We start from the raw sequence: 57671 nt of genomic DNA on the forward strand, positions 1-57671 counted from the left end.
TTTCGCGCCGAAGCGCGCGAGATGGACATCGCGAACGCATTCCTCGCGCAGGTGCGCGGCCATCTAGAAGCGTCGTCGGCCGGCGGCGTACTTATCACGCAAGGCCCGCTGCCCGCGCCGATGCCACGTCGCGCCGGCTACCAGCGCGCGCAACTCGTCGTCTCGTCCAATGCGCGCCCGGCATTGCACGCCGCGCTCGACGCCGCATTGCCCGCGATCCGCGAACTGCCGGAAGCGCGCAAGGTGCGGTGGTCGCTGGATGTGGATCCGGTGGACCTGTATTAGCGTCTGGCGCGCGCTCGCGGTAGCCTGCGCGCCACATTCGAGAAAGGACTCTCATGCGCTCAGCGTTTCTGTTGACCGCGATGGCGGCATCGACGTTTTGGCTCGCGGGTTGTAAGCAGCCTGCAACGGCGCCTGGAGCGGCGTCCGGCACGACGGCCCCCAATGCGGCAGCCGCGGTTCGAGCAGCACCCGCCGATCCGCTTGTCGGTCTCACGTGCGCTCGGCCGCGAAAGGGTTGGGCCACAACGTGCACAGCGCAGGATTATGAGGTGTCGGGCAACCTCGCCGATTGCAATCGCGACACGGCATCACTGGGCAGCGTGACCCGATCGGTTGCCCTGCTCGAGCGCCTGTTGCCTGGACCGCGTCAGGCCGCCGTCGCCACCGCATCGAAGGGGCAGATGCTGTGCATCCACTACGTGGCAGAACCGCGCAACGGAGGCGATCGCCTACTCTATGTCACGGCAGTGGATGCCTCCACGGTCGCCGCATGCGCACATCGGTGTACCTCGCCCGAAGCCGCCGTGAAGTGGTCTGCCGCAAAACCCCGAGAAGCATGCGAGGTCCGCGGCGGCGCTTATTCCGCCGGCTGCGCATCTGGCTGGATCAACGCCGACGCGGTCGACACCTATGACATGGGTCTGCCCGATACGAGCGATGCCCCGCCTCTTGCGACGTACGAACACGCGCTACCGGACGTCACCGTCAACGGGATTGCACAAGGCCCTGCGCTTACCTGTGTTGTGGGTGCCAGACTCGACGATATCGGCCAGCAATCGGCTGTCGTGGCTGCGTTTGACCCCGGCACGACGACGCCGAAGTGGACCGCAGCTGTTCCGCATGGTCCCGACTTCTACCAGAACCGCGCCACGCACTGTGCGTGCTCGGCCGATCGATGCTACGTGCTGATCGCCACGGATACCCAGGCGCCGCAATCGACCAGCCAGACGCTGCTGTCCGTCGTCCGGATGTCGAATGCCGGTGCAATCGTTGCGATGCACGACCTGCCTGCGATATCGGGTGTACCGGACGGCGCCAGCGTGTGGGCGGATGCGGGCAATGCCCACTTCCGCATCTCGTCCGACGCCCTCGAGGTCGCCGGCTCATGGCGACGCGGGGCCGAAGACGATGCGCATCCGTTCGATGTCCGGCTCCCTCTTTTCTGACTGCAAGGACGCACGTCATGACCAACGATCGACTCACACCGCAGCAGCAATTCATCGCCGACCTCTACCCGGCGGCCGTTCGCGTCTCCCGCGAAACGGGCATGTCGTGGGAACTGATCCTCGCGCAAGCCGCGCAGGAGACAGGCTGGGGCACCAAGGTGCTTCCGGGTACGCACAACATCTTCAACATCAAGGCGTCATCCGACTGGCACGGCCCGACGCGCACGTTCAACGTCTGGGAAATCGAGAACGGTCACAAGGTCTGGAAGGACCAGGCGTTCCGTGTCTACGGCTCCACTGAAGAGGCGCTGCGCGATCGGGTCGCGTTCCTGAGGGGCAACCCGCGATACGCAGCGGCCGGCCTCTTCGACACCGGAACGAAGGGCGATCTCCACGCGGAAGCCGCTGCGCTCCAGCGCGGCAAGTACGCCACCGACCCCGGCTACGCCACCAACCTCGGGCGGGTGTTCGATGGCCCGACGATGCAACGCGCGATCGCGTATGCGCGCACGCACGACGCCGTTGTTCCTGTCCTGCATACCAACGATACGGTGGCGACGGCGCCTTCAGCGGACCAACGTCCGGTCCAGAACACGACTGACAGGGATCGCGCGTCGCGCGCAACGATCTACGAAGCAGCGCGGCACCACTTTCTCGCCGATGACCGGCGCTTCGAATACGGCCGCAGCGACATGCGCCTGGCGAACAAGGAAGGAAACCTGCGCACCGATCCCAGTCGAACGGAACAGGACCTCGACGGTGACGGCTTGAAAGGCGTCGACTGCTCGTCGTTCGTCTGGCGCGGACTCCGCGAGGCGGGATACGGCGTTCCCGCCTCGCCCTTCACCTCGCACGACCTGTTCAACGGACGGGCGATGACGCCTTATGCACGGCAGCATTTCGACATCATCTCCGCCGCCGAGGCCCGCGAGCCCCACGGGGCGCTTCAATCCGGTGATGTCCTGTTGTTCAAGAGCAATTCCGGGTCCGGCCAGCACGTGGCGATCTTCAAGGGCTACGACGCACACGGCCGGATCCAGTTCATCGGGTCACAAACCGGCTTCGGCCCTGCGGAAGTCACCATCGCCCCGCATGGCTACTGGGACGGCGACCAACAGCACATCGTCGGTGCGTTGCGTGCCAAACCGGAATTTCGCAGTCGTGCGCCGGCGCACGACATCGGCGCGACCACACGCGACGTCGAGGTCGGGCCCGTCCACGCGTCAGCCCATGCGGCGGCAACTGTCGAACACGCGCGCCCCCGGCCTGCGCTTGACGGCGTACAACCCGGCGCCCACGGCCCCACCGTCGCTACCCTCCAGCGCCGCCTCTTCGAGCTCGGCTATGGCGGTGAGGACGGCAAGCCGCTCGGCATCGACGGCGAGTTCGGTCGCAACACGTCGCACGCGCTGAAGCAGTTCCAGCGCGAGCACGGTTTGCAGGCATGGGTGTCGCGGGGCCGCGCACCGAAGCGGCGCTCGATCGCGCGGAGAAGGCGCTGATGTCGGATCCGGCGCATCCGCAGCATCGCCTGTACGAGCAGGTGCTGGACAAGGTGCGTGCGGCGGAGACAGCCCGGGGCACGCCCGTCGGCGCGCACAGCGAGCGCATCGCCGCATCGCTGGTGGTGGAATGCGAACGCGAGGGCATCGCCCGGGTCGATCGTGTCGAGATCAACGACACCGGCAAGCTCGTGCGCGCCGTCCAGGTCAGTCCTATGCGCGACGAGACTGGCCTCAATCGCAGCACCGACGCAATCGACCTCGCTCAGGCGTCGCGGCAGCCACTTGCGGAAAGCGCGCAGCAGGCGCACCAGGTCACGGTCAACGTGCGCACCCAGCAGGCGGAGCCGCAGTGGCGCCATGTGCAACCGGCGCCGGTGCTCGCGCATTGAACACAGCGCGGACGCTCGTGCATGCGGCGTCGGCGCCTTTCATTCGATCGCACGGCCGTTGCGCGACAATCAGCAGATGACAGCCCTTCTCGACGCACTCCGCACCCACTCGACGATCGTCGCCGACACCGGCGACATCGACGCAATCGCACGTTTCCGCCCGCTCGACGCGACGACCAATCCGTCGCTGCTGCTGAAGGCCGCCGCGCTGCCCGCGTACGCACCGCTGGTTGAAAGCGCATTCGCCACCGCGGAGGGCGCGGATCACGACGCGCGCGTTGCGGATGCGTCGGATCGCCTCGCGGTCGCGATCGGCGGCGAAATCCTGAAACTCATTCCGGGCCGCGTGTCGACCGAAGTCGATGCGCGCCTGAGCTTCGATACCGACGCGACGGTCGCCAAGGCGCACCGCCTCGTCGAGCTCTACGACGCCGCCGGCATCGGCCGCGATCGCCTGCTGATCAAGATCGCATCGACGTGGGAAGGCATCCGCGCGGCGGAGCGCCTCGAACGCGAAGGCATCCACTGCAACCTCACGCTGCTGTTCTCGTTCGCACAGGCGGTTGCATGCGCCGAAGCCGGCGTCTTCCTGATCTCGCCCTTCGTGGGCCGCATCTACGACTGGTACATCGCGAACGGCAGCGTGCAACCCGCAACGCCGCAGGACGATCCCGGCGTGCAGTCCGTCACCCGCATCTGGCAGTGGTACAAGCGCCACGGCTACGACACCGTCGTGATGGGCGCGAGCTTCCGCAACGTCGGCCAGATCACCGCGCTCGCCGGCTGCGACCGTCTTACGATCTCGCCGGAACTGCTGAGCGAATTGCAGGCAAGTGATGCGACGCTGCAGCGCGCGTTGGTCGACAACGGCGAACGCGCGAATGCACCGACCCATCTCGACGAAGCCAGTTTCCGCTGGCAGCACAACGAAGACGCGATGGCGACCGAGAAACTCGCCGACGGGATCCGCAAGTTCGCGCAGGATCAGGTGAAGCTGGAAACACTGCTGGGTTCGAAGGTGCTCTAGCGTCCGCTTCGTTTCAACGGGCGAGTGAGTCGCTCGCCGCATCGATACAAACTGTGGGTCTTGTATGCGCGGTCCGGGGGCTTAGCACCGTCGCCGGCGTTGTCGCATTGATGTGGGGCACAGCCGGGACGCGCCGTCCGGCTGCGCGTCAAGTTTCGATGGACAACGGAAGAATGGTCGCGCTCGCGCGGCCGTCGATGATCGTCAGCTCGCCTACGCTGATCGGCAGCTTGAAACGTCGCGGGCCCGCGCTGCCGGGATTGACGAGCAGATAGCTGTCATGCGTTTCGATCGTCGCGCGGTGCGAATGTCCTGCGACGATGACGTCGACGCGTTCGCTCGGTGGATACGTGGCGAGCGTCTTGATGTCGTGCAAAAGGTAGATGGCGACGCCGCCGAGTTGCACCGTCCGTGCATCCGGTAGATCGCGCGCCCAGTCGGCGGTGTCGTTGTTGCCGCGAATCGCTGTCACCGGCGCAATGTCCGCGAGCGCGTCGAGGATGGACGCGGCGCCGATGTCCCCGGCATGCAGGATGTGGTCACTGCCGCGCAGCGCTTCGATCGCCTCCGGCCGCAGCAGGCCGTGCGTGTCGGCGATCAGACCGATGCGCATCGTCAGACGTCCGGAGCTGTTGAAGCGGCGTCTTGCGCATCGCGCTGCACAGCATCCAGCGGATACTCGATGAAGCGCGGCGGTACCTTCTCGATGAGCCAGACGCCGTTGTCCGAGCGGTAGAACATTTCGCCGGCCGTGTGCAGCGCATGCGCGCGGATGCCGAGCACCGCAGGCACCCCATGACGCGCGCCGACGCGGCGTGCGGTGTCGGCATCCGTCGCGAGATGCACATGACGACGTCGACCGCGATGCAGGCCGTCGCGCAGGATGGATTTCAGATGCCGCGTCGCCGTGCCGTGGAACAGGCGTTCCGGCGGCTCGACCGGGACGAGGCCGAGATCGACGTCGATCGAATGACCCTGGTTCGCCCGAATACGCGTGCCGCTCGCATCGACGGCGAAGCGCTGCTTGTCGTTGCTCGCGACGATCTCGTCGAGCGTTGCGCGATCCAACGCGACGCTGTGCGCCGCGGCCGCCGCAAGCAGTTCATCGACATCGGCCCAACCCGCGTCGTCCAGCGACAGGCCGATCGACTGCGGCGAATGCCGCAGTACGCGGCTGATGAAACGGCTCTGGCGGACGAGCTCCGCGCGCATCAGTGCGGGCGATTGCCGCGTCGACCGAACAACCGACTGAGCCCGGAACGCGCCGGCTCGCGTGCATCGCCGCTGCGACCCTCCTCGTTCGCGATCGCGGCAAGTCGCTCGTCGAGTTCCGCGATCAGCTCGTCGAGAACATCGCCGGTCGAGCGATCGGGCCAACGCTGCAAAGCCTGCATGCCCATCTCGATGAACTCCGCGCGCGTTTCCGCGGGCAGGCCGAGTTCTCGTTCGGCGAACCATCGCTCGAAGCGAAGGCTGACCTGCGCGGCCGCAGTGGCGGGGTCGAGATGCGTAGCAGGCGCTGGCGGGGTCGGATCCATGGCGACGCTCCGATGGGCACTTCGATATAGCGAATCGGTCGAACGCGGCGCGTGAGCGGCGGTTGCAACAGATGTTTGCGGACGCACAAATGCGAACGGCCCGGTTTCCCGGGCCGCCCACCGTGAGACTCGTGTCGCCGCTTACGCTGTGAACAGTGCGCGCATCTTCTTGAGTGCGTTCGCCTCGATCTGGCGGATGCGCTCGGCCGACACACCGTATTCGTCGGCGAGTTCCTGCAACGTCACCTTGTCCTCGTCGAGCCAGCGACGACGGATGATGTCGCGCGAACGCGCGTCGAGTTCGGACAGACCGTCGCGCAGGACGTCGAGCTTGCTGCCCTCGTCGTCCTCGCGCTCGTACAGCTGCGACGGGTCCTCGCCCTGCGCACGCAGATACGCGACCGGCGACGGCGGGCCGTCCTCGTCGCCATCGTCCGGCGCATCGAAGCCGATATCGCGACCTGAAAGACGCGACTCCATCTCGAGCACTTCGCGCTCGGACACGTTGAGGTCAGCCGCGACCGCACGCACCTCCTCCGCGTTCATCCAGCCCAGGCGCGTCTTGCTCTTGCGCAGGTTGAAGAACAGCTTGCGCTGCGCCTTGGTCGTGGCGACCTTCACGATGCGCCAGTTCTTCAGGATGAACTCGTGCATCTCGGCGCGGATCCAGTGCACCGCGAAGCTGACCAGGCGAACGCCCTGGTCGGGATCGAAGCGCTTCACCGCCTTCATCAGGCCGATGTTGCCTTCCTGGATGAGGTCGCCGATGCCGAGGCCGTAGCCGTTGTAGCCACGGGCGACATGCACGACGAAGCGCAGGTGCGAATGCACCAGCTCGCGAGCGGCGTCGAGGTCCTCCTCGTCGCGGTAGCGGCGCGCAAGGCGCTGCTCGTCGTCGACGGTGAGCACGGGGATGCGGTTGACCGCGCCGATATAGGCCTCGAGCGAGCCGAGCGGGCTCAGCCCGACCGCCGACACGGCCGGCAGGCTGTTGGGAACGAGAGCGGTGGTGGCTGTCTGGGTCATAGGCTCTAGGTTAGCAGTCGGGTTATTGGACTGCTAAAGGGTCCGGGAGTTCCGGACCGTTGCATCCATGGGACGACGAAAGCGGAATTCTCTCAATCGGACCGTTCATGACGCGTAAAACCGGCGGTATGGAGCTGAATCCTCGGCATGCGGGCGCGCGAGCCGCTTTTCCAGCCCTGACCGATGGCAGGGTCCGGTGCGGGCGACCAGCGGCGGCTACACTGCCGCCCGAATGACCAAGCGAACCAGGCCGACCTCCTTCGACATCGCCTACCGGGCGGGGGTTTCGCAGGCGACCGTGTCCCGCGTGCTGCGCGGCAGCCCGCTGGTCAACGAGGAGACGCGCAAGCGGGTCGAGGCCGTCGCCCGCGAGCTCAACTACAAGGTCGACCGCCGCGCCTCCAGCCTGCGCACGCAGAAGTCCGGCACCCTCGCCCTCCTGCTGTTCGAGGACCCGACGCCCGACGAGTCGCACATCAACCCGTTCTTCCTGTCGATGCTGGGCTCGATCACCCGCGCCTGCGCCCGCCACGGGCAGGACCTGCTGGTCTCGTTCCAGCAGCTGTCCGAGGACTGGCATTCGGACTACGAGGACTCGATGAAGGCGGACGGGCTGATCCTGCTCGGCTACGGCGACTACGAGCTCTATCGCGACAAGCTGTCGGCGCTGGTCGAGCGCGGCACGCACTTCGTGCGCTGGGGTGCGGTGGCCCACGACCAGCCGGGCGTGTCGATCGGCTGCGACAACGTGCACGGCGGGCAGCTTGCGGGGCAGCACCTGATCGCCTGCGGGCGGCGACGCATCGCCTTCCTCGGCCATGCGTCGAGCCACTACCCGGAGTTCCTCGATCGCTACACCGGCTGCGAGCGGGCGCTGGTTGACGCCGGCCTCGGGCGGCTTGACCGCGCGTTGCAGGTGGATGCCGAGACCAGCGAGGAATCGGGCCATGCCGCCGCGATCCAGTTGCTCGCGCGTGGTCGCCCGTTCGACGCGGTATTTGCTGCAAGCGACCTGATCGCGCTCGGCGCGATGCGCGCGCTCCGCGAGGCCGGTCTGCGCATTCCCGACGACGTCTCCGTCGTGGGCTTCGACGACATCCCGATGGCGCGCTTCGCCACCCCGCCGCTCACCACGGTGGTGCAGGACACCCAGCGTGCGGGTCAGCTGCTCGTCGCCACGCTGATGCAACTCGTGCGCGACGAACCGGCGGAGAGCGCGATGCTGCCGGCGGCGCTGATGGTGCGGAAGTCGTCCTTCGTCTCGGGGTAGCGCGCCACGTAGTCACCGCGCCGCGCGCGGTGCATCGACGAAGCGCCGGATCGACGTGAGTACCTCGGGGTTGCGCGACGGGTCGTACAGCGCCGCGATCGTCGCCAAGTGCCCGCCGCTCGGCAGGATCACCAGCGACACCGGTTCGTGCTGCGCGCTAAGCCGACGCGCGAGTTCGCGACTCTGCGCGGCGCCGACCGTGGTGTCCGCATCACCGTGCACCAACAGGAAGGGCGGCTCGTCGCCGTCGACCTGGCCGACCGCCTGCGCGAGCGGCCACTGCGCGGGCGGGCCGAAGATCGGCGCGAGATCGGGGCCGATGTGGAAGTCGTACGGGCCCGACAACCCGATGACGCCCGCCAGATCGCGCGGCTGCATGCCGTGCGGCGCGAGCCACCGTGGGTCGGCGCCGATCAGCGCGGCGATCTGTGCGCCGGCGGAATGCCCGGCCACGAACAGGCGGCGCGGATCACCGCCGTACGCTGCGGCGTGCTCTCGCGTCCAGGCGACCGCCTGCGCACCGTCCTCGACGAAGCCCGGAAAGCCTGCGCGCGGCCACAGACGGTAGTCGGCGACCACGGCCAGGATGCCCTCGCCGGCGAGGCGACGGCCTACGAAGCGGTAGTCCTCGCGTTGACCGGTCTGCCAGGAACCGCCGTAGAAGAACACCACGACCGGTGTCGCCGACGTGGCGGTCGCCGGGCGATAGATGTCGAGCGACAGTCCTCGATCCGCGGCATACACGACGGTCGCCGTGGGCGCCTCGAGCCCCCGATTCGCGACTGCGAACACCAGCGACTGGCAGCCGCTCACGGCGGCGGCGGCGACCGCCAGCGCGGCGCCGGCGATCAGGCAGTGGAATCGCATCGAGGATGATCCGAATCGGGCAAACCCGATATACGGACTGCCGCGTCGACGGGATGCAGCCGCCTCAGTGGCGCCGTGCACGCACCGCCGCGTCCTGCACGGCGCGGAGCAGCTCCGGCTGCGTCAGCGGCGCATCGAGGACGAGCACTTCGACGCCATGCGCCGGCACCGGAACCGAGATGCGACCGTCGCCACCCACCGCGAACGTGCGGCCACCGATGCGCGCCTGCCAATTGCCGCGCTGGAGCATGCGGTCGATGGCGAACATCGCCGGCGCGTCGCCCTTGTTGAGCAGCACCAGCGCGGTCTGGTGCACGTCGCTGGTCTGGATCACGCGGTAGAACGACGCGACGTCGCCCTTGAACTCGAGGTTCACCTGCAGGCCGCGCTGCAATGCCGGCGTCGCAGCACGAACATGCGCGATGCGACGCAGAGCGTCGTGGATCGGATTGCGCTTCGCTTCTTCGATGCGCGACTGGCCGAAGTAGTTGCGGTTGCCGGTGTGTTCGACTGCACCGCGCTCGAAGCCGACCTCCGAGCCGTAATAGATCACCGGAATGCCGCGCGCGGTGAACAGGAAGTTGTCGGCGTCGATGAAACCCGCATCACTCGCGTCGAGGCGCGCCATGTCGTGGTTGTCGTAGAACGTCATCAGTTCATATGGGTTCGCGTACGGGCCGTCGGTGAGATACAGGCGCTCGGCGATGCGCTCGTAGCCGGCCTGCTTGCGCCCGAACGCTTCGACCAGCCGATCCTTGAGCGGAAAGTCGAGCACGCTGACGTCGGCATTGCGCGGCAGGGTATGCGTCGCGATTGTCGCGGCATCCGGGTCGAAGGCTTCGCCGAACATGAAGAAGCCCGGATGCTTCGCACGGATGCGCGCGCTGAACGCGTGCCAGAACGAGTTGGGCATCCAGCCGATGGTGTCGATGCGGAACGCGTCGGCGCCCTGGTCGATCCACTGCGAATACGCGCCGACGAAATAGTCGAGCACGGCCGGCTCGTTCTCGTTGAGGTCCGACAACTGCGCGAGCCCGCCGGACATGTTGTACCAGCGGTGCAGCGGATTGTTCCTCGGGTCGAGCTTGGACGGCGGCAGGTTCTGGTGATCGGCCAGCAGTTCGCCGTGCGGGCCGTAGATCTTTCCGTACTTCGGCTGATCCTTCGGCATCGTGTACGCCGGCGAGCCGTGGTTGCAGACGATGTCGAGCACGGTCTTCAAACCGTGCTGCTTGAGCCCCGACGTAAGTCCGCGGAAATCGAGATCCCTGCTCGGCAGGTGTTCGTCGAGCACCCAGAAGTTGTCACCCCAGTAGCCGTGGTAGCCGGTCTTGCCCTGGTCGGTCCATTGGCCGCCCCACTTCACCGGGCTGCCGCCGGTGAACGCTTCGTCCGGCTGATCGACGATGGGCGTGATCCACACCGCGCCGAAACCCATGTCGCGGATGTAGTCGGCGTTGTCCAGCACGCCTTTGAAGTCGCCACCCATGTAGCCGATGTTGTCGCTGTGGCCTTTCGGTGCGCCCGGTGTCGGTCGGTCGAAGGTGTGCAGCAGCTTGCCGCCCTGCTCGCGACGATCGTTCGACGGATCGCCGTTGACGAAGCGATCGGTCATCAGGAAATAGATGGCGTCGCTGGCGAACGGCTCGGTGGTGCCGACGAACTCGCGCGGGGTGACGCGGGCGTCCTTCGCGACGGCGGGAAGGGCCAGCGACAACGCGACGCCAAGTGCAAGCGCGCGCCTCACGGTGCGGCCGCCAGGCGCGAAGCATGGGTGCGCGGTTCGCGAACGCGAAGCACGCACAGGCCGGCGACGACCATCGAGATGCCACCGATCACCAGCGCATAGAACGGATGCCCACCGAACAGCGTCTTCAGCAGGAAGCCCAGCAGGCTGGCCGCGACCAGCTGCGGGATGACGATGAAGAAATTGAAGATGCCCATGTACACGCCCATCTTCTTCGCCGGCACGCTGTCCGACAGCAGCGCGTACGGCAACGACAGGATCGACGCCCACGCGAAGCCTACGCCGACCATGGAGAGCAGCAGCCAGCGCGGGTCGCGGATGAACATCATCGACACCAGCCCGAGCCCGCCGAGCACCGCATTGACGAGGTGGCTGGTACGCAGGCCCCAGCGCGCGACCATCTTCGGGATCAGCACCGCGGCCAGCGCGGCGAAGCCGTTGTAGGCCGCGAACAGCACGCCCACCCAGTTCGCGCCTTCGTTGTACGCGGCCGAGGTGGGATCGTTGCTGTGGAAGTGCAGGTCGGCGACGGCGGGCGTGGTGTAGATCCACATCGCGAACAACGCGAACCACGAGAAGAACTGCACGACGGCGAGCTGGCGCATCGTCGACGGCATGTCGTAAAGATCGTCCATGATCTCGGCGAAGGTTCCGCCGCCGACGCCCGCGCCGCGAAGCAGCAACGCAACGCCATACGCGGCAACGAGCCCGCCGAGTATGTAGAGCTGCTTGTCGAGCCCGCGCAGGTAGACGATCGCGAGAAGCACGATGCCTGCGGCAAGCCAGACCATCGCACCGGCGCGCATCCGTCCCGCATCGCGCGGACGCGCCGCGACCGGCGGTGCCTCGTCCCAGGCCTGCAGCGTGGCCGGCGGGTATTCGCGGGTGCGCAGCACGGTCCAGACGATCGCGCCCATCAGTACCACGCCGCCGAAGTAGAACGACCAGCGCACCGTGTCCGGCACCAGTCCGGCGTCCGCCGTGTTGGCAACCCCGAAGTGCGCGAGCGCGTAGGGCAGCACGCTGGCCACCACCGAGCCCACGCCGATGAAGAAGCTCTGCATCGAGTAGCCCGTGGCGCGCTGCTGCACCGGCAACTGGTCGCCGACGAACGCGCGGAACGGTTCCATCGAGATGTTGATCGATGCATCCAGCATCCACAGCAGCCCCGCGGCGATCCACAGGCTGGGTGAGTTCGGCATGAACAGCAGCGCGAGCGTTGCCAGCACCGCGCCTACGAGGAAGTACGGGCGACGACGACCGAGCCGCGTCCATGTGCGATCGGAGAAGTGCCCGACGATGGGTTGCACGATCAGGCCGGTGAGCGGAGCGGCGATCCACAGCATGGGCAGGTCGTCCATGTTCGCGCCCAGCGTCTGGAAGATGCGGCTGACGTTGGCGTTCTGCAGTGCGAAACCGAACTGGATGCCGAGGAAGCCGAAGCACATGTTCCAGATCTGCCAGAACGAGAGCCGCGGCTTGGTCTGCGTGGTGGGATTCATGAACCGCCCTGTGATGCGCCGTGTCGTGCGGCGAGTGTGACGCGTGCTTCGCGATAAACCGGTGTGCGCTGCAACATCGACAACGCGTCGCGGAACGTTCGAACGTGATGTGCGCGGCATGGTAGACAGCGCCCCTGCTGCACAAATTCCGTTGCAAACGTATTCAACGCGGGCGCCCGCCGACGTGCCGGCATCCTCCACCGCCCGCGAGGAATTCTCCCGCGGCACGCGCGGAACGACGCGCAGCGACCGGGATGGTCGTCCACGCAAGGGTTGTAGAGGTCTCGATGACGAAGAAGACCTGGTGGCGAGGCGCGGTGATCTACCAGATCTACCCGCGCAGCTTCCTCGATACCAATGGCGACGGCATCGGCGACCTGCCCGGCATCGTCGAGAAGCTCGATTATGTCGCGAGCCTGGGCGTCGACGCGATCTGGATCTCGCCGTTCTTCAAGTCGCCGATGGCCGACTTCGGATACGACATCGCCGATTACCGCGAGGTCGATCCCATGTTCGGCACGCTCGAGGACTTCGATCGCCTGCTCGCGAAAGCGCATTCGCTTGGGCTGAAGGTGATGATCGACCAGGTGCTCAGCCACACCTCGGCCGAACATGAATGGTTCAAGCAGAGTCGGCAGAGCCGCGACAACACGAAGGCCGACTGGTACGTGTGGGCCGACGCGAAACCCGATGGCACGCCGCCCAACAACTGGATGTCGCTGTTCGGTGGCGTGGCGTGGCAGTGGGAATCGCGTCGCGGCCAGTACTACCTGCACAACTTCCTGACCGAGCAGCCCGACCTCAACTTCCACAACCCGGCCGTGCAGAAGGCGCAGCTGGACAACGTGCAGTTCTGGCTCGATCGCGGCGTCGACGGTTTCCGCCTGGACGCGATCAACTTCTGCTTCCATGACGCGCAGCTGCGCGACAACCCGCCGAAGCCCGAGCACCTGCGCACCGGTCGCGGCTTCTCGCCGGACAACCCGTACGCGTTCCAGTACCACCACTACAACAACACGCAACCCGAATGCGTCGGCTACATGGAGGACATCCGTGCGCTGATGGATCGCTATCCCGACGTCGCCGCGCTCGGCGAGATCTCGTCGGAAGATTCGCTGGCGACGATGGCCGAGTACGTGCGACCCGGCCGCCTGCACATGGGCTACAGCTTCGAACTGCTGACCGATGATTTCACCGCGGGCTACATCCGCGGCACGGTCGAGCGTCTCGAAGCGAGCATGACCGACGGCTGGCCGTGCTGGGCGATCTCCAACCACGACGTGCAACGCGCGGTAACGCGTTGGGGCGATGCGCAGGCGAACGACGTGTTCGCGCGCCAGCTCGTCGCACTGGTGTGTTCGCTACGCGGTTCGGTCTGCCTGTACCAGGGCGAGGAACTCGGCCTGCCCGAAGCCGACGTGCCGTACGAGCTGCTGCAGGATCCCTACGGCATCACCTTCTGGCCGACGTTCAAGGGCCGCGATGGCTGCCGCACGCCGATGCCGTGGAATGGCGGTGCGGCCGCGGGGTTCACCGATGGCACGCCGTGGCTGCCGGTCGCGGCGACGCATTCACCGCGCAGCGTGGCGAAGCAGGATCCCGACTCGGCGTCGGTGTTGAATGCGGTGCGTGCGTTCCTGCGGTGGCGTCGTATGCAGCCTGCGCTGGTCGAGGGTTCGATTCGTTTTGTCGATGCGCCTGAGCCGGTGCTGGCCTTCGTGCGCGAGCAGGGCGGCGAGCGGTTGCTGGTGGCGTTCAACCTTTCGGGCGCAGAGATTGAGTGCGCGCTCGATGTCGGTACTGCGACGGCGGTGGATGCGCCGGGCATCCCGACCGGGCGGCTCGAACGCGGACGACTCCAATTGCCGCCGCATGGCGCGCTGTTCGCGCGAATTGGCTGAGCAATCGAGCATGCGGCGTCGCGACATGCGGGGCCTATGCAGTGCGCCAACCGAGCGATGTGACGCGTACGTCGGTACATCGGCAGCCTCGGCGCGCCTCACGGTCGCGCGCTGCCTGACCGGCATCGTTCTGCTCACCGTAGCGACAGTCGCATCGGCGCGGACACCGGCGGCGGCCGACTGCAACGCCGAGGCAACGTCGTCCGTACTCGCCTCTGCTGTGGACGGTCGCAGCGATGCGCGTGCGTATTGGCTCGACGACACGACGCTGCGCTGGCCGGGAAAATCACCGGGCGCGCATTACCGGCTCGTCGCGTCGCGGAATGGGGCGCTGCATATCGATGGCGACCGACGGCTGCACGGCGCAGATCTTTCGCTCCCGCTGACGCCGAGCGACGCGCCGCTTACCGGCGAAACGGAAAGAGCGTTCCGTTTCGTTCCCGCCGGCGCGCAGTTCGCGTTGGACCACGACCAGACCCGCACGGTGCGCAAGAACATCGCCGCACAATGGTGGCTGGTCGAGCAGGACACCAACCGCCGCGTCACCGATGCGACCTACATCCAATCCCCCGGCCTGCTCGACGCCGCGTTCGATGGCGACCGAGCGCCGCTCGGTCCGCGCGTCGAGCGGTCCGCGACGAGCTTCGGTGTGTGGGCGCCGACGGCGCGCAACGTTTCGCTGTGCATCTATCCGACCGCAACGGATCCCGCGGCGGCGCCAGTCGCCATGCAACGCGACGATGCGACGGGTGCATGGACGACACGCATCTCCGGTGACATGCACGGTCACGCCTACCTGTTTCTCGTCGACGTCTTCGTCCCCGGCGTCGGCGTCGTGCGCAACCGCGTCACCGATCCGTACTCGGTGACGCTGACGACTAACTCGCAGCGCAGCGTCATCGAAGATCTTGCGGACTTGCGAGATGCGCGGCTCGCACCGAATGGATGGTCGAGTCATGCGCGCCCGGAGCCGGCCGCCAGCAACGTCGACATGACGGTGTACGAACTGCACGTGCGGGACTTCTCCGTTGCCGACACGAGCGTTCCCGCAGAACATCGCGGCCGCTATCTCGCGTTCACCGACACTGCGTCGAACGGCCTGAAGCATCTCGCGACACTGCACGACGCAGGGCTCACCGACGTGCACCTGCTGCCGGTGTTCGACATCGCGACGATCGCCGAACAGGGCTGCGTCACGCCCGATATCGTCCGCGGTGCCCCTGACAGCCCGAGACCGCAGGCGGCGATCGCCGCGGTCAGCAAGACCGACTGCTACAACTGGGGCTACGACCCGCAGCACTTCGGCGCGCCCGAAGGCAGTTATGCGACCGACGCCAGCGATGGCGCGGTGCGCATCCGCGAGTTCCGCATGATGGTGCAGGCACTGCACGCGCTCGGCCTGCGCGTCGGCATGGACGTGGTCTACAACCACACCACGACATCGGGCCAGGCCGACACCTCGGTGCTCGACCGCATCGTGCCCGGCTACTACTACCGGCTCGACGCGAAGGGCGCGGTCGAGCATTCGACCTGCTGCGAGAACACCGCGACCGAGCACCGCATGATGGCGCGGCTCATGGCCGACACGCTGGTGCGCTGGGCGCGTGACTACGGCATCGACTCGTTCCGCTTCGACCTGATGGGCCACCAGCCGCGCGCGGCGATGGAACGCGCACAGCGTGCGCTGCGCGACGCGGTCAGCCACGACATTCCGCTGATCGGCGAAGGCTGGAACTTCGGCGAGGTCGCGAACGGCGCGCGCTTCGTGCAGGCCGCGCAGGGTGCGTTGAGCGGCACGGGCATCGCGACCTTCAGCGATCGTGCGCGCGACGCGCTGCGCGGCGGTGGCTGCTGCGACAGCGGCGAGGACCTGCTGCGTCGCAAGGGCTGGCTCAACGGTGCAGCCGACACCCGTGCCGACGCGCTGCGCGACGCTGACCTCATCCGCGTTGGCCTCGCCGGCACGCTGCACGACTACACGACCACGTTCGCCGACGGCCGCATCGCGCCGCTGTCCTCGCTCGACTACAGCGGACAACCGGCCGGCTACGCGAGTGCGCCGACGGAAGTCGTCAACTACGTCGAGAACCACGACAACCTGACGCTGTTCGACGTCGATGCATTGCGTCTTCCGACCGACACCACGCCCGCAGAGCGTGCACGCGTGCAGGCGCTCGGCATCGCGATCGTCGCGCTGAGCCAAGGCGTCGCCTACTACCACGCCGGCATCGACGTGCTGCGCAGCAAGTCGCTGGACCGCAACAGCTTCGAATCCGGCGACGCATTCAACCGCATCGACTGGACGTATACCGACAACGGCTTCGGCGTCGGCCTTCCGCGCGAGGCCGACAACGGCAAGGACTGGCCGCTGCTCGCGCCGGTGCTGCGCAATCCGTCGATCAAACCATCACCCGACGACATCGCATGGACGCGCGACGTCTTCCGCGACTGGCTGCGCCTGCGCGCGTTGACGCCGCTGCTGCGTCTTCGCACCGCTGACGAGGTGCAGCGTCGCCTGTCTTTCGAAAACACCGGCCCGTCCCAGAACCCCGCGGTCATCGTCGGGCATCTCGACGGCGTCGGCATGCCGGGTGCGCGCGAACTGCTCTACCTCGTCAACGCCTCGCCCACTGCGCAGACGCTGGACCTGCCGCGCGAAGCGAACAAGCATTACGTGCTCCATCCCGCCCTGCAGCACGGCCGCGACGCGCGCGTCCGCGAAGCCCGTTACGACCCGCATGGCCGTGTCACCGTGCCCGGCCGCACCGCCGCCGTTTTCGTCATCGAGTAAGCCATGACCTTTCGACCCGCCCGTCTCGTTGCGTCGCTGCTGTTGCTGATCGCGACGTCACCCGTGCTCGCGAAAACCGTCGCCAGCGTCGACTCGCCCGATCACAAGCTGCATGTCGAACTCGACGTGGACGACGGCCGCATCGGCTATCGCGTATTCCGCAACGGCGCGCCACTGATCGGCACGTCGCGACTCGGGTTCCTGCTCCAGAACGCCGAGCAGATCCAGCGCAACCTCGCATTCACATCGCAGGCGACGCGCAGCGTCGATGAAACCTGGGAGCAGCCGTGGGGCGAGCGCCGCGTCACGCGCAATCACTACAACGAGCTGCGCACGCGTTTCACCGAGACCATTAACGGCAAGCGCGCGATAGACGTGACGTTCCGCGTGTTCGACGACGGCGTCGGCTTCCGCTACGAATTCCCGGACCAGCCTTCGATGAAGGATGTGCGCATTACGGACGAGCTCACCGAGTTCGACGTGGTGCCGAACGCGACCGCGTGGTGGATTCCCGCCGGCGAGTGGAACCGCTACGAGTACCTGTACAACCGCACGCCGCTGCGCGAAGTCAGCCAGGCGCATACGCCGATCACGTTGAAGACTGACGACGGCACCTACCTGTCGTTCCATGAGGCCGCACTGGTCGACTATTCGAGCATGTGGCTGCGCCGCGTCGAGGGCCAGCGCATGAAGGCGCAGTTGGCACCCGGCAGCGAAGGCTGGAAGGTGCGTCGCATGGCACCGTTCACGACGCCGTGGCGCACGATCACGATCAGCGACCGCGCCGGCGGGCTGGTTGAGTCCAGCCTGATCCTCAACCTCAACGAGCCGAACAAGATTGGCGACGTGAGCTGGTTTAAGCCCGCCAAGTACGTGGGCGTGTGGTGGACGCTGCATCTCGAACAGCACAGCTGGGCGACCGGCGCGAAGCACGGCGCGACGACGGACGAGACCAAGCGCTATATCGACTTTGCGGCGCAACACGGCTTCCGCGGCGTGCTGGTCGAAGGCTGGAACCCCGGCTGGGACGGCAACTGGTTCGCCAACGGCTGGGATTTCGACTTCACCAAGGCGACGCCCGACTTCGACATCGAAGCGCTATCGAAGTACGCGGCGTCGAAGGGCGTGCACCTGATCGGGCATCACGAGACGGGCTGCGCCGTCAGTCATTACGAACGCCAGCTGCCGAAGGCGCTGGATCTCGACCAGCGGCTCGGCATCGACGTGGTCAAGACCGGTTACGTCTGCGATGCGGGGCAGATCGAGCGCCAGGACGTCGAAGGCGGCCCGGTGCTGCGCGAATGGCATGACGGCCAGTGGCGCGCGAACCACCAGCTTCGCGTGGTGCAGGAAGCGGCGAAGCAGCATATCGCGATCGTCGATCACGAGCCGATCAAGGACACCGGCCTGCGTCGCACGTATCCGAACTGGATCGCGCGCGAAGGCGCGCGCGGCATGGAATACAACGCCTGGGGCAATCCGCCGAACCCGCCGGAGCACGAGGCGAATCTGGTGTTCACTCGACTGCTGTCGGGCCCGATGGACTTCACTCCGGGCGTGCTGAGCCTGAAGGGCCGCAACGGGCAGCAGATCGAGAGCACGCTGGCCAAGCAGCTCGCCAACTATGTGGTGATCTATTCGCCGGTGCAGATGGCGGCGGACCTGCCGGAGAATTACGAGCAGCACCTCGACGCGTTCCGCTTCATCGAGGACGTACCGACCGACTGGGAAGACACGCGTGTGATCAACGGCGAGCCCGGCGACTTCGTCACCATCGCGCGCAAGCAGCGCGGCACGAACGACTGGTTCGTCGGTTCGGTGACGGACGAGAACGCGCGGACGCTCACGCTGCCGCTGGACTTCCTCGACGCGGGCCGCACCTACGAAGCGCAGATCTATCGCGACGGTGACGGTGCGGACTCGAAGACGAATCCGTTCGCGTTCGTAGTGGAGACGAAGCACGTCAAGCGCGGCGACGTGCTGACGTTGAACTTGGCCGCGGGCGGTGGTGAGGCGATCCGTCTGAAGGCGCTGAAGTGAGCGCAAGCGCGATGCAGCGACTGGGGGCGGTTGCGCTATCGCTGCCCGTGGCGTCAGCGTTGGCCGCGGTGCCGACGCAACCGCTTCGAGTCGACGACTACCCGATCATGGCGCCGGGCGTCGCGCCGACGCCGTTGCATGTCCGCGTGTTCGTTCCTGCCAGCTGTCGTAACGGCGCGGCGCCCGCGTGCGAGTCTCTTTACGTCGACGACGGCCAGGACGCGGGGGCCGTGCATCTCGCCGACACATTGTCATCGCTTGCTGCGTCGGGCGACACCCGCGCACCCATCGTCATCGCGATCGACATGCCGCCCGACCGCATGGGGGCATACGGCTTTTCCGACCGCGCAGCAGGCAAGTCGGTCGTCGCGCCGACCAAGTACGGGGACGTCGGCGCGCGCGCTCAGGCTTACTCCGAATGGCTGGTGCATACGCTGGTGCCGTTCGTGGACTCGCGCTACGCCGTGCGGCCGACGCCAAATGCACGCGCCATCCTCGGCTGGTCACTCGGCGGCGCGCATGCGTTCAATGTCGGCTGGCAGTACCCGGAAGTGTTCGGCCGCGTCGGTGCGTTCTCGCCATCGTTCTGGTTGACGACGGATCGAACCGATTCATCGACGCTGCAGCACACTCGGATCGCGCAGTCGATGCTCGCCGAGTTCAATGCGCCGCGCGGCTCGCGATTCTTCTTCGCGATCGGTACGGACGAGGAAACCAGCGATCGCGATGGCGACGGCGTCAACGACGCCGTGGACGATGTTCGCGATCTGGTCGAGGGCTGGAATGCCGACGCGGGCGGCATGAGGGGGCTGAAGCAGCTCGGCTATCGCGTCACCGAAGACCCGACGCGCGACACGGGAAGCAGCGACGTCGCGCTCTACGTGCTTGATGGCGGCCGCCACGAACAGGCGAGCTGGGCACGCATGCTGCCGGTGTTCCTGCGGTGGATGTATTCGCCGCGCACGCCCTGAGCGACTCCCGAATCGGTGCCGGTCGACGGCGCGCCGTCGAGTATTTCTGCGCGCGGGCGGTCGTCGTCCACTGACACTGTCGAACCGGTCGAGCATCACGAAACGGGCGATCAGGGCGCGTCGATCCAGTAAGCCGACATCGGCAGCGACCATGATGCCGCGCAAACCAACGTCGTGTGCCGCCATCCACGCCTGTTCATGTCGCCCGACGCGCCGTGCGCGCCATGCCATGTCGTCCGCGGCGCGTTGGGCTGTCACGGCACTGCCATGAATACGTTTGCAGGGCAATTTGTGCAGGGAGGGCGGCCTCTACCATCGCCGCAGCTCGGTAGACGGTCGCCGCAGCAGCCCGGCCATGCGACGTCGATCGCAGCCGTCCGATTAAGAACCTCTAAGTTCGGGGAGTACCTGGGGATGTTGAATCTGAAACGCAATCTGCTCAGCGTCGCGCTCGCCAGCGCGGCAATGATGCTCGCGTCGGCCGCGCAGGCGCAGACCGCCACGCCGGCGAGCCCGTCGGACGCGCCCGATGCCAAGCAGCTCGACACCGTCACGGTGCGCGGCATTCGTCGCGGCATCGAGCGCTCCATCGACGTCAAGAAGAATTCCACGTCGATCGTCGAAGCCGTTTCGGCCGAAGACATCGGCAAGCTGCCGGACGTGAGCATCGCCGAGTCGATCGCGCGCCTGCCCGGTCTCGCCGCCCAGCGCGTCGCCGGTCGTGCACAGGTCATCAGCGTGCGCGGCCTGTCGCCCGACTTCTCCACCTCGCTGCTCAACGGTCGCGAGATGGTCAGCACCGGTGACAACCGCAGCGTCGAGTTCGACCAGTACCCGTCCGAGCTGCTCAGCGGCGTGACCGTGTACAAGACGCCGGACGCCGGTCTCGTGGGCCAGGGTCTGTCGGGCACGATCGACATGCAGACGGTGCGCCCGCTCAACTTCCAGGAGCGCGTGATCGCGGTCAGCGCGCGCGGCCAGCACAACTCGCTGGGCGCCGCTGGCAACCAGGACGCCTTCGGCAACCGGTTCAACGCCAGCTACATCGACCAGTTCGCGAACCGCACCTGGGGCATCGCCCTCGGCTACTCGCATTCGGATACGCCGATCCAGGAAAACCAGGTCGGCCTGTACGAGCCCTGGGAACAGATCGGCCCGACATGGCGTCCGGGCGTGCCTTCGGGCGCCACGTGCCCGAGCTCCACCGCGACCGACTGCACGTACTTCTCCGAAGGCATCAAGGCGCTGCGCCGCACTGGTTACCAGAAGCGCGACGCGCTGATGGGTACGCTCGAATTCCGCCCGAATGCGGACTGGACGAGCACGCTCGACGTCTTCCACACCGAAGCGCATCAGGAAGACACGGCCAACCAGTTCGAGGTCAACCTCGGCAATTACCCGGTGCCGATCAATGTCACCGGCGCGCAGATCAACAGCAACCACACGTTTACCAGTGGCACGGTCGCCAACGTCTATCCGCTGGTCCGCGGCATGTACAACGACCGCAAGGACAAGATCGACGCGTTCGGCTGGAACAACCGCTTCAACATCGGCGCGGTCAAGCTCGATGCGGACGTCAGCTGGTCGCGCGCCAAGCGCAACGAGCTGAGCCTCGAGAACAACACGCAGCTTCAGAGCCCGGCGCTCGACACGCTCGGCCTGCAGATCAACCCCGACAGCTTCTCGCAGCTCGACCCGGCACGCGATTACAGCGACCCTTCGAAGCTGTACGTCAGTAACACGATCTACGGTTCGGGTTACGGCAAGGTGCCGCGCGTGGTCGACGAGCTGAAGAGCTATCGCCTGACCGCGAACTTCGCCGGTCCGCAGTCGCTGCAGTGGATCAAGGACTTCGACGTCGGCATCAACTACGCCGACCGCGAGAAGGAAAAGCACCAGCCCGAGGCGAACATCAACCTGCCCCCCACGCAGGCTCCCTTCGCGATCCCGAGCGACCTGCAGTACGGTTTCGTCAACCTGGGCTTCGCTGCAATCGGCCTGATTCCGGCGTGGAACGTTCCCGGTGTCGTCGACCGCTTCATGACCTTCGACCCGAGCGAAACGGCCGCCGGCTACCTGGTCGCCAAGGCGTGGACGGTGGACGAGAAGATCACCACCACGTTCGCGAAGGCCAACCTCGATACGCAGTGGGGCAGCGTTCCGGTGCGCGGCAACATCGGCGTGCAGGTGCAGCATGTCGACCAGTCGTCGACGGGCAACGTGTTCGACGATAGCCGCCCGGCGGGCCAGCAGATCGTCGCCTACACGCGCGGCAAGACCTACACCGACGTGCTGCCGAGCCTGAACCTCGCGTTCTCGCTGCCGGACGACCAGACGCTGCGCGTCGCGCTCGCCAAACAGGTTGCGCGTCCGCGTATCGACGAGCTGCGCGCGTCGCGTGACTTCGGCGTCAACCAGAACAAGAACCCGGCCGAGCCTGGGGCGAGCGGCGGCAACCCGGAACTCGATCCGTGGAAGGCGAACGCGTTCGATATCTCGTACGAGAAGTACTTCGGCACCAAGGCCTACGTGGCCGCGGCGTACTTCTACAAGGACCTGACGACCTACATCTACTCGCAGAAGGTCGACAACTACGACTTCTCCGACCTGCTGCAGGGCTACGTGGTGCCGCCGGGCGGCACCGTGCCGAAGTCGACCGGCACGTTCACCGCCCCGTTCAATGGCAAGGGCGGCAAGATGCAGGGCCTGGAGCTCACCGCGTCGCTGCCGCTCAACCTGTTCACTCCGGTGCTCGACGGCTTCGGCATCATCGCCAGCGCGACGTACAACGACAGCAACATCACCATCCCGCCGGATGACTCGAACGTCAGCAGTGTCGGCAGCGCGCCGATCGCCCTGCCGGGCCTGTCCAAGCGCGTCTACAACTTCACCGCGTACTACGAGAAGAGCGGCTTCGAGGCGCGCATCAACAACCGTCGTCGTTCCGACTTTATCGGCGAGATCGGCAACTTCAACGGCAACCGCACGCTGCGCTATGTGGTCGGCGAGAACATCACCGACGCGCAGGTCAGCTACACGTTCGGCGACGAGAGCTCGCTCAAGGGTCTCAGCCTGCTGCTGCAGGCCAACAACCTCACGAACGAGGCCTACCGCACGTATGCCGGCACCAAGGACCGCCCGCTCGAGTACATCGAATGGGGCCGCACCTACCTGGTGGGCGTGAGCTACAAGTTCTGATCCTGCTGATCGCGTAACCCCCAGCCCCTGCCGGTTCTCTCCGACGGCAGGGGCTTTTTTTTGGTACACGTTCGCTATCCGATGGAGTCGCCGATGTCCTCCAATGCCGTGCAGGTCGCCGTATTCCTTGCGATGACCGCGCTCGTCGCGCTCGCCACGTGGTGGCGCTGCCGCCGCGAGCGTCATACCGCCGACCGCGGTCGCGACTACTTCCTTGCCGGCGGTTCGCTGACCTGGCCCTTCATCGCCGGCTCGCTGCTGCTCACCAACCTGTCGGCCGAACAGATCGTCGGCATGAATGGCGCGCAGACCATGCTGATGGCGTGGTGGGAATTCGGCGCGGCGGCCGGCCTGCTGGTGCTCGCGCACGTGCTGGTGCCGATGTACTACCGCTACAAGTGCACGACCACGACGGAGTTGCTCGAGCGTCGCCTCGGCGACCCCGGCCTGCGTCGCGCGGTGTCGGTGATGTTCCTGCTCGGCTATCTCTTCATCCTTCTGCCGATGGTGCTGTACACCGGCTCGAAGTTCATGGCGTCGATGTTCCATCCGGACCTGCCGATTCTCGCCATCGCGGTTCTGTTCGCGATCGGCGGCCTCGCATATGCGGCACTTGGCGGTCTACGCGCGATCGCGATCTCCGACACCTACATGGGCGTGGTGCTGCTGGTGATGGGCATCCTCGTCACCGTGTTTGCGCTCAACGCGATTCACTGGGATCTGTCCGACGTGCCCGTGCAGCGGCTCACGCTGATCGGCGCGGCGGATTCGGATATTCCGTGGCAGACACTGTTCACCGGCATGCTGTTCGCGCACTTGTTCTACTGGGGCACGAACATGGTGATCGCGCAGCGCGCACTCGCCGCACCGACGGTGCGCGAAGCACAGAAGGGCATCTACGCTGCCGCGTTCTTCAAGCTGCTCACGCCGCTGATCGTGGTGCTGCCCGGCATCATCGCGTTCAAGCTGTTCGGTGATGTCGACGACGACGCCTACGGGCGACTGGTTGGCGCGGTGCTGCCGTCGTGGCTGTCGGGCGCGTTCGCCGCAGCGATCACCGGCGCCGTGCTGTCGAGCTACAGCGCGGCGCTCAATTCGGCGGCGGCGCTGTACACGGTCGACGTGCACCTGGCGAAGATCAATCCGAATGCCGACGCCAAGCGGCTAGGCCGCATCGTCACCATCGCGTTCACCGTGGTGTCGCTGGCCATCGTGCCGCTGTACACGCATTCCAAGAGCATCATCGGCACGCTGCAGCAGCTCAACGGGCTGTATTCGATGCCGGTGCTCGCCGCGTTCATCGTCGCGATCTTCTTCAACGGCGTGAATGCACGCGCGGTGCGCTGGTCCTTGGTGTTCGGCACGCTGCTGTATGCCTTCTTCACCTTCGGCTGGCCAGCGCTGACGGCGCGCCACCTGCTGTCGCCGCCGCCGCACTACATCCACCTGATGTTCGCGACGCTGCTCGCGACGATCGCGTTCGCGCTGGTCGGCAGCCGCCTGATGGGCGAGGCACGGCGTCAGGCGATCCCCGACGCCGCCTGAGTTCTCCCCGATGCAGACGGGCCGCCGCTTGGCGGCCCGTTGCGTTTCCGGCCCGGCGTTCAGCGGCCAGCCGACGCGAGCGGGCGTAAGCTCGCCGCATGATCCTGGACTACATGCTCGGGCATAGCCCGCTGGTGCTCATCGCGCTCACCGCATTGGCGGTGGTCGCGTTCGCCCTCGCGCAGCTCACGCGTCTTGGCCGGCGTCGCGACCGTCGCCGCTGAGGCTTACGTCGCGCGCAGTGCCGCGGCTTCGCGCGCGAGCCGGCCGACGCGTTCCCAGTCGCCGGCCAGCAATGCATCCGACGGCACCATCCACGAACCGCCGACGGTCGCCACGTTCTTCAGCGCGAAGTAGTTCGGCGCCTTGCCCGCGTCGATGCCGCCGGTGGGACAGAAGCGGATGTCGGCGAACGGGCCACTGAATGCTTTGAGCGCGGTGACGCCGCCTGCGCCTTCGGCCGGAAAGAACTTGAAGCGTCGATAGCCGCGCTCCATGCCGAGCATCAGTTCGCTGGCGGTCGCGACGGCGGGGATGAAGGCGAGCGCGCTGAGTTCGGCGGCGTCATAGAGCTTGGCAGTCGCGCCCGGCGCGATGCCGAACACCGCACCGGTGGCTTCCACCGCGCGGAAGTCCTCGGCACGCAACATTGTGCCGGCACCAACCACCGCACCTGGCACTTCGGTGACGATCGCGCGCATCGCATCCAGCGCGCATGGCGTGCGCAACGTGACTTCGAGTACCGGCAATCCCGCATCGACCAACGCACGCGCCAGCGGCACCGCGTCTTCGAGACGATCGATCGCGAGCACCGGCAGCACCGGCGCCTGCGCGAGGATGGAATCGATGCGCGCCGCGCGCGTTTCGGGCGTCCAGTTCATCGGTCGTTCTCCGTCGATGCCCGCAGCGCGACGGCCGCGCCGAGCAGGCCGGGTTGCGGATGGGTGATCACGTCGATCGCGACGTTCTCGAGATACGCGGCGAAGCGACCCTTCGCGAGGAAGCGCTCGCGAAACGCGCTCGACCGCAGGAACGGTACGAAGCGCGGCACGATACCGCCGGCGATCATCACGCTGCGCGCGCCGTGCACCAGCGCGACGTCGCCGCAGACGCTGCCGAGAATCGCGCAGAAACGCGCAAGCGCACGACGTGCGGTGAGGTCATGGCCTTCGAGTGCGAGACGCACGACTTCTGCAGGATCGCGCAGCGTCGGCTGCGTTCCCGCAGGACGTTCCGGATCACGCAATACCGCATCGACCTGCGCCAACCCGGTACCGCACAGCACGCGCTCGGTGGACGTGCGCCCGTGCAGCGAATCCAGCCAGCGCGCGATGAGGCGCTCCTCGTCCCCAACCGGCGCGAACGTGCCGTGCCCGCCTTCCGTTTCGATCACGCGCCAGCCCGTGGCTTCGTCGCCAATGAGCAGTGCGACGCCGAGCCCCGTGCCCGGCCCGATCACCGTCACCGGCGAACGCGGCGGGCGCTGCGACGGCCCATACAGATGCAACGCATCGTCGTCGGACAACGCCGGCACCGCCCATGCGACGGCGCCGAAATCGTTGAGCAGCAGCAAGCGTTCGAGGCCCAACGCCTGTTCGAGTTCGCGACGACTGAACGACCACGCGCGATTCGTCAGACGGATCTCATCGGCATTGACCGGCGAGGCAACCGCGATCGCCGCCCGCGTCGGCTGCGCACCGACGCCCTGCAGGTAGTGCTCGCAGGCGTGCTGCAGCGATGCGAAGTCGCCGCAGGCTAGAGGTCGAATGTCATGCAGCGACGGCGTCGCGGCATCAAGGTCGGTCAGCGCGAATCGCGCATTGGTGCCACCGATGTCGGCGATCAGGCCGAGATTGCTCATGCGGAGAGTTCCCGGTCGCTGGCGTCCAGCAGGCTGCATGCGCCTTCTTCGGCGCTTCCGACTTCGCGGCGCATCAGCGCGAACAGTTCACGGCCAATACCGGTGCGGTTGTTCGACAGATCGGGCAGCTGCGGCGTGCGTGAATTCCATTCGGCTTCGTCGACGCGTACGTCGATGGTCCCGGCATCGGAATCGATGCGCACGACGTCACCGGCCTGCAACTTCGCGATCGCGCCACCATCGGCCGCTTCCGGCGTGAGATGGATCGCGGCGAGCACCTTGCCCGACGCACCGGACATGCGCCCGTCGGTGAGCAGCGCCACCTTCTGCCCGCGATCCTGCAGCACCGACAGCGTCGGCGTGAGCTTGTGCAGCTCCGGCATGCCGTTCGCCTTCGGGCCCTGCCCGCGTACGACCGCGATGAAGTCGCCTTCCAGCAGGCCGGCGCGGAATGCATCGAGCAACGTGTCCTGCGCTTCGAAGATGCGCACCGGCGCTTCGATGATGCGGTGCTCCGGCGCGACCGCCGATACCTTGACCACCGCGCGGCCGAGATTGCCCTGCAGACGACGCAGACCGCCTTCGCTGTCGAACGCATCGCTGACGGGACGCACCACGGACGAATCGCGCGACTGCACAGGCGCATCGGCCCAGCGCAATGTCGTGCCGTCGAGATACGGCTGTTTCGCCTGGTCGCGCAGCGTGCCGCCGTGCACGCAGCGCACGTCCTCGTGCAGCAGGCCGCCGTCAATGAGTTCGCGGATCACGAAGGCGACGCCGCCGGCGGCCTCGAAGTGGTTCACGTCGGCGCTGCCGTTCGGATACACGCGTGCGAGCAGCGGCGTGACGCGCGAGAGTTCGTCGAGATCGTCCCAGTCGATGCGCAGGCCGGCGGCGCGTGCGATCGCGACAAGATGGATCGCATGGTTGGTGGAGCCACCGGTCGCAGCGAGGCCGACCATCGCGTTGACGATCGAGCGCTCGTCGACGACGTCGCACAGCGGCGTGTACTCGTCGCCCAGTGCGGTGATCTGCAGCACGCGTTCGGTGGCGGCGACCGTGAGCGCATCGCGCAGCGACGTACCGGGATTGACGAACGCGGTGCCCGGCATGTGCAGGCCCATCACTTCCATCAGCATCTGGTTGGAGTTCGCGGTGCCGTAGAAGGTGCAGGTGCCCGGCGAGTGGTACGACGCGGCTTCGGCTTCGAGCAGCTCGTCGTAGCCGACCTTGCCTTCGGCATGCAGCTGGCGAATGCGCGCCTTTTCCTTATTCGGAATGCCGGACGGCATCGGCCCCGCCGGCACCAGGATGCACGGCAGATGGCCCCAGCTCAGCGCGCCGATCAACAGGCCCGGCACGATCTTGTCGCAGATGCCGAGCAGCAGCATGCCGTCGAACATGTCATGGCTCAGCGCGATCGCGGTGCCGAGCGCGATGGTGTCGCGCGAGAACAGCGACAGCTCCATGCCGTAGCGGCCCTGCGTGATGCCGTCGCACATCGCGGGAACGCCGCCGGCGACCTGCGCGCTGCCGCCGTTGGCACGTGCGATGGCGCGGATGAGCGTCGGATACGTTTCGAACGGCTGGTGCGCGGACAGCATGTCGTTGTAACTGGTGACGATGCCGATGTTGGCGCCGACCTTCCCGCGCAGCAGCGGCTTGTCGGCACCGGCGGCGGCGAAACCGTGGGCGAGGTTGCCGCAGCCAAGGCCACCGCGCGCGGGGCCGTCCTGGCGCATCGACGCCATGCGCGCCAGGTAGATCGCACGCGATGGCGCGCTGCGCTCGCGGATGCGCGCGGTCACGCGCTCGACGGTGGGATGCAGGGACATCAGGGACTCCAGTGGACGTGCACCGTGCGGGCCGGCGCATGCAGCAGCGCGGCGACCGGTCGCTTCGATGCGTCCGCATCGGCATACACGGCCTCCAGCACCGCGCGCTTGGCGGCGCCGGTCACGACGAGGTGCAGGGTGTGCGCACGCAGCAGGCGCGCCGCGGTGAGCGAAATGCGCGGGAACGGGGCTTCGACAGGCAAAGGATCGGGATCGACGCGCAGCGCTTCAAGCGTGCATGCGTGGTCGAGCCCGGCCGCCAGTTGGCGCGCGTTCGGGAACAGCGACGCGGTGTGCGCATCGGCGCCCATGCCGAGCACCACGGCATCGAACTCACCCGGATGATCGGCGAGCATCGCGCGTGCATAGCGCTCGGAACGTTCCGGGTCGCCGTTCGCGGTGGTCAGCGATTCCACATGCACGGGCGTCGCATCGAAAATCGAGCGCAGTTCGCTGACGTTTGAATTCGGGTGATCGTGCGGCACGCAGCGGTCGTCGGTCGGCATCAGCGTGATGTGCGATGCACGGTCGCTGTCGCGCCAACGCGATGCCAGCGCGCGATAGGCCGGCAATGGCGTGCGGCCGCCGGCAAGTGCGAGCAGCGCGTCACCGCGCGCGTCGAGCGCACTCTCCACCGTGTCGCCCAGCGTTCGCGCGAGCGCGATCGCCAGGGCTTCGCCGTCGTCGTAGGTGTGCTCGATCCAGGCCATTACTCGCGCCAGCTGTGGCCGTTGCGGTCGATGAGCGATACCGCGGCGCTCGGGCCCCACGTGCCGGCCGGATACGGTTTCGGCGCGACGCCGGCAGCACGCCAGCCGTCGTAGATCGCGTCCACCCACTGCCACGCTGCTTCGGTTTCGTCGCGACGCACGAACAACGTGCCGTTGCCTTCGATCGCGTCGAGATACAGACGCTCGTACGCGAGACGACGACGCACGCTGGCGAATTCCTCGTGCATGTCGAGATCGAGTTCCACCGGCGACAGCTGCACGCCGCCGCGATCGAGGCCCGGTGTCTTGCTCATCACCTGCAGCTCGATGCGCTCATCGGGCTGCAAGCGGATCACCAGCGCGTTCGCCTGCGGCGCGGCGCCGAAGATCGAATGCGGCACCTGTCGCAGCTGCAGGTAGATCTCCGTCGAACGCCGCGGCATGCGCTTGCCGGTGCGCAGGTAGAACGGCACGCCGGCCCAGCGCCAGTTGTCGACCTGCGCACGGATGGCGACGAAGGTTTCGGTGCGGCTCGATCGGCCGAGCTCGTCGAGATAGCCACGCACCGCCTGCGCGTCGATGGCACCAGCGGTGTACTGACCCGACACGGTTTCGGTCGCGACATCGCTGCGACCGATCGGCCGCAGCGAACGCAGCACCTTGATCTTCTCGTTGCGCACAGCGCTCGGGTCGAAATGCGACGGCGGCTCCATCGCGGTCAGGCACAGCAGCTGCAGCAGATGGTTCTGCAGCATGTCGCGCATCGCGCCGTAGTCGTCGTAGTAATCGCCGCGACCTTCGACACCGACCGTTTCGGCGACGGTGATCTGCACCTGCTGGATGTGTCGCGCATTCCACAGCGGTTCGAACATCGCATTGCCGAAGCGCAGCGCGAGCAGGTTCTGCACGCCTTCCTTGCCGAGGTAATGGTCGACACGGAAGATGCGCGACTCGTTGAACACCGCGGCGACGCTATCGTTGATCGCGTTCGCACTGGCCAGGTCGTGGCCGATCGGCTTTTCCAGCATCACGCGCGTGCCAGCATCGGCGAGATCCATCGCGCCCAGCGCGCGGCAGATATCGCCGTAGAAACGCGGCGCGGTGCTCAGGTGATAGACGACATCGCCACCGGCGCGCAATTCGCGGATGCGCTCGCCGAGCGTGGCGAAGGAGGCTTCATCGCCCAGCGTGGCCGGTACGTAGTGGACGCGTTCGAGCAGTTCGCGGACGACGCTGTCATCGCGATCGGCGGCGGGCACGAAACGTTCGATGGCCTGCGCGACGCTGTCGCGGAACGCGGCGTCGTCGAAGTCACTACGAGCGGTGCCCAGGATGCGCAGGGACGGCGGAAGCAGGCGGTCGCGATGCAGGCCGTAGAGCGACGGCAGCAGCATGCGCTGCGCGAGGTCGCCGGAGGCGCCGAAGATCGTGAGCAGCGAAGCGGGCGTTGGACTCATGGGCACGGGCATCGACAGGACTCGCAAGCGTACGGCGCGCGCAATGAAGGGTGCGGTGCAAACGATTACAGCCGCTGGCCCGAGAATACCCCGAATGGCAGCGCTGTCATGCGCCGCCGGGCCCTACGCCGGCGTGCGGTCCAGGGTCGCCTTCAGCACGGACGCGGATGGCAGCGACCAGTCGATGACGGGGCTGCCCCGACGCGCGAGGTACTCGTTCGTCGACGAGAAATGCCCGCAGCCGATGAAGCCGCGATGGGCCGACAGCGGCGACGGATGCGGCGCTTTCAGCACGCGATGTTTGGACGTGTCGATGCGCTTGCCCTTGGCCTGCGCATAGCTGCCCCACAGCAGGAACACGAGGCCCTCGCGCTCGGCGTTGAGCACGTCGACGACGTGGTCGGTGAAGCCTTCCCAACCCTTGCCCTGATGCGCGCCGGCGCGGCCGTTCTCGACGGTCAGCACCGCGTTGAGCAGCAACACGCCCTGCCATGCCCACGGCAGCAGGCAGCCGTGATCCGGCCGCGTGATACCGAGGTCGCGTTGCAGTTCGGCATAGATGTTGGCCAGCGATGGCGGCACCGGCACGCCGGGCAGCACCGAGAACGCGAGGCCATGCGCCTGCCCCGGGCCGTGATACGGGTCCTGCCCGAGCACGACCACGCGCGTGCGATCGAAAGGTGTCGCGTCGAACGCGGCGAAGATTTCCGGGCCCGGCGGAAACACCTGAGCGCCCGCGCGTTTGCGGTCGCGCAGGAAGGCGGCGAGTTGCTGCATGTCGTCGCGCAGCAGGTAATCGCCCACCTGCGCTTTCCAGCCGGGCTCGAGACGGATGTTTTCGGCAGCAGTCATCGCCGTATCGTCGGGAATCGACGCGGCGGGCGCAATGCGAACGACCTCAGGCGGCCGCGGCGTGCTCGAGTCGCGACAAGCGTAGCTGGAACAGCGTCTTGGTTATCAGCAGGCGTTCTTCGATCGGCTTGAGCACCAGATCGTTCGCGCCGGCGCGCAGCAGCTCGCTCTGGTTCTGCGGGTTGGCGTCGCCGGTCATCACCAGGATCGGCAGGCGGCGCTTGCCGTAGCCGAACTGCACGCGCAGGCGGCCGAGCAGGTCGTGCCCGCTCAGTTCGCCCTTGAGGTAGACGTCGGTCAGCACGAGGTCCGCGCCGATGTCGGGCTGGTCGCGGTGCGCGTCGAAATGCGCGAGCGCTTCCTCGACCCCGATGAAGTGCATCACCTTCAGGCCGTGGCGCTCGAGCATGCGCTTGGTCGCGACGGCCACCACCTTGCTGTCCTCGACGTAGAGCACGCGCGCGCCGGGGATCGGCTCGGGGTGCACATAGCCGCGGATGAAGGCGGCGAGCGCGGCGTGGCCGAGCGCCTTGTCGAAATAGTCGGTGACGTCTTCGGTGAAGGTGCGCGATTCCAGGTGCGACTGCGCATCGCCCGAGACCACGATGATCGGCACGTACTTCTGCCCCGCCGCCTGGCGCACGGTGCGCGCGAGCGCGATGCCGTCGCCGTCGGGCAGTGCGAGTGCCGTGGTGACGAGGTCGACCGGGCCATTGGCGAGGGCCTCGCCCGCCTGCGCGACGCCGTCGCAGCAGACGACCTCGATGCCCGGCACTTCGCGCGTCAGGACGTCGGCGATGAGCTTGCGCACCAGCTTCGATCCATCGACCACCATCACGCGCGCCGACGTGGTCGTCGGCAGATGGCGAAGATCCTGGTGCTCCGTGCTCACATCAATCGCCGGTCGAGCGGGTCTGCCGGAGATAGTGACCCGTCACCAGCCCCGCGCCAAGCCAGCCGATCAGCCCGGCGCCCAGAACTGCGACGGCGGCCCGGATCGGGTCGAAACCCTGCAGACGGAATGCGCTGCCGTACGTTTGCGCCAGCCGGGTGATCGGCTCGCGCAGCGCGAGTTCCGCGCCGGTGAGCAGGCCGAGCGCGATCGCGCCCGAGAGAAGGCCGTAGCAGGCGCCCAGGTACAGGAACGGACGACGTACGAAGCCGCCGGTGGCGCCGAGCAGCTGCAGCACCTCGATTTCGTCGCGTCGCGACTGGATATCCAGCCGGACGGTGTTGCCGACCACCAGCAGCGCGCCGAGGCCCAGCAGCGTCGCCAGCACCCAGGCGATGCGCTCGCCGAGCGTGAGCCAGCGATCGAGCCTTGTGCGCCAGGCGGCGTCCTGCTGAACGACGTCGACATCGTTGAGCGACTGCAGCGACGCCGCGAGCACCGCATCGTCGCCACGCGGTGTGATGCGCAGAAGGTGCGGCAACGGATTTTCGCCGAGCGCGTCGGCGGCTTCGGCTAGCCCGCCCTGTTCGCGGAGTTCCTTCAACCCCTCGTCCGCGCTGCGCACCGTCGCGTTGACCACGTCCGGCCGCGCGCGCACCTGCTGCGCAAGCGCATTGGCGCGCTCGAGCGTGGTGCCGGGCTTGAGATACAGGCTGACCTGCCGCGACTGCTGCACGTCGCCCGTGAACTGCGAGAGGTTCGACAGCACCGCCCACAGGCCCAGCGGCAACGCGATCGCGATCGCCATGACGCCGACCGTCAGCCCCGTCGCCCACGGCTTGCGCAGCATGCGGCCGAAGCTCGCGATCAGGCTGTAGACGTGGTGATCGAACCAGCTGCCGATGCGCGAGCGTGTCCGCACGCCTTCGACGCGCTTGGCCTTCGTCGCCTTCGTGCTCATGCGGCGAGCTCCCCGGGCGGAATGTCGTCGACGAGGCGGCCGTGGTCGAGCACGATCACGCGTTTGCGCATGCGGCGCACCAGCGCGAGGTCGTGGCTCGCCACCATCACCGAGGTGCCGCGCATCGACAGCGATTCCAGCAGCGCCATGATCTCCGTCGACAGCGCGGGATCGAGGTTGCCGGTCGGTTCGTCGGCGAGGAGAAGTTTCGGTTCGGCGACGATCGCGCGCGCAATGCCGACGCGTTGCTGCTCGCCGGCACTGAGCTGGCGCGGCAGTGCCTTCTCGCGATCGCCGAGGCCGACCTTTTCCAGCGTGGAGCGCACGCGCTTGGCGATCTCGGCGCGATGCGTGCCGCGCAGCAGCAGCGGCAGCGCGACGTTGTCGCCGATGCTGCGGTCGGCCAGCAGGCGATGGTCCTGAAAGACCACGCCGACATCGCGACGGTGCAGCGCCATGCGGCGGCCGCGCATCTTGCCGAGGTTGCGATCGTCGAAGATCACCGCGCCGCGGCTCGCGCGCTCGGTGAGGTGGATCAGGCGCAGCAGCGTGCTCTTGCCCGCACCGGAATGCCCGGTGACGAACAGCATCTCGCCCGGCGCGACCTCGAAGCTCACCTCCGCGAGCGCCTCGCGCCCGGATGCATAGCGCTTGCCGACGTTGTCGAAACGCAGAAGAGTCATGCGGCGGAGTATCGCAGATGGCCCGCGACGGCCGTCGACATCACGATGCGAACGCACCAACGAAAACGGGCGACCGCAATGCGATCGCCCGTTCGTGTCGTCGATGCGATGGACTCAGTGCTGGCTGCGCGGCGCCCGCGTGATCAGCGACTTCAGCCCGCGCGCGACGCGGCCGAGCAGGCCCGGCTTCGCATCGGACGTGACCGCGGCCGGCGCCGGCGCATCACTGCCCTGCGCACGGCCACCGCGCGGTTCGTGACGCGGCGGACGCGGCGTGCGCTCCGGACGCGGCGTCGCCGATCCGTTGCTGCTCGAACCCGACTCTGCTGCAGCTGCACCGTCGACCGGCTTGCCACGACGACGGCGACGACGCTTGCGCGGTGCCAGCTCTTCGCCGGTAACCGGATCGATGCGCGGTGCGCGCGGCGCCTTGGCGACCTCGGCGACGGCATCACCGGTCGCAGTGGCGACGACGGCCTCGGATTTCGGCTCAGTCACCGCACGCTCGGGCTTCGGCCCACGCGGCGGACGACGCTCGCCATCGCGCGAACCGCCGGTGCGGCTGCCCGAACGCGGCTTCACGCCGCGACGTGCGTCATCCTCGGCCTTCTGTTCGCGCGCTTCGCGGAAGATCGCGCTGACGCTTTCTTCCTCTTCGCCTTCCACCTTTGCGCGCGGCGTGCGCGGCAGCGCGACCAGCATGTCGGCGGTGACCTGCTCGGTCGGCAGCTTCTGCTCGATGTACGCCTCGATGTCCGGCAGGCTCATCGCGTAACGCTCGCAGGCGAAGCTGATCGCATCGCCTTCTGCGCCGAGGCGTGCGGTACGGCCGATGCGGTGGACGTAGTCCTCGGCATCGAACGGCAGGTCGTAGTTGTAGACGTGCGACACGCCATCGATGTGCAGGCCGCGCGCGGCGACGTCGGTCGCCACCAGGATCTCGAGCTGGCCGGCCTGGAACTTCTTGAGCAGCGACTCGCGCTTCTTCTGCGGCACGTCGCCCGACAGAACGCCGACGCGGTAGCCGGCGCGTTCAAGCGCACGTGCGACGCGCTCGACGAACGCCTTGGTGTTGACGAACACCATGGTGCGCGCGCCTTCCGAACGCGACAGAAGCGCGATCAGCAGGGGGATCTTTTCCTCGTCCGACGGGTAGTACACCTTCTGGCGCACCTTCGCGGCGGTGATGAACTCGCTCTCGACGACGAGCTTTTCCGGCTCGTTCATGTGCTCGTAGGCGAGCTCCAGCACGCGGTGGCTGAGCGTCGCCGAGAACAGCAGCGTCTGCCGCGTCGTGCGCTCGGGCATGCGGCGCAGCAGGAAGCGGATGTCCTTGATGAAGCCGAGGTCGAACATGCGGTCGGCTTCGTCGAGCACGCAGACTTCGCAGGCGTGCAGCGACACGACCTTGTGCTGCTTGACGTAGTCGATCAGGCGGCCGGGCGTCGCGATGATGACGTCGGCGCCCTGCTGCAGGATCTGGCGCTGCTTGTCGTAGTCGACGCCGCCGTAGATCAGCGCGAACTTGATGCCCAGCTCGGAGCCGAACTTCACCGCGTCCTTGTGGATCTGGATGGCGAGTTCGCGGGTCGGCGCGAGGATCAGCGCGCGCGGGTCCTCGGGCTTGCGGTCGGCGAGCGCGGGGCGCGTCAGCAGCCGGTTCACCACCGCCACCAGGAAGGCGAGCGTCTTGCCGGTGCCGGTCTGTGCCTGGCCGGCGACGTCGCGGCCGGCGAGTGCCAGCGGAAGGGTCATGGCCTGGATCGGCGTGCAGCGCGTGAACCCGGCGGCTTCGAGGCCGGCCAGCAGTGCGGGATGCAGGTCGAAGGAGGTAAAGGAAACGTCGGTTAGGGGCTTGTCGCTCATCAGGATCCGGCGCGCCGAGCGGCGCTTGCAGGGAGGGCGGCGACCGGAAGACGGCGGCCGGCAAAGAAGTCCGGGCGCGCGTGGGGCGGCGACGGTGGCATTCGCGGAACACTGCGGATGCGGCCGGACGGTCGCGCGGGGCTTGCACCACCGCGTAAGGTCCCCAAGTGTAGCGCATGGCTCCACGCACCCCGTGCGACCATGGCGCCCGCACCCGTACTTCGAGGAGACCTGTTCAGTGAGCGAGAAGATCAAGCACGTCGGCGATGCCGATTTCGACCGCGAGGTCCTGCAGTCGGCCGAGCCGGTGCTGGTGGACTTCTGGGCGCCGTGGTGCGGCCCCTGCAAGATGATCGCGCCCGCGCTGGATGAGCTCGCCGGCACGTACGAAGGCCGCGCGAAGATCGTGAAGGTCAACGTCGACAACGAGCGCCAGACCGCGCTGAAGTACCACGTGCGTTCCATCCCGATGCTGCTGGTCTTCAAGAACGGCCAGGTGCAGGGCACGCAGATCGGCGCGGTGGGCAAGGCCCAGCTCGCCCAGTTGATCGACAAGGCGCTCTAACGCGCTTTTCGGGTCGCGCGCCACGGCCGTGACCCGCCGATGAATCGCAGGGCCGCGCGCCGCGTCGCGCGCCCTGCTCTCGCGTAAGGTGGACTCACAGCGTCCCCCGACGCCGGCCTTCACACGGCACCGTAGCCGTCCACGGTCGAATGACCGTCGCTTCGAGCGCTTGCACGCCTCGTCGCGGCGGTGCTAGTTTCCCGCTGGCCCGGCGCGTTCGCGCTCGCCGCACCCCTCTTTTCTACACCGATCCCGACTTGGCCCGCGCACCGCGGGCGCTCGCCGCATTAGCGAGGATTCCCGCTTGTCCGACCAGACCCCCGACGCCGGCGAAGTCGCCGAAAAGCGCGTGCGCAAGACGCGCGTGCCCAAGGCCGACGCCCCCGACACCGCGACCGCCGTCGCCGAACCGCCCCGCAGCGAGGCTCCGGCACCCGCCGCAGCGCCTGCTCCGGCCGCGCCCGCAGCTGCGGCGCCCGCCGAATCCGCGCCGCGCAACGACGCACCGGCCGAGGCCGCGCCCGTTGCCGGCGCACCCGAGCCGTCCACCTCCGGCGAATCCACCCAGCAGGGTGGCGCCAATGCCGACAACGCCCAGCGCGAGCAGGGCGAAGGCGGCCAGCGCATGACGCGCCGCGAGCGCTTCAAGAACCGCCGCGACCGCCAGCGCGAACGCCGCGACCAGCCGGGCGGCGACGACGCTGCCAACAACAATGGCGAGACCTTCGTCGCGCGACCGCACCCGGCCGTGCCTGAAGGCTTCCCGCAGTACTCGCTGTCCGACCTCAAGCGCATGCCCGCGCCGAAGCTGGTCGAGATCGCCGAGCAGCTCAACATCCACGAAGGCGTCGCCCGCGCCCGCAAGCAGGACGTCATCTTCGCGCTGCTGAAGGTGCTGACCCGCCACGGCGAAGGCGTCGCCGCCGACGGCGTGCTGGAAATCCTGCCGGACGGCTTCGGCTTCCTGCGCGCGGCCGAGGCGAGCTACCTCGCCGGCCCGGACGACACCTACATCTCGCCCAGCCAGATCCGCCGCTTCAACCTGCGCACCGGCGACCACATCTCCGGCCGCATCCGCTGGCCGAAGGACGGCGAGCGCTACTTCGCGCTCAACATCGTCGACACCATCAACGGCGAGCCGATCGAGGCGTCGAAGAACAAGGCGCTGTTCGAGAACCTCACCGCGCTGTTCCCGCGCCGCAAGTTCCGCCTCGAGCGCGGCGACGGCTCGACGGAAGACGTCACCGGTCGAATCCTCGACCTGATGGCGCCGCAGGGCAAAGGCCAGCGCGCGCTGATCGTCTCGCCGCCGAAGGCCGGCAAGACCATGCTGATGCAGCAGGTCGCCACTGCCATCACCTACAACCATCCGGACGTGCACCTCATCGTGCTGCTCATCGACGAGCGCCCCGAGGAAGTGACGGACATGCAGCGCACCGTGCGCGGCGAAGTCATCAGCTCGACGTTCGACGAGCCGGCCGCGCGCCACGTGCAGGTCGCCGAGATGGTGATCGAGCGCGCCAAGCGCCTGGTCGAGCACAAGAAGGACGTGGTGATCCTGCTCGACTCGATCACCCGCCTCGCCCGTGCGTACAACAACGTGGTGCCGTCGTCCGGCAAGATCCTGTCCGGCGGCGTCGACGCGAATGCACTGCATCGCCCGAAGCGTTTCTTCGGCGCCGCGCGAAACGTCGAGGAAGGCGGTTCGCTGACGATCATCGCCACCGCGCTGATCGACACCGGCTCGAAGATGGACGAGGTGATCTACGAAGAGTTCAAGGGCACCGGTAACTCGGAAGTCCATTTGAATCGTCGCATTGCCGAGAAGCGTGTCTATCCCGCGATCGACATCAACCGCTCGGGCACGCGTCGCGAGGATTACCTCATCGAGCCGGAGCTGCTGCAGAAGATCTGGATCCTGCGCAAGCTGCTGCACGGCATGGACGAAATCGCCGCGATGGAGTTCCTGCTCGACAAGATGAAGAACACCAAGTCGAACGACGAGTTCTTCAGCTCGATGAAGCGCTGAGTCGGTTTGATTGGTGCAAGAAAAAGCCCCGCTTCGGCGGGGCTTTTTTTGTCGCGCGACAGACGTCAGGAGCCGGAGTCGTTCAGCGGCGTCGCAAGTCGGAATCGCTCGTTTACACCACCCAATTCGCCACTCGCGAGGTCGGCGACACCCGGCTGCGGCGCATGGTCGATCACCGGCAGCCATGACGGCGGATGCCGCGTCGTGCGTGTCTCCAACATCCATTCGCCCGGCTTGTCTTCCGGCGGAGCGACGCCTGGGTGCATCGAGAGACGCCACTTCACCGGCACGTAGGCGATGAATCCGCCATCGATGCGAGTGTTTTCGGGCATCGCCGCTGGATCGACGGTCCACTGCGTCAACGCGCGCAGCGCCGACCGTTCCAGCAGGTTGAGAACACGTGCGGCCGCGGCCGGCGTGGCGCGCCCATGGACCAGTGCGCTCTGTTCGATGGTCGCGTCGACCACCTTGCCCGTCGCGTCGAAGCGCAGCACGGCGAGTTGGTCAGCCTCAGCACCTGCGTGAAGTGCGATGGCCGGGTAAGTCGGGGAGGTCTTGTTGAGGATTGGCGACCGGCCCTGCGCATGCGGCCCATTCGTTGCCTCGTCGTTCGGGAAAACGAGATTGTCGAGTGCCAAGCGCATATCGCCATTGCCAATTTCCTCGGCGGTCACGACGACACGCATGTCGACCTGGGCATTCACAACCTTGCCGTTGTCTTCGACAGGCACAAAGCGAATCGCTTGCACCATCTCCCGGATCCGATCGCCGATTGGTGCCGGCATCTCCGTGTGCGGCCGGTATTCGACGACACGTCCGCCCTTGTCGATGACGATCGTGCACGCGACACGCGTGACGAGGTGCGGCGTCTGAATGTCCTCGAGCGCAAGTTCCGCCGACGCGGGCAGTGAAGCGGCGCCGAGGATCAGGCCGAACAAGATTGACCGCATCTGCATAAGTGCTCCGGCCGAAAAAGGTGTCCAATCGTGGCCTAGCGGCGGCCTCGTGGCTAGCCTCGTGCCAGACGTGAATCCGGAGCTGAGTGCGGTACTACGGCATCCGTTCCTGACGGGCGGCGCAGGCGGCGCCGCACCACGAGCCCATGCAAGTCATTTGCTGTCGGCACGAATCGCCGCGCCAGATTGGCGTGTGTCACCGCGTCGAAACGTGCGTCCTGAAAGCGACAACCGCTTCAGGGGATTGCAGCGCACGACAGCACCCGCGCGCTTACACGTCGGAGCTTCAGGGCGCGAGCGTCGCCAGAGGCGCCACGAGGCGATAGCGCGTATTGATACCGCTCTGTTCGCCGTCGGCGAGATCGGACGCACCTGGCTGCGGGGCGGTTGCGGTGACAGGCACCCACGCGGGGACACGTTTCACGGTGCGCGTCTCCAGCGTCCACTGGCCGACGCCGTCGAACGACGGCTTCTGGCCTTGGGACGCCGTGCGGAACTGGACGGGCATGTAGGTGACATAGCCGTCGCCCACGCGGTCTTTGTCCTGCAGCGACGCCGGATTCGCCTGCCACCCCCGCAGGCTCGCGAGTGCTGCACGTTCGAAGATCGCGAGCGCCTTGGCGACTTCGCGCGGGTTTCCACGCTGGTGCACCAATGCACTTTGCTGGGCCGCCGCGTCGAGCACGTGTCCGTCTGCGCCCAGTCGCAGCGCGACGAGCACATCGGCATCAAGCCCAAGGCGTAGCGCCTCTTCGGGAAAGTGGATCGAGATGCGCTTGCTGTACGCGGTCGACGGAGCGCCCGGGCTCGTCGGCTTCTCCGGCGGAAACGTCAGGTTATCGATCGCCAGACGCATGCCGCCGTCATCGAGCATCTTGGCCGACACCGCCACGCGCATCGTCGTTTCGGCATTAACGACGCGACCGTCGACTTCCACCGGTTCGAAGCGCAATGCCTTGACCAGGTCGGCCACCCGCGCCGCGACGGGCGCTGGCAGCTCGGTCTTCGGAACGTACTCGGCGACATTCCCCTGCTTGTCGATGACGATGCGGCAGTCGACGCGGGTGACGAGAATCGGCTCTTCCATCGCGGGCAACGGCGTGACTGCGGCATGGGCGCTCGACGCTGCCAGCGCCGCGCACAGCAGGAGTGTCAGGCGGTGCTTCATGTCGTCTTCCTTGAGGTCCGGTCGATCGATGATGCCGGAACCGGGGGCGTGGCATCCACCACCACCCGATCCCGCCCCTGGTGCTTGGCCTCGTACATCGCGGCGTCGGCGCGCGCCAGCCAATGCGCGTTGTCCTCGCCCGGATGCAGCACGGCGCCACCGACCGACACCGTGATCGGGCGGTCGCCGGCGCGCACTCGGCTCGAAACGTCGGCTCGCAGCGCGTCGGCGAGCTGCTGCAAGGTATCGATGTCGGTGCCGGGCAGCATCAGCACGAACTCTTCGCCGCCATAGCGGAACAGGCGGTCGCCGGCGCGGCCGCGCGACTGCACGACGCGTGCGAAGGAGACGAGCACGTCGTCGCCGGCATCGTGGCCGAACTCATCGTTGACGCGCTTGAAGTGGTCGAGGTCCATCACCAGCAGGCCGACCGGGGTGCGATGGCGACGGAAGGCTTCGGCGGCGATGTGCAGTTCGCGATCCATCGCGCGACGGTTGGCGACGCCTGTCAATGGATCGCGCGATGCCAGCGTCTCCAGCTGCGCGCGCTGCAATTCGGTGCGACGCGCGAACACATACGCGAGCATGCAGGCGACCGATGCGCTCGACAGGTACATGAGGCGATCGAGCATCGTCGCGAACGCGCTGCCGTCGATCACGATCACCGCGATCAGCACGATCGATGCGGCCAGGCCATAGCCGCGTCGCACCAGCAGGAAGTTCGACACCAGCACGGGGCACGACCAGAACGCGCCGGACAGCCCGACCATGCGCGCGACGATGATGCAGGCGATCGACGTCATGCCGACGACGAACAGGCTCGCGCGTGCCACGTTGCCGCCGCGCCATGCATAGACCAGCGTGCCGAACAGTGCGGCGACGATCGCGCTGTCGACGATGGCCACCTGCGTCTCGCCGCGCAGGAAGCGGTACGCCACGAACGGCGCGATGCCGATCAGGCCGACGAGGCAGAACAGGACGAGGACGGTGAACTGGAAATCGGTGCGCAACCGGTGGAGCGACATCACGGCCTCGTCCGCGCTGAAGGGCACCGGCCTCGCGCGGCTGGCCGCCGAGCGTAACCCGACGGACACTGCGTCGCGACGGCCACTGCCGTTCATGATCCAACGCCCGCTACGATGGCGCGTCCGGCCCCGGAGCTTTCCATGCACGGCAGCGGTCTCGACCTCGCACTCGTCTTCCTGCTCGCCGCCGTCGTCGCGGCGCCGTTGTTCCGTCGGCTCGGCCTCGGCGCGGTGCTCGGCTATCTCGCCGCGGGCGTGCTGCTCGGGCCGCAGGGTTTCCGTGTAGTCGCCGACGCGGATCCGGTGCTCGCGGCGTCGGAAGTCGGCGTCGTCATGCTGCTGTTCGTGCTCGGGCTCGAACTGTCGCCATCACGCTTGATGGTGATGCGCCGGCCGGTGTTCGGGGCCGGTGGTGCGCAGATGCTCGCCTGTAGCGCGGCACTCGCCGTCGCCGCGAAGCTCGCGGGACTGTCGTGGACCGCGGCGTTCGTGGTCGGCGTCGCGCTCGCGCTGTCGTCGACTGCGGTGGGACTGCAGTTGTTGTCCGAACGGCGCGCGGTGCACAGCGAACACGGTCGACTCGCGTTCGCGATCCTGCTGTTCCAGGACCTCGCCGCCATTCCGCTCCTCGCCGCGATGCCGGTTCTCGGCCACGTCGGTGGCACCACGTTCGACGGCTACACCGTCGGCAAGGCGATCGGTGCGGTGTTGCTCGTCGTCGTCGGCGGGCGCTTGCTGTTGCGACAGGGCTTCCGACTGATCGCGCGAACCGGCATGCCGGAAGTGTTCACCGGCGCCGCGTTGCTGACCGTACTCGGCGCGGCCTGGATCATGTTGCAGGCCGGCCTGTCGCCGGGCCTCGGGGCATTCCTCGCCGGCGTGCTGCTCGCCGATTCCGAATTCCGCCACGAACTCGAAGCGCAGGTCGATCCGTTCAAGGGCCTGCTGCTCGGCCTGTTCTTCATGGCGGTCGGCATGAGCATCGACGTCGCGCGCGTGGCCGCCGAGCCGCTGCGCATGGCCGCGATGGTCGGCGGCGTGCTCGCGATCAAGTTCGTGCTGCTGGTGATGGTCGGCAAGCGACCCGGGCGATTGTCTACACGCGATGCGTTGCAACTCGCGGGCGTACTCGCGCTAGGCGGCGAGTTCGCGTTCGTGGTGTTCTCCGAAGCGAACCGCGTCGGCATCATCGATGCATTGACGCGCGATCGGCTGGTCGCGACGGTCGGTCTGTCGATGGCGTTCGGTCCGTTGTTGCTTCTGGTCGTGTCGCGTGTGCTGCGGCATGCGCCGGCGAAACCGGCGCGTGCGTTCGACACGATTCCCGACAATCAACCGAAGGTGCTGATCGCGGGCTTCGGGCGCTTCGGGCAAGTGGTCGCGCGACTACTGACCGCGCAGAAGCTGCCCTTCATCGCGATCGAACCCAGTGCCGACCAGGTCGACTTCGTGCGTCGCTTCGGCAATCCCGTGTATTACGGCGACCCGAGCCGCTCGGATCTTCTGCGATCGGCCGGCGCGGATTCGGCGAAAGTGTTCGTGATCGCGCTGGAAGATCCGGAGGCCTCGGTGCGCACCACGCGCACGGTGCGGCAGATGTATCCGGACGCCACGGTGTATGCGAGTGCGCGCGATCGTCGCCATGCGTGGGAACTGATGGACCTCGGCGCGCACGCGATCCGTGAGGCTTTCCATTCCAGCCTGCACACCGGCGAACGCGTACTGGTCGAACTCGGTTTCGACGCCGCGACGGTGCACGCGCAGGTCAAGCGCTTCCGCGAACACGACGAGCGCCTGCTGCGCGCACAGTACGAAGTGCGCGATGACGAGGAAGCCCTGCTGCAGAGCGCGCGCGATGCGCGACGTGAACTCGAGGACCTGTTCAACGCGGACGTCGGCGAAGGCGTGCTCGGTGGAATGGTGCGCGAACCCGAGACGCCTTGATGTTCGACTGAGCGGACGTCGAACTGTCCGCTCGATGCGCCTCAGCGATCGCGCAGGAAACGTGCCATCGAGATGTCGCGCGATGCATTGCTCGGCGCGAACTCCGCAGCGATGTCGACGAAACCGCGCATCAAGGCGACTTCGCGCGGCGTGCGGTTGAGCGAGTCGCGCAGATCGGGATCCGCACCGGCCTTCAACAGGCGCTGCACGATGCGCGGCAGGCCGTGCAGCGCAGCGAGATGCAGTGGGCCGAAGCCGCGCGCATCGCGTGAGTCGAGCTTGACGTCCTGCACGAGGAACTGCTCGAGCGCAGTGAGCAACACGTCCTCGTCGGTGCCGGTGCCGGGCTCTGCACGCGCACCGAGCAGCAAGAGCAATGGCGTGACGTCGTTAGCGACCGCGTCAGGTTCGACGCCCGCGAGCACCAGCGCATCCAGCAACGCGGCAACGCGTGTACGATCGCGCGAAGTGAAGGCATACAGCGCAGCGCAGTGCAGCGCGTTGCGACCCTGCCCGTCGACCGCATGCACGTCGGCGCCGGCGGAGATCAGGCGCATCGCAAGATCGGGCAGACCGAGCGCGCTTGCGACCATCAGCACGGTGAGATCACCGGGCAGTCGCTGTTCGAGCGATACGTGCGAGGCGACGAGCCGATCGACGATGTCGATATGACGCATCGACACCGCGGCCGACAGCGGCGTCGCGCCCGACTGCGCGGCGAGACCCGGATCGGCACCGCGCTGCAACAGCAGTTCGACCACTGCGCGATGTCCGCCGCCGGCGGCGCGCAGGAGTGCGCTGCAGCCCTGGCGATCGACGGCGTCGACCGGTAGCTCGAGATCGAGCAGGCGACGCACCGCATCGTCGTCGCCCGCCATCGCGGCGGCCGGCACGTCGAGCGCGCGCAGCGGACGACGCGGCAGTGGCCAGCCGCGCCAGTCCAGCCAATCGGCGATGTCGCGACGACCCGCAGCCAGCGCGACGCCGAGCGGCGTCTGCCCGTCGGTCGCGCGCAGTTCGGTGCATGCGCCATGCGCGACGAGGCGCTTCACCAGATCGACGCGACCGAGCGCGGCGGCGAGATGCAGCGCGCTCATGCCGCGGCTGTCGCGCGCGTCGAGGCCGACGCCGGCCTGCAGCAGGCGGTCGATCAAGGTGACGCCGCCAAGGCGCACCGCGAGCGTGATCGCCGGATCCCCACCGCGCGACGGGCCGAACGGATCGGCGCCGCGTTCGAACAGTTCGACCGCCATGCGTGCACAGGCGGCATCACCGGCGACGCACGCGGCAAGGAAACGCGCGAGACCGCCGCGACCCGTCGGCGACACGCCGGCATCCAGCAATCGACGCAGCGCCGGCAACGCGGCCGGGCCGCGACCGAGCAACACGAACAGCGGCGTCTGGCCCTGCCCGTCGCGGATATAAGGATCGGCGCCGCGCGCGAGCAGCCAGGCGACGTTGGCGGGATCGGCGACGATCTCGTCGTCATGCAATAGCGAGCCGAGATCGCTGGGCGACATCAGGCGCGCGACGCTGTCGAGTCCGTCCGCGTGCTCACGCAGGCCTTCGCGCAGCAACGCGATCGGCGTGCGGTCGGGCAACGGTGCGTCGTCGTCTTCGCGCAGCGCGGCAGGCAGCCGATAGCCGGCGTCGAGCGCGGCGACCAGCGCCCAGCGACCGGCTTCGGCAGCGCGATCGACCGGGCGCTTGCCCTGCTTGTCGACCTGCGCGGGATCGGCGCCGAGTTCGAGCAGGCGCGTGATGAGCTCGGGGGTCGCGCGTTCGGAATCGCAGGCCAGCGACAACAGGCCACGACCGTCGGCATCGACGCGCGACGCCTGCGCGACGCCGGCATCCGGCAACTGGCGCAGCAGTTCGTCGGCGACTTCGAGTTGTCCACCGCGCACCGCTTCCATGATCGGCGTGCGGCCCTGCGCGTCGGTGAGCGCGGCATCGGCGCCGGCTTCGAGCAGCGCGATGACGATCTCCATGTGGCCGGCATACGCGGCGACGTGCAACGCGGTGCGACCGGAGCGGTCGCGCGCGTCGACGCGCGCCTTGTGCTTGAGCAGCAGCTGCACGCCAGCCGGGTCATCGTCTTCCGCACCCGCGGCGGCGAGCAATGCAGGCTGGCCGCCCGGCGGCTCGGGACGCGCGCCGCGTTCGAGCAGGAAACGCGCGACGCGCCAGTTGCCCGCAGCGCAGGCCATGCCGAGCGGCGACAGGCCTTCGGCGTTGACGACTTCGAGTTCGGCGGCGGCGTCGCGCAGCAATGCGGCGACACCCGGATCGGTGCTGCGTGCGGCGAAGTGCAGCGCGGTATTGCCGTCGCCGTCGCGCAGGCGCGGGTCGGCGCCGTTCGACAGCAGCGTCATCACCGCTTCGGGGCGGCCATGCCAGCTGTCGCGCGTGGCGGCGAGCAGCGGCGTCATGCCCGCCTGCATGGCGTTGAGATCGATGCCCTTGGCGATCAGTGCGCGCAGCAGGCGCAGGTCCGGCAGCACCGCGGCGAGCACCGGCAATGCGCGCTGGTCGCGCTCGCCGGCGAGCGGCGGTGCATTGACGTCGACGCCGGCGTCGATCAGTGCCAATGCGCGTTCGACGCGTCCACCGCGCGCCGCCTCGTACAGCTCGCGCAGCATCGCCTTGGGGTCGACCGCGGGCGCGATCACCGGTGCTTCGGCGCGAATCGCATCGAGCGCGACCACGTTGTCGATGCGATCGGTGCGTTCGGGTTGTACGTCGCGTGCATTGCCATCGACGCGCGAGATCAGGAAATGCAACGCGGGACCAACCAGCGCGACCAACGCCGCGACCGCGATGCGCGTGGAACCCGTCAACACGCCCGGCCACGCGAACAGCGTGACCGCCGATGCGAGTGCGACGACCGGCACGGCGACGGCGAGCCCGCGCCATGCGGTGCGATCGCGATCGGGCATCGCGTCGAGATGCGCGCGCCAGTCGCCATCGCGTTCGACGCCGGGCCACAACGTCCACGTCGGCCACAACACCAGCAGCGCGATGCCGACGGCGAGACTCAGCGCGATCGTCGCCGGTAGCGAACCGCTGCGCAGCAACGCCATCAACGGCCATGACAACAACAGGCCGACGCCGAGCGTGGCGATCGTCCACAGGCCGAGCAATGTCGCGAGATGACGCGACGTCGAACCGACGCGGCGGCGCCAGGTCGACACACCGACCGCTGCAAGCGGCTGTGCGAGAAGAACGCCTATCGCGGTGACCGGCGACGGCAGGATCGCGAGCGCGGCGATGACAACCGCCGCGGCGATGAACGCGAACGCGCGTCCGTGCAGGTTGCCGCGGTCAGGCATCGCGGCTCCGGTAGTACTCGCCCGCGTCGTAGGCCGGTGCGTCGGGCGGCGGCGGCATCTGCAGGAAGAAGCCGCGCGACTCCAGCGCCTCGCGCACCTGAGCCGCGTCGGCGCGGGCGAGGCGACGCTCGGGCGTCAGCTCGACTTCCAGCACGTACTCGAGCCCGCCGAGCTGCGCGCGCACGGGCTCGGGCAGCGCATCGAACGCATCGCGCTGCGCGAGATAGACGTAGGTGTCGGCCTTTCGCAGGCTCTTGTAGACGTGGGCGTGCATGACGGCAACGCTCATTGAGGGCGTCGCGACAGCATACCCGCGGACTAGTGGTGATAGCCGCTGTCGGCCGCGACTTTGCCCGCGAACACCCGGTACGACCACCACGTGTAGCCGAGGATCGCCGGCAGCAGCACGACCATGCCGACCATCACGAAGCCCTGCGACGACGGCGGCGACGAGGCGCTCCAGATCGTCAGCGATGGCGGAATGATGTGCGGCCAGACGCCGAGCACCAGCCCGACGAAGCCGAGCAGGAAGAAGCTCAGGGTGAGCAGGAATGGCGTCGCGTCGCGGCCTTCGCGCAGCGCCGCACGCCACAGCCACGCGGCGTTGACCAACGCGAGCAGCGGCACCGGCGCGAGCCACCAGAAATGCCCGCCCTCGAACCAGCGCGCCATGATCCGCGAGCTCAGGAACGGCAGCCATGCGCTGACCAGCCCCATGAACGCGACGACGACCAGCACCAGCGGCCGTGCCATGTGCCGCGCGAGGCGCTGCAGCGGGCCTTCGGTCTTGAGGATGAGCCACGTGGTGCCGAGCAGCGCGTAGCCGAACACCACGGCCACGCCGGTGAGCATCGAGAACGGGCTGAACCAGCCGAACGCGCCGCCGAGGTACTTGCCCGATTCCAGCGGCATGCCCTCGACGATGGAGCCGAGGATCACGCCCTGCGCGAACGCGGCGAACGTCGAGCCGAGCCCGAACGCCGCACCCCAGAAACGCCGCGCGCGCGTCGCCTTGAAGCGGAACTCGAAAGCGACGCCGCGGAAGATGAGTGCGATCAGCATCAGCAGCACCGGCAGGTACAGCGCCGACAGCATGATCGCGTAGGCCTTAGGGAACGCGGCGAGCAGGCCGGCACCGCCGAGCACCAGCCAAGTCTCGTTGCCGTCCCAGATCGGCGCGGCCGTATTCATCATGTGGTCGAGTTCGTCCTCGTCGCGCGCAAACGGCGCGAGGATCCCGAGGCCCAGCACGAAACCGTCGAGCAGCACGTACATCAGCACGCCGAAGCCGATCACGCCGAACCACAGCACCGGCAGCACGGTCGCGGCGGTCACGGGCGCACCTCGCGCGCGGCGCCGTCGTCGACCGAATCCACCGACAGCGGCCGCTTGGGTCGACGCTCGCCATGCTCGGCTTCCGGCCCCGGGTCGTGGGGCACCGGCCCGACGCGCACGAGCTTGCGGATGTACCAGATGCCCGAGCCGAACACGATGGCGTAGACGGTGATGAATGCGGCGATCGATGCGACCACTTCGCCCGTCGTCAGCATCGGGCTCACCGCGTTCGCAGTGCGCAGCAGGCCGTAGACGACCCAGGGCTGACGGCCGATCTCGGCGACGTACCAGCCCGTCAGCAAAGCGACGAAGCCGGCGAACGTCATCCAGCGCCAGCCGTTGATGAGCCAACGCGTGTCGAACAGTCGCCCGCGACGCAGCTGCAGCGCCGACAGCCAGGCCAGCGCGAGCATCGCGAGGCCGAGGCCGACCATCACGCGGAACGAGAAGAACACCGGGATGACGGGCGGGCGGTCCTCGCGCGGCACGGCCTTGAGCGGCGTGATCTCGCCGGCCCAGCTGTGCGTGAGCACTAGCGAACCCACGCGCGGCAACGCGACTTCGTAATCGTTGCGCTCGGCCTGCTGGTTCGGCACCGCGAACAGCACCAGCGGCACGCCGGCGCCGGGCGTGCCTTGCTCCCAGTGCGCTTCGATCGCGGCGAGCTTGGTCGGCTGATACTTGTGCACTTCGAGGCCGTGCAGGTCGCCGACGAAGATCTGCGTCGGCACCGTGATCGCGGCGAACAGCACCGCCATCTTCAGCATCTTGCGCGCGGCATCGACGTGCTCGCGTCGCCACAGGTAGCCCGCGCTGACGCCGCCGACCACGAAACAGGTCGTGATGAACGCGGCCAGCACCATGTGTGCCAAGCGATACGGGAACGACGGATTGAAGACGATCGCCCACCAGTTGGCGGGTTCGAACACGCCCGCGGCCGTCATCGTGTAACCGGCTGGCGTGTGCATCCAGCTGTTGGCCGAGATGATCCAAAACGTCGACACCAGCGTGCCGAGCGCGACCATACACGTCGCGAAGAAATGCAGTTTTTCCGGCACCTTGCGCGCGCCGAACAGCATCACGCCGAGGAAGGTCGCCTCGAGGAAGAACGCGGTCAGCACTTCGTACGTCATCAACGGGCCGAGGATGTTGCCGGCGCGTTCGCTGAGTACGGCCCAGTTGGTGCCGAACTGGAAGCTCATGACGATGCCGCTGACCACGCCCATGCCGAAGCTGATGGCGAAGATGCGCAGCCAGAAGAAGTAGATGTCGCGCCAGACGCTGTCGCGCGTCCGCAGCCATCGCCATTCACAGAACGCGAGCCAGCTCGCCAGTCCGATCGTGAATGCGGGAAACATGATGTGGAACGAGATCACGAATCCGAACTGGATTCGCGAGAGCAGCAGAGCATCCATCGAGGGCCTTCCCGTCGATCAGGTTGAGTCGTCTATTCGCCTGCGTATTGTGCGCCACGCGCGAGCTCGCTGCAGCACCGTCGCAGCATCCGGACGCCGTCGCCGGACGACCGCGCGCGCCGCGGCACGATGGACGTCGCGTCGTTAAGGCCGGATGCGCGGTCGCGTCTCATGCACTATGTCGCGTGGCGATAGTGGGATGCGGCCGCTCGCGGGAATGACCGACGCCACGGTGCGCCACCCGCACCGGCTGCTACGCTCCGCCGACTTCGTATCACCGGACCTTCCATGCGTCGCAGCGCCCTTGCCACCGCCCTTGTCCTCGCGGGGCTCGCCCCGTTCGCCCACGCGCAGTCCACGCCGCGCATCACCCTCGACCAGGCGATGGCCGATCCCGACTGGATCGGAAATTCCGTCGAACAGGCGTGGTGGTCGTGGGACGGCCAGAACGCCTACTTCAGCCAGAAGCGCACCGGCGCGACGATCCGCGACACGTTCCGCCAGCCCATCACCGGCGGCGCGGCGGCCAAGCTCGACGGCGCGGAGCACGCGGCCATCGATGGCGACGACGAGGTCGTCGACGCGGCCGGCACGCGCATGGCGTTCTCGCGCGGCGGCGACATCTTCGTGCGCGACCTCAAGAGCGGCGCGCTGACGCAGGTCACCCGCACCGCGGCGGAGGAATCGCGCCCGCAGTGGGGTCCGCAAGGGCAGCTGGTGTTCCGAGCGGGCAACGACTGGTTCGTCTGGCGCGCCGGCAGCGTCGCGCAGGCGTCCACGCTCAAGACCGAGGACGATCCGGACAAGGCGAAGAAGGACGACGACCTGCGCGCGCGCCAGCTGCGCCTGATCGACACGCTGCGCACCGACCGCGAGAAGCGCGAGGCCGCGAAGGCGCAGGACAAGGTCTGGCGCGCTGCCGACCCCACCGCTGCGCCGCCGACTGCGTATCTCGGCAAGGACGTCGAACTGGTCGACAGCGCGCTCTCGCCCGACGGCCGCTGGCTGCTCGCGGTCACGTATCCGAAGGGCGCGGACCTCGGCCAGGCCGGCAAGCTGCCGCGCTACGTGACCGAATCGGGTTACGAGGAAACCGAGGAAGCGCGCACGCGCGTCGGCCGCAATCCGCCGGCCGCGCATTCGCTGTGGCTGGTCGAAACCGCGACCGGCGCGGTGACGCCGCTGAAGTTCGACGACCTGCCCGGCATCAAGACCGACCCGCTGGCCGACCTGCGCAAGAAGGCCGGCAAGAAGCCGCTCGATGGCGCGCGCGAGGTGCGCATCGAGACCGATGGCGACGGCACCGGCCCGGCGATCCACTGGAGTGACGACGGCCGCGACGCCGCGGTGCTGGTGCGTGCGGTCGACAACAAGGACCGCTGGATCGCGCAGGTCGACCTCGGCGGCAAGAAACTCGTGACGCGCGATCGTCTCACCGACAACGCGTGGATCAACTGGAACTTCAACGACTTCGGCTGGATGCCGGCGAACGGCCACAACCGTCTGTGGTTCCTGTCGGAGAAGTCGGGTTACTCGCATCTGTACGTCAGCGACGCGCCGGGTTCGTCGCGCGCACTGACCTCGGGCAAGTGGGAGGTCTCCGCGCCGCACCTCACCCGCGACGGCCATCGCTTCTACTTCGAGTGCAATCGCAGCTGGCCGGGCGATTACGAAGTCTGCGCGGTCGATGCGAACGGCGGCGACGTGCGCGAGGTGACGAGCCTGGACGGCGTCGAGGACTTCGCCCTGTCACCGGACGAATCCAAGTTGCTGGTGCGGCATTCGTCGAGCTACCTGCCGCCGCAGCTCGCGGTGGTCGATGCGAACGGTGGCACAGCGCGCGAGCTCACCGACACGCGAACCGCGCAGTACAAGTCATTCGACTTCATCAAGCCAGAGATGGTGCAGATCCCGAGCAAGCACGGTGCCGGTACGATCTGGGGCAAGTTCTACGGGCCGAAGAACTTTGATCCCGGCAAGACCTACCCGATCGTGTTCTTCATCCACGGCGCGGGTTACCTGCAGAACGTGCACGCGCGCTATCCGAACTACTTCCGCGAGCAGATGTTCAACAACCTGCTCGTCGATTCGGGTTACGTGGTGCTCGACATCGACTATCGCGCATCCAGCGGTTACGGCCGCGACTGGCGCACGGCGATCTACCGCAACATGGGCCATCCGGAGCTCGACGATCATCTGGACGCGCTGGACTGGGCGGTCGCCAATCGGCACGCCGATCGCGATCACGCGGGCCTCTACGGCGGCAGCTACGGCGGCTTCATCACGCTGATGGGCCTGTTCCGTTCGCCCGGCACGTTCAAGGCCGGCGCCGCGCTGCGCCCAGTCACCGACTGGTCGCAGTACAACCATGAGTACACGTCGAATATCCTCAACACGCCGGAACTCGATCCCGATGCGTACGCGACGAGTTCGCCGATCGAATATGCCGCGGGCCTGAAGGACAACCTGCTGATCGCGCACGGCATGATCGACGACAACGTGTTCTTCCGTGACTCGGTGATGCTCACGCAGAAGCTCATCGAACTGCACAAGGACAAGTGGACGCTGGCACCGTATCCGCTGGAACGCCACGGCTTCGTGCATGCCGATTCCTGGTACGACGAGTACCGCCGCATCCGCGAGCTGTTCGCGCAGTCGCTCAGCAAGTAAGTCGTCAAAATGGTTCACGCGAGACGCCGCCTCCGGGCGGCGTCTTCGTTTCGGCGGCCGTGATCGGTTCGCGGCGATAATGCGACGCACGCTTCGTCGGGCCGATCCGGCGAACGCTTCCACTCACGGATCCCATGCAAGACGTCGATGTCCTGATCATCGGTGGCGGTGCCGCCGGCCTCATGTGCGCGTTCACCGCCGCGCGCCGCGGCCTGCGCGTGCAGGTGATCGAGCACGCCAACCGCGTCGGCAAGAAGATCCTGATGTCCGGTGGCGGGCGCTGCAATTTCACCAATACCGGCACGGCGCCCGCGAACTACCTGTCGGGCAATCCGCACTTCTGCAAGTCGGCGCTGGCGCGTTACACGCCATGGCATTTCATCGAGATGGTGGAGCGTCATCGCATCGCGTATCACGAGAAGGAACTCGGCCAGCTGTTCTGCGACGAGTCGTCCAAGCTCATCGTCAAGATGCTGATGGACGAATGCGATGCAGCGGGTGCGCGCGTGTCGACCAGCTGCAGCGTCGAAAGCATCGACCGCGAAGGCGAGCGCGACTTCCGTGTGCGCACGACGGCGGACGTGTTCCGCGCGCGTGCATTGATTGTCGCCAGTGGTGGTCTTTCGATCCCGAGCATGGGCGCGACCGGTTTCGGTTACGAACTCGCCCGCACGTTCGGTCACACGCTGAAGCCGACACGTGCTGGGCTGGTGCCGCTCACGCTCAGTGGCACGCATCAGGAACGGCTGGCCGACCTCAGCGGCGTCGCGCTCCCGGTCACCGTGGAAGCCAATGGCACCAGCTTCAGCAACCAGATGCTGATCACGCATCGCGGCCTGAGCGGGCCGTCGATCCTGCAGATCTCGTCGTACTGGCAACCGGGCGACGAACTCGTCGCCGACCTGTTGCCGCAGCACGACGCGCACGCGTTCCTGACGTCGCAACGGCATGCGCGGCCGGACGCGATGCTGCACACGATCCTGTCGGACGTCCTGCCGAAGCGCTTCGCGCAACGCCTCTGCGAAGTCTGGCTGCCCGATCGCCCGATCAAGCAGCTCACGCCACCGCAGCTGCGCGACGCCGGCGCGCTGCTGCAGCGCTTTCCGATCGTCGCGAGCGGAACGGAGGGCTATCGGACTGCGGAAGTCACGCTCGGTGGCGTCGATACCAACGAGCTCTCATCGACGACCATGGAATCCAAGCGGGTGCCCGGCCTGTATTTCATCGGCGAAGTCGTCGACGTCACCGGTTGGCTCGGCGGCTACAACTTCCAGTGGGCCTGGGCCGCGGGCGACGCCTGTGGCAAAGCGGTGTGCAGCGACTGATCAGCGCCGCGGCGCGGGTCCGCTCGATCGCCGCACGCACAGCGTGTACGGCACATGCAGCATGCGGCCGCTGCCCGGCGTCTGCACCGCGGCGAGCAGCTCCAGCGTCGCCAGGCGGCCCATCTCGTGCGTGGGCTGGTGCACGGTGGTGAGCGGCGGAAAGATCTGCGTCGACATGGGCGTGTCGTCGAAGCCGCAGACGGAGAGATCTTCCGGCACCCGCAGACCTTGTTCGAGCGCGATGGAAATCACACCGGCGGCCATGTCGTCGTTGGCGGCGAAGATCGCGGTGGGGCGACGCTTCTGCGCGAGCAACTCGCGCGCGGCGCGCGCGCCGGATTCGAACGAGAACTCGCCGGGCATCAGCAGTGATTCGTCGACGTCGAGCCCCGCGCGTTGCAGGCCGAGCTTGTAGCCCGCGATACGCCAACCGGTCGCGCCATGCGCGGGATGGCCCGAGATGTGCGCGATACGGCGATGGCCCAGCGACGCAAGGTGCTGGACCATGTCGCAGGCGGCCTGCGTCTCGTCCATGCCGACGCCGATGCTACCGACGCGATCCTTCGGCGAGATGCACGCGACCGGGATCTGCATCTCCGCGAGGCGCGCGCGCAGTTCCGGAATGTCGGTAATCGGCGGCGTCATGATCAGGCCGTCGGGCTGTGAGCGCCGGATCAGGCCTTCGACGCGTTCGAGCAACTCGGGAACGTCGGTGTCGACCGGGCAAAGAAGCATCGCGTAGTCGCGCTGTTCGCAGGCCGCGAGTGCGCCGGACATCACGCCCATCAGGTAGTTGTCGGACGGGTTGTTGTAGAGCAACGCGACCAGGAACGACTTGCTGCCGGCGAGGCTGCGCGCGGAGAAATGCGGGATGTAGTTGAGGCGCTGCACGGCCTCGAGCACCCGATCGCGGGTTTCCTCGCGCACGTTCGGCTCGCGGTTGAGTACACGCGAGACGGTCTTCATCGATACGCGCGCCGCTTCGGCGACGTCCTCGATCCGCACTCTCGACACCATGATCGCTCCCATCGGCCCGCATCCGGCCGGCGCCGCCATGGAAGGCGGGCGACGCGGCGCGGCACAGTGTAATGGCCCCGTCCGGGCGGCCTCCCACGGCATTTCCGGAACGGCGATCCCCCGGACGCGCCCGATCCTACCCGAAAAATTGACAGCGCTATCATCGACGCAAACTTTGCGGCAGACTCCGGCCAACCCTCCGCAGGAGACCGCGTCAATGGCTTCGTACTCGGCTGCACCGTCCGTTTCGACCACCGACGCGCCCGCGGACACCACGCGTCCGCTGGTGATCGTCACCGTGCTGTTCTTCATGTGGGGATTGCTGACGTCGCTCAACGACGTGCTGATCCCGCACCTCAAGTCGATCTACACGCTCAACTACACCCAGGCGATGCTGGTGCAGTTCTGCTTCTTCGGCGCGTACTTCCTGGTGTCGTTGCCCGCGGGCGCGCTGATCCGCCGCATCGGTTACCAGAAGGGCGTGGTGACCGGACTCGCGATCGCGGCGACCGGCTGCCTGCTGTTCTATCCGGCATCGACGAGCGGTTACGCGTTGTTCCTCGTCGCGTTCTTCGTGCTCGCCTCGGGCATCACCATCCTGCAGGTCGCGGCGAATCCCTACGTCACTGTGCTCGGCGATCCGCGCACCGCGTCGAGCCGGCTCACGCTGACGCAGGCGTTCAATTCGCTGGGCACGACAGTAGGTCCGTATGTCGGCGGCCTGCTGATCCTGACCGGCGTGCAGGCGTTGACGCCCGAGCGCCTCGCCGCGATGGGCGACACCGCGCGCGCCGCGTATCGCACGACCGAAGCCGCGACCGTGCAGGGCCCGTATCTCGGCCTCGCCGCGACGCTTGCACTGCTCGCCGTGGTGTTCGCGATTGTGCGTTTGCCACGCATCACGCATGACGACGCGCTTCCCGGCGCACCGACGCCGTCGATCCTGCGCCATCGGCATCTCGTACTCGGCGCGGTGGCGATCTTTCTTTACGTTGGCGCGGAAGTAAGCATCGGCTCGCTGCTGGTCAATTTTTTGGGTGAGCCTCAGATCCGTGGCCTGCCCGCAGCAAGCGCTTTCCAGTACGTGAGCTATTACTGGGGCGGCGCCATGATCGGGCGCTTCATTGGCTTCGCCGTTATGCAGAAGGTGCGGCCGGGGCTGGTGCTGGGCTTCAACGCGGCGATGGCGATGCTGCTCGTGCTGACCGCCACGCTCGGCAGCGGCACGCTCGCAATGACCGCGATCATCGCCGTCGGCCTGTTCAACTCGATCATGTTCCCGACCATCTTCAGCATGGCGCTGCATCGCCTTGGCGATCTCACTGCCAAAGGGTCCGGCATGCTTTGCATGGCCATCGTCGGCGGCGCGATCGTGCCGTTCTTGCAGGGCGCGCTGGCCGACCGCATCGGCCTGCAGCCGTCGTTCTTCCTGCCTATCGCCTGCTATGCCTTCATCCTGTTCTTCGGCCTGAAGTACGCGCGCATCTATGAGCGCGCGCACTGAGGCCTTGATCGCGGCGGCATTGCTCGCCGCGGTCGCATCGACGGCGATCGCGGCGCCATCCGTCGTGCGCATCACGCACGACGGCGCGGGCGCATACCAGCTGCAGGTCGACGGCCAGCCGTTCGTGATCCGCGGCGCCGGCCTGCAGGATGGCGATCAGGAAGCGCTGCGCGAACGCGGCGGCAATGCGTTCCGTACGTGGCGACCCGGCGATGACGCGACGGCGATGCTCGATCGCGCGCAACGCAACGGCCTGCATGTCGCGCTCGGCCTCGAAGTCGAAAGCGAGCGCCACGGTTTCGATTTCAACGACGATGCCGCGGTCTCGCGCGAGGTCGAACGCGTCCGCGGCGAAGCGCTGCGCTATTGCGATCATCCGGCGCTGCTGATGTGGATCGTCGGCAACGAGCTCAATCTCGATGCGAAGAATCCGCGCGTGTGGGACACGGTGAATCGCATGGCCGCCGCGATCCACGCGGTCGATCCGAACCATCCGGTGATGACGACGCTCGCGGGGATCGACCCGAAGGTCGTCGCCGAAGTGAAAGCGCGTGCGCCGCAGCTCGATCTGCTCGGCGTGCAGCTCTACGCCGACATCGCCGGGCTCGACGGGAAGATCCGCGCGTCCGGCTGGACCGGCCCGTACGTGGTCACCGAATGGGGACCGACCGGTCACTGGGAAAGCCCGACCACGCCATGGGGCGCGCCGATCGAGGACGACAGCGCGCGCAAGGCGGCATCGCTGAGCGAGCGCTACCTGCGGGAGATCGCACCCGCGAATCCCCAACGGCTCGGCTCGTTCGTGTTCCTGTGGGGCCAGAAGCAGGAACGCACGCCGACTTGGTACGGCCTGTTCCTCGGATCCGGCGAATCGACGCCCGCGGTCGACGCGCTGCAGACGGCGTGGACCGGCAAGGCGCCGGCGAATCGCGCACCCCTGGTCGGGTCGCTGACGGTGGATGGACGCGCCGCGAAGTCCGGCATCGTGCTCGCACCCGGCACGTCGCACATCGCCCGCGTAAAGGCCGTCGACCCCGACGGCGACCGCATGCAGCCGCGCTGGTACGTGCTCGAAGAAAGCCGCGCGACGTCGATCGGTGGCGATGCCGAGACGCGGCCGACGCCGGTGGATGTCGCAGCGAAGGTCGTCGACGCGGGCACCGCCCGTTTCGTCGCACCCAAGCACGCCGGGCGACTACCGCCTCTTCGTCGAAGTGCGCGACGGCCGCGGCCATGCGGGCTACGCGAACCTGCCGTTCCGCGTCGCGACCCCTCCGAAACCCTGACCGCCGCGCGGTCATGCGGCAGTGCAGCGTGCACGCGCCGCCGGCCGCCTTCACGCTTGGACTGACAACGCTGTCAGGCCCGCCGGCCTAACACGTGGATGACGACCCGGAGACTGCATGCCGCCCTTCCCGTCCCGCGCCCCTCGCCGCCTGCTGCTGGCGGCTTCGCTCGCCGTCGCGATCGCCGGCATCGGCAGCGCCACCGCGCAGTCGGC

The 57671-nt window shown here is 67.4% G+C and carries 45 protein-coding genes and 1 pseudogene (2 of these 46 running past the window's edge); 21 read left to right on the plus strand and 25 right to left on the minus strand.

The annotated features are described in order from the left end of the window. The 5 genes from ACVWZN_RS11350 to tal all read left to right on the plus strand — a co-directional run. Nucleotides 1–285, plus strand: the end of a protein-coding gene (locus ACVWZN_RS11350; RefSeq protein WP_456953900.1) for a primosomal protein N'. 1926 nt of this gene lie to the left of the window's left edge; the window shows 285 of its 2211 coding nt (coding positions 1927–2211); its start codon lies beyond the left edge, outside the window; it ends in the stop codon at nt 283–285. Between the two features lie 269 nt (nt 286–554). Continuing rightward, nucleotides 555–1451: a hypothetical protein gene (locus ACVWZN_RS11355; protein WP_456953901.1), complete on the plus strand. Its 897-nt coding sequence runs from the start codon at nt 555–557 to the stop codon at nt 1449–1451. Nucleotides 1452–1468: 17 nt separating this feature from the next. Then, nucleotides 1469–2953: a glucosaminidase domain-containing protein gene (locus ACVWZN_RS11360; RefSeq protein WP_456953902.1), complete on the plus strand. Its 1485-nt coding sequence runs from the start codon at nt 1469–1471 to the stop codon at nt 2951–2953. Further along, entirely contained in the window at nt 2953–3345 is a 393-nt protein-coding gene (locus ACVWZN_RS11365; protein WP_456953903.1) for an XVIPCD domain-containing protein, read from the plus strand. The genes ACVWZN_RS11360 and ACVWZN_RS11365 overlap by 1 nt, the downstream gene beginning before the upstream one ends. A gap of 76 nt (nt 3346–3421) precedes the next feature. Next, nucleotides 3422–4372 carry a transaldolase gene (gene tal / locus ACVWZN_RS11370; RefSeq protein ID WP_456953904.1) on the plus strand — a complete coding sequence of 317 codons (951 nt, stop codon included), beginning with the start codon at nt 3422–3424 and terminating at the stop codon, nt 4370–4372. Nucleotides 4373–4520: 148 nt separating this feature from the next. On the opposite strand, the gene ACVWZN_RS11375 is transcribed toward tal, so the two are convergent. The 4 genes from ACVWZN_RS11375 to rpoH all read right to left on the minus strand — a co-directional run bounded on the left by ACVWZN_RS11375 (nt 4521) and on the right by rpoH (nt 6936). Continuing rightward, on the minus strand, nt 4521–4985 hold the full coding sequence (locus ACVWZN_RS11375) for a metallophosphoesterase family protein (RefSeq protein WP_456953905.1): 465 nt from the start codon (nt 4983–4985) through the stop codon (nt 4521–4523). 2 nt (nt 4986–4987) lie between these two features. After that, nucleotides 4988–5584, minus strand: coding sequence for an RNA 2'-phosphotransferase (locus ACVWZN_RS11380; RefSeq protein WP_456953906.1), 597 nt, complete (start codon nt 5582–5584; stop codon nt 4988–4990). After that, nucleotides 5584–5910 (minus strand): hypothetical protein, encoded by a 327-nt coding sequence (locus tag ACVWZN_RS11385; RefSeq protein ID WP_456953907.1) that lies wholly within the window; start codon nt 5908–5910, stop codon nt 5584–5586. The genes ACVWZN_RS11380 and ACVWZN_RS11385 overlap by 1 nt, the downstream gene beginning before the upstream one ends. A 141-nt stretch (nt 5911–6051) precedes the next feature. Further along, entirely contained in the window at nt 6052–6936 is an 885-nt protein-coding gene (rpoH, locus tag ACVWZN_RS11390) for an RNA polymerase sigma factor RpoH (RefSeq protein WP_456953908.1), read from the minus strand. A gap of 232 nt (nt 6937–7168) precedes the next feature. Here rpoH and ACVWZN_RS11395 point away from each other — a divergent pair, with 232 nt between their 5' ends. Further along, the gene (locus ACVWZN_RS11395) at nt 7169–8206 is read left to right on the plus strand and encodes a LacI family DNA-binding transcriptional regulator (RefSeq protein ID WP_456953909.1); all 1038 of its coding nucleotides are present in this window, start codon (nt 7169–7171) and stop codon (nt 8204–8206) included. Nucleotides 8207–8218: 12 nt separating this feature from the next. Here the strand turns inward: ACVWZN_RS11395 and ACVWZN_RS11400 are convergent, their stop codons facing one another. The 3 genes from ACVWZN_RS11400 to ACVWZN_RS11410 all read right to left on the minus strand — a co-directional run bounded on the left by ACVWZN_RS11400 (nt 8219) and on the right by ACVWZN_RS11410 (nt 12322). Further along, nucleotides 8219–9073, minus strand: coding sequence for an alpha/beta hydrolase (locus tag ACVWZN_RS11400; protein WP_456953910.1), 855 nt, complete (start codon nt 9071–9073; stop codon nt 8219–8221). 64 nt (nt 9074–9137) lie between these two features. After that, nucleotides 9138–10784, minus strand: a complete 1647-nt coding sequence (locus ACVWZN_RS11405; RefSeq protein ID WP_456954760.1) for an alpha-amylase family glycosyl hydrolase — start codon at nt 10782–10784, stop codon at nt 9138–9140. A 32-nt stretch (nt 10785–10816) separates the two neighbouring features. Further along, nucleotides 10817–12322, minus strand: coding sequence for an MFS transporter (locus ACVWZN_RS11410; protein ID WP_456953911.1), 1506 nt, complete (start codon nt 12320–12322; stop codon nt 10817–10819). Between the two features lie 287 nt (nt 12323–12609). Between ACVWZN_RS11410 and ACVWZN_RS11415 the strand changes: the two genes are divergently transcribed. The 7 genes from ACVWZN_RS11415 to ACVWZN_RS11445 all read left to right on the plus strand — a co-directional run bounded on the left by ACVWZN_RS11415 (nt 12610) and on the right by ACVWZN_RS11445 (nt 24992). Next, complete coding sequence (locus ACVWZN_RS11415) at nt 12610–14223, plus strand: alpha-glucosidase family protein (RefSeq protein WP_456953912.1); 1614 nt, start codon at nt 12610–12612, stop codon at nt 14221–14223. A gap of 220 nt (nt 14224–14443) precedes the next feature. Beyond that, the gene (locus ACVWZN_RS11420) at nt 14444–17014 is read left to right on the plus strand and encodes an alpha-1,6-glucosidase domain-containing protein (RefSeq protein ID WP_456953913.1); all 2571 of its coding nucleotides are present in this window, start codon (nt 14444–14446) and stop codon (nt 17012–17014) included. 3 nt (nt 17015–17017) lie between these two features. After that, nucleotides 17018–19054, plus strand: coding sequence for a glycoside hydrolase family 97 protein (locus ACVWZN_RS11425; protein ID WP_456953914.1), 2037 nt, complete (start codon nt 17018–17020; stop codon nt 19052–19054). Further along, on the plus strand, nt 19051–20025 hold the full coding sequence (locus ACVWZN_RS11430; protein ID WP_456953915.1) for an alpha/beta hydrolase: 975 nt from the start codon (nt 19051–19053) through the stop codon (nt 20023–20025). Before ACVWZN_RS11425 ends, ACVWZN_RS11430 begins: the two co-directional genes overlap by 4 nt. A gap of 414 nt (nt 20026–20439) precedes the next feature. Then, nucleotides 20440–23223, plus strand: coding sequence for a TonB-dependent receptor (locus ACVWZN_RS11435; protein ID WP_456953916.1), 2784 nt, complete (start codon nt 20440–20442; stop codon nt 23221–23223). A gap of 93 nt (nt 23224–23316) precedes the next feature. Further along, nucleotides 23317–24768: a solute:sodium symporter family transporter gene (locus ACVWZN_RS11440; protein ID WP_027081661.1), complete on the plus strand. Its 1452-nt coding sequence runs from the start codon at nt 23317–23319 to the stop codon at nt 24766–24768. A gap of 98 nt (nt 24769–24866) precedes the next feature. Further along, nucleotides 24867–24992, plus strand: a complete 126-nt coding sequence (locus ACVWZN_RS11445) for a hypothetical protein (protein WP_456953917.1) — start codon at nt 24867–24869, stop codon at nt 24990–24992. 3 nt (nt 24993–24995) lie between these two features. On the opposite strand, the gene eda is transcribed toward ACVWZN_RS11445, so the two are convergent. The 10 genes from eda to rhlB form a co-directional block, all read right to left on the minus strand. Continuing rightward, nucleotides 24996–25649, minus strand: a complete 654-nt coding sequence (gene eda / locus ACVWZN_RS11450; RefSeq protein ID WP_456953918.1) for a bifunctional 4-hydroxy-2-oxoglutarate aldolase/2-dehydro-3-deoxy-phosphogluconate aldolase — start codon at nt 25647–25649, stop codon at nt 24996–24998. Beyond that, entirely contained in the window at nt 25646–26629 is a 984-nt protein-coding gene (gene glk / locus ACVWZN_RS11455) for a glucokinase (protein ID WP_456953919.1), read from the minus strand. Before glk ends, eda begins: the two co-directional genes overlap by 4 nt. Beyond that, entirely contained in the window at nt 26626–28464 is a 1839-nt protein-coding gene (edd, locus tag ACVWZN_RS11460) for a phosphogluconate dehydratase (protein WP_456953920.1), read from the minus strand. The genes glk and edd overlap by 4 nt, the downstream gene beginning before the upstream one ends. Beyond that, nucleotides 28464–29174, minus strand: coding sequence for a 6-phosphogluconolactonase (gene pgl, locus ACVWZN_RS11465; RefSeq protein ID WP_456953921.1), 711 nt, complete (start codon nt 29172–29174; stop codon nt 28464–28466). The genes edd and pgl overlap by 1 nt, the downstream gene beginning before the upstream one ends. Further along, nucleotides 29174–30631 (minus strand): glucose-6-phosphate dehydrogenase, encoded by a 1458-nt coding sequence (gene zwf / locus ACVWZN_RS11470; protein ID WP_456953922.1) that lies wholly within the window; start codon nt 30629–30631, stop codon nt 29174–29176. Before zwf ends, pgl begins: the two co-directional genes overlap by 1 nt. Before the next feature lie 123 nt (nt 30632–30754). After that, the gene (ung, locus tag ACVWZN_RS11475) at nt 30755–31483 is read right to left on the minus strand and encodes a uracil-DNA glycosylase (protein WP_456953923.1); all 729 of its coding nucleotides are present in this window, start codon (nt 31481–31483) and stop codon (nt 30755–30757) included. A gap of 46 nt (nt 31484–31529) precedes the next feature. Beyond that, nucleotides 31530–32318 (minus strand): response regulator, encoded by a 789-nt coding sequence (locus tag ACVWZN_RS11480; RefSeq protein ID WP_456954761.1) that lies wholly within the window; start codon nt 32316–32318, stop codon nt 31530–31532. A gap of 58 nt (nt 32319–32376) precedes the next feature. After that, the gene (gene ftsX / locus ACVWZN_RS11485) at nt 32377–33336 is read right to left on the minus strand and encodes a permease-like cell division protein FtsX (RefSeq protein ID WP_456953924.1); all 960 of its coding nucleotides are present in this window, start codon (nt 33334–33336) and stop codon (nt 32377–32379) included. Then, a complete protein-coding gene (gene ftsE / locus ACVWZN_RS11490) occupies nt 33333–34019 on the minus strand; it encodes a cell division ATP-binding protein FtsE (protein WP_456953925.1) in 687 nt (228 codons plus the stop codon). Before ftsE ends, ftsX begins: the two co-directional genes overlap by 4 nt. A 114-nt stretch (nt 34020–34133) precedes the next feature. Then, nucleotides 34134–35885 carry an ATP-dependent RNA helicase RhlB gene (gene rhlB / locus ACVWZN_RS11495; protein WP_456953926.1) on the minus strand — a complete coding sequence of 584 codons (1752 nt, stop codon included), beginning with the start codon at nt 35883–35885 and terminating at the stop codon, nt 34134–34136. A 238-nt stretch (nt 35886–36123) separates the two neighbouring features. Between rhlB and trxA the strand changes: the two genes are divergently transcribed. Continuing rightward, complete coding sequence (trxA, locus tag ACVWZN_RS11500; protein WP_027081651.1) at nt 36124–36450, plus strand: thioredoxin; 327 nt, start codon at nt 36124–36126, stop codon at nt 36448–36450. 304 nt (nt 36451–36754) lie between these two features. After that, nucleotides 36755–38479 carry a transcription termination factor Rho gene (gene rho / locus ACVWZN_RS11505; protein ID WP_456953927.1) on the plus strand — a complete coding sequence of 575 codons (1725 nt, stop codon included), beginning with the start codon at nt 36755–36757 and terminating at the stop codon, nt 38477–38479. Nucleotides 38480–38544: 65 nt separating this feature from the next. Here the strand turns inward: rho and ACVWZN_RS11510 are convergent, their stop codons facing one another. From ACVWZN_RS11510 to ACVWZN_RS11520, 3 genes are all read right to left on the minus strand, one after another. Further along, nucleotides 38545–39417 (minus strand): hypothetical protein, encoded by an 873-nt coding sequence (locus ACVWZN_RS11510; RefSeq protein ID WP_456953928.1) that lies wholly within the window; start codon nt 39415–39417, stop codon nt 38545–38547. A gap of 304 nt (nt 39418–39721) precedes the next feature. Next, nucleotides 39722–40603, minus strand: coding sequence for a hypothetical protein (locus tag ACVWZN_RS11515; RefSeq protein ID WP_456953929.1), 882 nt, complete (start codon nt 40601–40603; stop codon nt 39722–39724). Continuing rightward, on the minus strand, nt 40600–41628 hold the full coding sequence (locus ACVWZN_RS11520) for a diguanylate cyclase (protein WP_456953930.1): 1029 nt from the start codon (nt 41626–41628) through the stop codon (nt 40600–40602). Before ACVWZN_RS11520 ends, ACVWZN_RS11515 begins: the two co-directional genes overlap by 4 nt. Before the next feature lie 141 nt (nt 41629–41769). Here ACVWZN_RS11520 and ACVWZN_RS11525 point away from each other — a divergent pair, with 141 nt between their 5' ends. Next, nucleotides 41770–43572, plus strand: a complete 1803-nt coding sequence (locus ACVWZN_RS11525; RefSeq protein WP_456953931.1) for a monovalent cation:proton antiporter-2 (CPA2) family protein — start codon at nt 41770–41772, stop codon at nt 43570–43572. Between the two features lie 41 nt (nt 43573–43613). Here ACVWZN_RS11525 and ACVWZN_RS11530 read toward each other — a convergent pair whose 3' ends face one another. From ACVWZN_RS11530 to ACVWZN_RS11545, 4 genes are read right to left on the minus strand one after another with little or no spacing between them, the layout of a single operon-like run. Then, a complete protein-coding gene (locus ACVWZN_RS11530; RefSeq protein ID WP_456953932.1) occupies nt 43614–46904 on the minus strand; it encodes an ankyrin repeat domain-containing protein in 3291 nt (1096 codons plus the stop codon). Beyond that, on the minus strand, nt 46897–47178 hold the full coding sequence (locus tag ACVWZN_RS11535; RefSeq protein ID WP_027081644.1) for a YcgL domain-containing protein: 282 nt from the start codon (nt 47176–47178) through the stop codon (nt 46897–46899). The genes ACVWZN_RS11530 and ACVWZN_RS11535 overlap by 8 nt, the downstream gene beginning before the upstream one ends. Before the next feature lie 44 nt (nt 47179–47222). After that, on the minus strand, nt 47223–48239 hold the full coding sequence (gene cydB / locus ACVWZN_RS11540) for a cytochrome d ubiquinol oxidase subunit II (RefSeq protein WP_456953933.1): 1017 nt from the start codon (nt 48237–48239) through the stop codon (nt 47223–47225). After that, nucleotides 48236–49654, minus strand: coding sequence for a cytochrome ubiquinol oxidase subunit I (locus ACVWZN_RS11545; RefSeq protein ID WP_456953934.1), 1419 nt, complete (start codon nt 49652–49654; stop codon nt 48236–48238). Before ACVWZN_RS11545 ends, cydB begins: the two co-directional genes overlap by 4 nt. Before the next feature lie 288 nt (nt 49655–49942). On the opposite strand from ACVWZN_RS11545, the gene ACVWZN_RS11550 reads away from it, so the two are divergent. Both ACVWZN_RS11550 and ACVWZN_RS11555 read left to right on the plus strand, forming a co-directional pair. Further along, the gene (locus ACVWZN_RS11550; protein WP_456953935.1) at nt 49943–52324 is read left to right on the plus strand and encodes a prolyl oligopeptidase family serine peptidase; all 2382 of its coding nucleotides are present in this window, start codon (nt 49943–49945) and stop codon (nt 52322–52324) included. A gap of 134 nt (nt 52325–52458) precedes the next feature. Then, nucleotides 52459–53649 (plus strand): NAD(P)/FAD-dependent oxidoreductase, encoded by a 1191-nt coding sequence (locus ACVWZN_RS11555; RefSeq protein ID WP_456953936.1) that lies wholly within the window; start codon nt 52459–52461, stop codon nt 53647–53649. Here ACVWZN_RS11555 and ACVWZN_RS11560 read toward each other — a convergent pair whose 3' ends face one another. Next, entirely contained in the window at nt 53650–54678 is a 1029-nt protein-coding gene (locus ACVWZN_RS11560) for a LacI family DNA-binding transcriptional regulator (protein ID WP_456953937.1), read from the minus strand. A 205-nt stretch (nt 54679–54883) separates the two neighbouring features. Here ACVWZN_RS11560 and ACVWZN_RS11565 point away from each other — a divergent pair, with 205 nt between their 5' ends. From ACVWZN_RS11565 to ACVWZN_RS11575, 3 genes and pseudogenes are all read left to right on the plus strand, one after another. Beyond that, a complete protein-coding gene (locus ACVWZN_RS11565; RefSeq protein WP_456953938.1) occupies nt 54884–56170 on the plus strand; it encodes a sugar MFS transporter in 1287 nt (428 codons plus the stop codon). After that, nucleotides 56154–57456, plus strand: a pseudogene (locus ACVWZN_RS11570) (hypothetical protein). Before ACVWZN_RS11565 ends, ACVWZN_RS11570 begins: the two are co-directional and overlap by 17 nt. 117 nt (nt 57457–57573) lie before the next feature. Further along, nucleotides 57574–57671: the beginning of a glycoside hydrolase family 3 N-terminal domain-containing protein gene (locus ACVWZN_RS11575; protein ID WP_456953939.1), read on the plus strand. Its footprint extends 2431 nt past the window's final position; 98 of the gene's 2529 nt are visible here — the first part of the coding sequence; the start codon lies at nt 57574–57576; its stop codon lies off the right edge, out of view.

Source organism: Lysobacter sp. HA35 (assembly GCF_054061195.1).

Coding starts and splice junctions, on each gene's coding strand:
- ung (WP_456953923.1), bottom strand. CDS start 31,483: ATGACTGCTGCCGAAAACATCCGTCTCGAGCCCGGCTGGAAAGCGCAG.
- ACVWZN_RS11560 (WP_456953937.1), bottom strand. CDS start 54,678: ATGGGAGCGATCATGGTGTCGAGAGTGCGGATCGAGGACGTCGCCGAA.
- pgl (WP_456953921.1), bottom strand. CDS start 29,174: ATGGCCTGGATCGAGCACACCTACGACGACGGCGAAGCCCTGGCGATC.
- ACVWZN_RS11525 (WP_456953931.1), top strand. CDS start 41,770: ATGCACGGCAGCGGTCTCGACCTCGCACTCGTCTTCCTGCTCGCCGCC.
- ACVWZN_RS11385 (WP_456953907.1), bottom strand. CDS start 5,910: ATGGATCCGACCCCGCCAGCGCCTGCTACGCATCTCGACCCCGCCACT.
- eda (WP_456953918.1), bottom strand. CDS start 25,649: ATGAACTGGACGCCCGAAACGCGCGCGGCGCGCATCGATTCCATCCTC.
- ACVWZN_RS11400 (WP_456953910.1), bottom strand. CDS start 9,073: ATGCGATTCCACTGCCTGATCGCCGGCGCCGCGCTGGCGGTCGCCGCC.
- ftsX (WP_456953924.1), bottom strand. CDS start 33,336: ATGAGCACGAAGGCGACGAAGGCCAAGCGCGTCGAAGGCGTGCGGACA.
- zwf (WP_456953922.1), bottom strand. CDS start 30,631: ATGAGTCCAACGCCCGCTTCGCTGCTCACGATCTTCGGCGCCTCCGGC.
- ACVWZN_RS11440 (WP_027081661.1), top strand. CDS start 23,317: ATGTCCTCCAATGCCGTGCAGGTCGCCGTATTCCTTGCGATGACCGCG.
- ACVWZN_RS11535 (WP_027081644.1), bottom strand. CDS start 47,178: ATGCACGCCCACGTCTACAAGAGCCTGCGAAAGGCCGACACCTACGTC.
- ACVWZN_RS11360 (WP_456953902.1), top strand. CDS start 1,469: ATGACCAACGATCGACTCACACCGCAGCAGCAATTCATCGCCGACCTC.
- ACVWZN_RS11515 (WP_456953929.1), bottom strand. CDS start 40,603: ATGAAGCACCGCCTGACACTCCTGCTGTGCGCGGCGCTGGCAGCGTCG.
- glk (WP_456953919.1), bottom strand. CDS start 26,629: ATGAGCAATCTCGGCCTGATCGCCGACATCGGTGGCACCAATGCGCGA.
- ACVWZN_RS11530 (WP_456953932.1), bottom strand. CDS start 46,904: ATGCCTGACCGCGGCAACCTGCACGGACGCGCGTTCGCGTTCATCGCC.
- ACVWZN_RS11410 (WP_456953911.1), bottom strand. CDS start 12,322: ATGAATCCCACCACGCAGACCAAGCCGCGGCTCTCGTTCTGGCAGATC.
- ftsE (WP_456953925.1), bottom strand. CDS start 34,019: ATGACTCTTCTGCGTTTCGACAACGTCGGCAAGCGCTATGCATCCGGG.
- rpoH (WP_456953908.1), bottom strand. CDS start 6,936: ATGACCCAGACAGCCACCACCGCTCTCGTTCCCAACAGCCTGCCGGCC.
- ACVWZN_RS11555 (WP_456953936.1), top strand. CDS start 52,459: ATGCAAGACGTCGATGTCCTGATCATCGGTGGCGGTGCCGCCGGCCTC.
- ACVWZN_RS11435 (WP_456953916.1), top strand. CDS start 20,440: ATGTTGAATCTGAAACGCAATCTGCTCAGCGTCGCGCTCGCCAGCGCG.
- tal (WP_456953904.1), top strand. CDS start 3,422: ATGACAGCCCTTCTCGACGCACTCCGCACCCACTCGACGATCGTCGCC.
- ACVWZN_RS11520 (WP_456953930.1), bottom strand. CDS start 41,628: ATGTCGCTCCACCGGTTGCGCACCGATTTCCAGTTCACCGTCCTCGTC.
- rhlB (WP_456953926.1), bottom strand. CDS start 35,885: ATGAGCGACAAGCCCCTAACCGACGTTTCCTTTACCTCCTTCGACCTG.
- ACVWZN_RS11545 (WP_456953934.1), bottom strand. CDS start 49,654: ATGGATGCTCTGCTGCTCTCGCGAATCCAGTTCGGATTCGTGATCTCG.
- ACVWZN_RS11365 (WP_456953903.1), top strand. CDS start 2,953: ATGTCGGATCCGGCGCATCCGCAGCATCGCCTGTACGAGCAGGTGCTG.
- ACVWZN_RS11445 (WP_456953917.1), top strand. CDS start 24,867: ATGATCCTGGACTACATGCTCGGGCATAGCCCGCTGGTGCTCATCGCG.
- ACVWZN_RS11550 (WP_456953935.1), top strand. CDS start 49,943: ATGCGTCGCAGCGCCCTTGCCACCGCCCTTGTCCTCGCGGGGCTCGCC.
- ACVWZN_RS11380 (WP_456953906.1), bottom strand. CDS start 5,584: ATGCGCGCGGAGCTCGTCCGCCAGAGCCGTTTCATCAGCCGCGTACTG.
- ACVWZN_RS11415 (WP_456953912.1), top strand. CDS start 12,610: ATGACGAAGAAGACCTGGTGGCGAGGCGCGGTGATCTACCAGATCTAC.
- ACVWZN_RS11425 (WP_456953914.1), top strand. CDS start 17,018: ATGACCTTTCGACCCGCCCGTCTCGTTGCGTCGCTGCTGTTGCTGATC.
- ACVWZN_RS11480 (WP_456954761.1), bottom strand. CDS start 32,318: ATGGTGGTCGATGGATCGAAGCTGGTGCGCAAGCTCATCGCCGACGTC.
- ACVWZN_RS11375 (WP_456953905.1), bottom strand. CDS start 4,985: ATGCGCATCGGTCTGATCGCCGACACGCACGGCCTGCTGCGGCCGGAG.
- edd (WP_456953920.1), bottom strand. CDS start 28,464: ATGTCCCTGCATCCCACCGTCGAGCGCGTGACCGCGCGCATCCGCGAG.
- ACVWZN_RS11395 (WP_456953909.1), top strand. CDS start 7,169: ATGACCAAGCGAACCAGGCCGACCTCCTTCGACATCGCCTACCGGGCG.
- ACVWZN_RS11565 (WP_456953938.1), top strand. CDS start 54,884: ATGGCTTCGTACTCGGCTGCACCGTCCGTTTCGACCACCGACGCGCCC.